We start from the raw sequence: 56,223 nt of genomic DNA, 5'->3' as shown, positions 1-56,223 counted from the left end.
TGGCCGGCTGCCCCAGCTCGTCGTCGACCCGGTGCTGGTCGCCACCAGTGGTCACCGGCTCGGCGTGGTGGGCGCGGTGGAGCGGCTGCTGCCGTACGCCAGGGTGGCGACGCCGAACTGCGCGGAGGCCGCGGCCATCACCGGACGCCCGGTGGACGACGTGGCCGGGATGGTCGTGGCCGCCGAGGCCCTCGGAGCAGGCGGCCCGGAGTACGTCGTGGTCACCGGCGGCGACCTGGACGGGGGAGAGGCGGTCGACGTGCTGCACGGCGGCGGAGTCACCACCCTGTTGCGCGCCCCGCGAGTGGCCACCCGGCACACCCACGGCACCGGGTGCTCGTTCTCGGCGGCGGTCGCCGTGCGGCTCGCGCTGGGCGATCCGGTGCCGGTGGCGGTCGGGGCCGCCAAGGAGTACGTGCTCCGTGCGCTGACCGGCGCGCGGGGTTGGGAGCTGGGCGCGGGACGTGGGCCGCTGAACCACTTCGGCTGGTCCGCTTGATCACCAGGGAGGCTGTCATGCACGCACGAGGCAAGGTGTACGTCGAGGGGTCGCGGCCGGATGTCCGGGTGCCGTTCGCCGAGGTGCCGCTGAGCGGAGACCATCCGCCGGTACGGCTCTACGACACGTCCGGTCCCGGTTCCGACCCCGAGGTGGGGCTGCCGCCGTTGCGCGGGCCGTGGATCGCCGAGCGGGGTGACGTGGCACCCGTGCGGGGGGCGGGTACGCCGCTCGCCGGGGCGGACGGTCGCCGGCCCACGCAGCTCGCGTACGCGCGGGCCGGTGTGGTGACGCCGGAGATGGAGTTCGTGGCGATCCGGGAGAACGTCGACCCGGAACTCGTGCGGATCGAGATCGCCGCCGGCCGGGCGGTGCTGCCGCTCAACGTGAACCACCCGGAGTGCGAGCCGGCGATCATCGGTAAGGCGTTCCTGGTAAAGGTGAACGCCAACATCGGCACCTCGGCGGTCAGCTCGTCGGTCGCCGAGGAGGTGGAGAAGCTGACCTGGGCCACCCGCTGGGGTGCGGACACCGTGATGGACCTGTCCACCGGCAAGCGGATCCACGAGACCCGCGAGGCGATCGTGCGGAACTCGCCGGTGCCGATCGGGACGGTGCCGATCTACCAGGCGCTGGAGAAGGTCGGCGGCGACCCGGTGAAGCTGAGCTGGGAGGTGTTCCGGGAGACCGTCATCGAGCAGGCCGAGCAGGGCGTGGACTACATGACGGTGCACGCCGGGGTGCTCCTGCCGTACGTGCCGTTGGCCGTGGACCGGGTGACCGGCATCGTCTCCCGAGGCGGTTCGATCATGGCGGCCTGGTGCCTGGCGCACCACGAGGAGAACTTCCTCTACACGAACTTCGCGGAGCTGTGTTCGCTGCTCGCGCAGTACGACGTGACGTTCTCCCTCGGCGACGGGCTGCGCCCCGGCTCCATCGCGGACGCCAACGACGAGGCGCAGTTCGCCGAGCTGCGCACCCTCGGCGAGCTGACGAAGGTCGCCTGGGCGTACGACGTCCAGGTGATGATCGAGGGTCCGGGGCACGTGCCGATGCACAAGATCAAGGAGAACGTGGACCTGCAGCAGGAGTGGTGCCACGAGGCGCCCTTCTACACGCTCGGCCCGCTGACCACCGACATCGCGCCGGCGTACGACCACATCACCTCGGCGATCGGCGCCGCGATGATCGGAATGTTCGGCACCGCCATGCTCTGCTACGTCACCCCGAAGGAGCACCTCGGCCTGCCGGACCGTGACGATGTGAAGGCGGGCGTGATCGCGTACAAGATCGCGGCACATGCGGCCGACCTGGCCAAGGGGCACCCCGGTGCGCAGGACTGGGACGACGCGCTGTCGAAGGCGCGGTTCGAGTTCCGCTGGGAGGACCAGTTCAACCTCTCGCTGGACCCGGAGACGGCGCGCTCGTACCACGACGCGACGCTGCCCGCCGAGCCGGCGAAGACGGCGCACTTCTGCTCGATGTGCGGCCCGAAGTTCTGCTCCATGAAGATCACCCAGGAGCTCAAGGAGTACGCGGCGCGCGGCATGAAGGACAAGTCGGAGGAGTTCGTCTCCGGCGGCGGCAGGGTCTACCTGCCGCTGGCCTGACCTGCCCGCGCTCTGGGCCGGCGGCTCGCCCACCGCCCGGCGGGTCCGACATGCCGTCGGGTGGGGGTCAGTCGCGGTGGTGCCGACCGGTGGAGCGCAGCGACCGGCGGCCGTTCTCCTGCTCCGGCTCATTGTCCGACACCGGCTTGCTGAGACCGGCGACCCAGTCGACGAACTCCTCGTCCTGCGTCGGCAGCGGTTCCGTCGCGTCCGATGTCTCCTGGCTCTCCTCGTCGCCCCGGGACCGGTTGCGGCGGAACAGACCGCCGAGCCGTCCTCGCCGGGCGGGCTGCTCCGCCGCCTTGCTGGGCGTCGACGAGCCCGATGGGGTGTCGGTGCTCGCCGGGTCGTCGGTGCCGGCGGCGGCGTCGGAGGGCGCGCCAACCTGCTCCTGCACGAACGGAGACGCCGTGGCCGCCGACCGAAGTCGGGCGGCGTCGGTCGCGTGTCCGGCCGGAGCGACCGGGTCGCTCGCCGCGGCCGCGCTGTCCTGCGACTCCGTCGGTCGGGCGCGGCGGGCGGTGTTGAAGGCGTTCCAGGTGCCGGCTCGGCTCAGGTCCGGCAGCGGTGCCCGGTGCCGGGGCCTCGGCGTCTGCACGGTGGGCTCATCCGGCCCGGTCGGCGACTCCGCTGCCGTCGACCCCGGGTCAGAGGCCTGCGGCGGCACCGTCCACGCTGAGGTGACCGGCCAGGCCGACGGAGCCGGCGTCCACAGTTCCGCGTCCGGGTCGCTGGCAGCCGTGACCCCGAACAACCCAGCGGTGGAGCCGCCCTCGGTGGCGGGTGCGCTGTCGGTCCCGCCAGCCCTGCCGGCTGCGGAATCACTGGCCGATTCGGTCGGTGTCGCCGTCGGGCCGGTGGTAGCTGGGCCCGCCCGTCCCGCCGTCGGGCCGGTGGTGGCTGGGCCGGCTTGTCCGGCCGTCGGGCCGGTGGTGGCTGGGCCGGCTTGTCCCGCCGTCGGGCCGGTGGTGGCGGTGGCCGGGGTGTGCGAGTCGGCCGCTTTCGTCATTGGGCCGGTGGTGACGGTCGGTTCGGCCGGTGCACCCGTCGAGTCGGCGGTGGCAGCCGGTGTGGTCGGGTCGGCTGCTGCCGTCGGCGTGCCGGACGTAGCGGCCGGGACGGCCTCGGTGGTCAGGCCGGGCCCGGTGCCCTGGCTCTTCCTCCTGGGCGCAGGAGTGTGGGCGGCCTCGCCAGAGTCGGTGCCGTTGGCGGGCCTGCCGGGCCGGGACGTCTTTCTGGTGCGGCCGGTGGTCGGCTCGGCGGTGGCCTCCGACTCGGATGGCGGCGTGCCGTCGGGCGCGTTCGAGGCGGCGGCACCCGGGACGGCCTTCGGCTTGCGGGTCCGGCGCGGCTTGGGCGTCAGCGGCGCCTCGGCCGTGCCGGGGTCGGCTGTGCCGGGGTCGGCTGTGCCGGGGTCGGCTGTGCCGGGGTCGGCTGTGCCCGTGCTGGTCGTGACCGCGCTGGCGGTGTCATTGCTGACGGTGCGGTCACCGATCGGCTTGCCGGTCGTGGCCGTCGTCGCGCTGCCGGTCGTGGCCGTCGTCGCGCTGCCGGTGGTGGCCGTCGTCGCGCTGCTGGTCGTCGCCCTGCCGGTCGGCTCGTCGTCGCCGGGGCCGCCGGTCGGAGTGGCGGCATCGGCGCGCCCAGCCGCAGTGCTGGTCGGCGTGGTGCCGGTCGAGCTGCTGACGCCGGTGGTGGCCGAGGGCTCGGTGGTGGCCGAGGGCTCGGTGTCGGTCCGGGCGGTGGCATCGTCCCGGCCCGACGTGGGCTTCTTCGTTCCGGCGGTGAACTCACCGGTCGGGTCGGTCACCCAGGCTGCGGGCGTCGCCGGAGCGGCGGGAGTCGGAACGTGCTGGCCGCTCGCCGTGGTCGCCGGCCAGTCCCAGTGCGCCGGGACGGTGCGTACGCCATCAGGGCCACCGGCGGCCCACGGACCTGGGACAGCGCCGGCCAGTTCCACGCCGGCCGGCCTCCCGGCAGAATGATCCGTGTTGGCCAGTTGCGCACCGGCGGGCTCGGCGGTGTCCCGGTCGTTCGCCGACTTCGCCGACTCGGAGCCGGGCAGGGCCGGGCCGGCGGGCAGCGCGCGCAGAATGTCGGTGGGCTCGATCGCCTGCGGGTCCGCGGTGCGGGCGCCCGCTGGCCAGCGCAGCAGGGCGGCGGCAGCCGCGCCGAGCGCGCCGGCGAGGATCGCGATCAATGAGCCGTAGTAGGGGGCGGACTGGTAACGGTCCACCGCGTCGCCGGGGCCGGCGGTCAGGTAGGCGAACGCCACCAGCACCGGACCGGCCACCCCGGTGGCCCCGCTGACCAGTGGAGCCTGGCCCCGCCGGCGAGCCAAACCGGCGGTCGCCGCGCCGGCCAGCAGTGCCACGGTGGGCAGCAGGAGCAGCGCCAGCCGTTGTGCGGCCGCGTCGTTCAGCCAGCTCGGTTCCAGCACGCCGAGCCGAACTGTCGGCAGCGTGCCGGTCGCGCCGAGCGACGGCAGGACGGAGATCAGCGCCAGCAGCCAGACCGCGCCGGCCACAGCCGCCATGTTCCAGCCCAGCTCGGGCCGGAGCAGGACGGCGATCGCCGCGCCCGCCCCGATCACCGCACCGAGTACGGCGCAGATGCCCACCGCCCAGACCGGGTCGACGGAGATCAACTCTGCGGCGCGGGCGGGCTGCATGCAGAGCGGGGCGATGATGGTGGCGCCGAGCGCGGCCGCGCCACCGATTGCCAACTGCCGCCCGGTGCTGGCCGCAGGAGCGTCCCGGTGAGCGAGACGTCCGGTCAGGACGGCGCCGACGACGGCGGCGTTCGCGGCGAACCAGCCCACCCAGACGAGCTGGGCCGGCCACTGGTTGACGGTCGTACCGGTGAAGGCGCCGGTTAGCCGGACGATGCCGAAACCGTACGCGACGCCGAGCTGGCCGGCCCCGGCCAGCACGCTCACCCCGAGCGCCGTGAGCAGCAGTCTGCCCCAGGTCCGAAAGGCCATGTCGGGCACGTTACGCACCCGGTACACCCGATCGCCACCGGCGCGCCGCGCGGCGCGCCGGCCCGGTCTACTTGAGTTCGACCAGCCGAGCGACGTAAGTCGTGTCTCCGACATTGGTGAGCATGTGCACCGCTCCCGGGTCCCGGTAGACCACTCCGCCGGTGGGCTCGTCGGCGTCGATGCGGGTGCCGTCGATGGTCTGCACGATGTTCTTCGCGCCCTCGATCGCCACCACCAGGTAGGGGTGGTCATGTCGGTGCAGCGGTTGCCGCTCGCCCGGCTCGAGGCGGATGTGCCAGACCCGGACCCGGTCGTTCTCGTACACGATCTCCTGACCCACCGGCCCGAGCTCGGTTCCGTCGATCACGTCGGTCATCGTTGTCCGTCCAGTTGGGGGAGCACCTCGGCGGCGATCAGCTCAAGGTGGTCGAGGTCAGCAAAGTCGATCAGACGTAGGTGGACCCGGGTGGCGCCGATCGCGGCGAACTCGCCGATCCGCTGCGCGAGCTGCGCGGGTGAGCCGACCACCGGGTCCTCCGGCGGCAGCGCGCTCTTCTCGTGCAGGGGCGCGGCCCGTCGCTGCGCCTCCGCGTCGGTCCGGCCGATGGCCACGACGATCCCGGCGGAGAGCACCAACGGCTCGCGCCCGGACGCCGCCCGCCCGGTGCGCTCACACGCCTCACGCACCCGGTCGTACGCCCCGGCGGTGTCCGCCACGGACTTGAACGGCATGTTGAACTCGTCGGCGTACCGGGCGGCCAGCTCGGGCGTGCGCTTGGGGCCGCGTCCGCCCACGATGATCGGTGGCCCGGACACCTGCACCGGCTTGGGCAGGGCGGGCGCGTCCACCAGCCGGTAGTGGTCGCCGGTGAAGCTGTAGGTCTCGCCGGCCGGGGTCCGCCACAGCCCGGTGATCACCTCAAGCTGCTCGGCGAGCCGGTCGAAGCGCTCGCCGACCGCCGGGAACGGGATGCCGTACGAGAGGTGCTCGCGCTCGTACCAGCCGGCGCCGATGCCCAGATCGACCCGACCGCCGCTCATCTGGTCGACCTGCGCGACCATCATCGCGAGAGGGCCGGGCAGGCGGAAGGTGGCCGACGTCACCAGGGTGCCGAGCCGGATCCGCTCGGTCTCCCGGGCCAGCGCGGCGAGGGTCAGCCAGGCGTCCGTCGGGCCGGGCAGGCCCGGGTCGGTGCCCATCGACTGGTAGTGGTCGGCGCGGAGGAAGCCCTCGTAGCCGCAGGCCTCGACCAGCCGGGCGAAGCGGAGCTGGGTGTCGTAGCTGGCGCCCCGGTTCGGCTCGGTGAAGACCGACACCCGCATGTTCATCGTCTTTCCGCGCCGGCCGCGGCCGGCTGGTCGCGTTCCATCAACAGCTCGTGGAGGTCGGCGCTGACCTGGGCGACATCGGCCAGGTGGGCGTTGCGGCCCAGGGTGCGAGGTCGGGGGATGGCGACGTCGACCACCTTGCGGATCCGGCCGGGGCGAGGGCTCAGCACGACCACCCGGTCGGCGAGCAGCACCGCCTCGTCGATCGAGTGGGTGACGAAGACGATGGTCGGCTTGTTCTCCATGTGGACCCGCTGGAGTTCGCCGGAGAGCTCCTCGCGGGTGAGCGCGTCCAGCGCGGAGAACGGCTCGTCCATCAGCATCACCCGGGGCTCACCGATCAACGACCGGCACAGCGAGACCCGCTGCTGCATGCCGCCGGAGAGTTCGTGCGGCAGTCGCTTCTCGAAGCCGGCCAGGCCGGCCACGTCGAGCAGTTGCCGGGCCCGCTCGCGGTGCTTGGTGCGGCTCCAGCCGAAGACCTCCACCGGCAGCATGACGTTGTCCAGCACGGTGCGCCAGGGCAGCAACGCCGGCTTCTGGAACAGCATGGCGATGTCCTGGCGAGGGCGGACGATCGGCTTACCGGCCACGGTGATCTCACCGGCGGTCAGCGGAAGCAGCCCGGCGATCAGCCGCAGCAGGGTCGACTTGCCGCAGCCGGAGCGGCCGAGCACGGCCACGAACTCACCCTCGGCGACGTCGAGGTCGATGCCCCGCAGCGCCTCTACCCGGCCAGATCGGCCCTCGAAGGTACGGGACACCCCGGACAGTCGGATCATCTCCGGCGGACCTCCGCTGAGTGGACGGTCAGGAATCCGACAAAGGCTAGCCGGCCTGTCTGTGTATCGCACCGTCCGGGGTGGTCGTCAGGTTGTTTCCGTTCCGCAACCCGATACGCCTGGCGTCACAAAGGTGGGTTTCTCGTACGCTGTGCCCGCGAACAGTCCCCTCACGACGGCGGCGTCCGGCTTTGACCCCTCCCGCCGGCCCGTCACGACAACCCCCTCCGGTGGCCTGCCGGCCCCGGTCGGAAAGGACATGGTGCACTGATGAGAAGGCTGACCCGTACGGTCGCTACGGCCGCGCTGGCCACCGCCCTCGCCCTTGTCTCCGCCTGCAGCAGTGGGTCGGATGCCGACGACGCCAAGGGCGGCGACAGCAAGACGCTGGAGAAGGTGACCTACCTCACCTCGTTCGGCCAGTTCGGCCGTGACTCCTACGCCTGGGTGGCGAAGGAGAAGGGCTTCTTCAAGGACGCCGGCTTCGACGTCGAGATCAAGGCCGGTCAGGGCACCGGTGGTGTGATCCAGACCGTCGTCGGTGGCCAGGCCGACTTCGGCCCGATCGACCTCACCGGCGGTCTGCTCCAGGTCGGCAACGGCCAGGCGAAGGACTTCACCGTGGTGGCCGCGATCCAGCAGCGCACCATGGCGGGCATCGCCTCCGTCGAGGGCAAGAACATCGCCTCCCCGAAGGACCTGGAGGGCAAGAAGCTCGCCGACACCCCCGGGTCCGTGGTCCGCAACCTCTTCCCGACGTACGCCCGGCTCGCCGGTGTGGACGCGAGCAAGGTGACCTGGGTCAACGGTGAGGCGCAGAACCTGATCGGCACGCTGGCCGGCGGCCAGGTGGACGGCATCGGCCAGTTCGTCGTCGGCCAGCCGACGATCGAGGCGGTGGCCAAGAAGAAGGCCGTCATGCTGCCGTACAGCAACGTGATGCAGGACCTCTACGGCAACGTGCTGATCACGTCCTCGAAGATCGCCAAGGAGAAGCCCGAGATGGTGAAGCGGTTCTCCGCGGCGCTGCTCAAGGGCCTGGAGTACAGCCTGGCCAACTCCAAGGAGGCCGGCGAGATCCTGAAGAAGAACGTCGACGCCGCCAACCCGGTCGCCGCCGCCGCCGAGCTGGAGCTGATGGCCGCGTACGTCCGTTCCGGCAACACCGGCACCGCGATCGGCACCCTGGACAGCGGTCGGGTCGCCAAGAGCATCGCCATCCTGCAGGGCGCTGGCGCGCTGAAGCAGAACATCACCCCCGAGCAGATCATCGACTTCAGCCTCGCGCCGAAGGCCTGATCGTCTGGTCGTCATCAGGGGGTACGTCCCGCCGATTCCGGTGGGGCGTACCCCCGTCGCTCGTCGGCCCCCGGGGCCGTGGGATTTCGAGGAGGACAAGATGACCGACGTCCGGTCAGCGGACCCGGCGGTTGCGGCACCCCCACCGCCGGGTGCCGACCCCGAGGCGGGGCGCGCGGGTCGAGGTGCCGGCCTCCGGGCCGGGGCCGGGGTAGCGCTGCTGCCTGCGGCCGGCCTCCTGATCGCGCTGGCGGTGTGGTGGCTGGTCGCCCGGCTGGAGCTCGTCCACCCGTTTGCCCTGCCGCCGCCCAGCGACGTCCTCATTGCGTTCGTCGACAAGCCCGCCCAGATGCTGGAGCACACCTGGGCCACGCTGAAGGAGATCGTGTTCGGCTTTGCCCTGTCGGTGGCCGCAGGCATCCTGATCGGACTCTCCCTGGCGACTTCCCGCACGGTGGAGCGGATGTTCACCCCGTTGCTGGTCGCGGTGAACGCGGTGCCGAAGATCACGCTGGGCCCGCTGTTGGTGGTGGCGCTCGGCTGGGGTCAGAAGCCGATTCTGACCATGGTGTTCCTGCTCTGTTTCTTTCCGATCGTGCTCTCCACCGCGACCGGGCTGACCACCACGCCGGCCGACCTGGCCGAGTTGGTGCGCTCCTGGAACGCCTCCCGCTGGCAGGCGTTCCGCAAGGTGCGCTTCCCGGCCGCGCTGCCGCAGATCTTCGTCGGGCTCAAGGTGGCCATGCCCCTGGCCGCGATCGGCGCGGTGATCGGTGAGTTTCAGGCCGGCGAGAGCGGCCTCGGGTACATCATCCTGCAGTACGCGGGCGTCGGCGACGCCGCCACCGCGTGGGCGGCGATCATGTTGGTCGCGTTGGTGAGCATCCTGCTCTACTCGGCGCTCCTGCTGATCGAGCGGATCGCGCTGCCCTGGGTGCGGGAGACCACCAGCAGCCACTGACCAACCAAGAAAGATCAAAGCTCGAAACGCGTAGGGCCGGCCTCCCAGTAGGAGGCCGGCCCTTTCCATCGACGCCGCTGACGCACAGGGTGTGGCCTACCGTGCCCGGCGCAGGGATCAAGCCTGACCCAGCGTGTTACCCCGCCAACCGCCACCGACCGTTACGGGCGACCAGCGTGGTGAGCGCCTGCGGCATCAACCCGCTGTGGTTGTCCGGCGTCATTCGGATCGGGCCGGACAGGCCATCCATCTGGGACGTCTCCAGCACGTCCCGGATGCCGTTGCGGTCGACCTTCCCGACCGGGCCGCCGGCGCGCAGTTCGGCGTCGGCGATCAGCTGGACGGCGTCCGCGGCGAAGGACGAGGACCCGTTGTAGCCGCCGTAGCGTGCGGTGTAGTCCTGGAACCACTGCCGCCGCGCCGCCTTCGCCGGCGTGGTCGCGATCACGTCGTCGATCACCATCGTCTGGGTGAAGATCAGCGTGGCCCGCTCGGTCGCCCTGGCCGCGGCGCCGAGGAAGAGGTCGCCGGCCGCACCCGCGTCGAAGAAGAGCGACCCACGGAACGTGGTCTGCTGGGTGCTGGTGGCGGCCAGTGTCGCCTGCTCCGGCGGGGTCCAGAAGACGAGCGCGTCGGGCTTGCCCGACGCGAGCCGTTGGATCTGCTGGCTGACGTCGGTGTCGGTGGTCTTGGCCGTCTGCTGGCGGAGCGTGATTCTGGCCTTGTCCAACTCGCTCTTGAGTGCGGCCGCGCCCTCCCGGCCATAGTCATCGTCGCTGATGAGCAGCCCCACCTTGCGCACGTTGTTGCGACGCAGTTCCGTGGTCAGTGCGGCGGCGCTGTCCGGGGCGTTCGGGCCCAGCTTGAACACGTAGCGCCGTTCCGCGACCGGGCTGGCGATCGCGCCGGAAGCGGCGAGCGCAATGGTGGGAATCCGCTTCTCGTTGATGGTCCCGACCGCACCGACCGCGCATTCGTTGCAGCCACCCATGATGATGGCGCTGACCCGGGAATCGCTGCTGAAGTCGGCGATGTTGCGAAGTGACTCGGCGGCGTCGGAACGGTTGTCCTTCACCTTCAGTTCGATCTTCCGGTCGTTCAGTGCTCCGGAGGAGTTCAACTGCTCGACCTTGAGTTCCAGGGCCCGCTGGTATGTCCGGCCAACCGGCGCAGCGGCGCCGGAGAGTTCGAGGTCGGCGGCGATCACGATCGGACTCGTGTCCTGCTCCGCTCCGCCAAATTGGCAGCCGGTGAGTGTGGTGGCCACTACGGCCGATGCGAGCGCCGCGATGGTCGCGGAGCGGATGGGGCTCAACTCAGTCCTCCAGGTGCGGGCGCGGGCGCTGCCCGGTCACCGCCGCTAATCCGTCCTCAGTGGAGGACGGGATCTCCTCTGCCGTACGGTGTGCGCGAAGCCTGCAAAACCTTGCCAATGGCCGGCGCTGTGGTCAAGCGCGGACCCCGGCAGCATTTTCGGGACGGCCATCCCACATGCTGGGGTAACGCAATGTTTGCAAAAGCTCACTTTGCACACACGCGTGACCACTCTGGAGTTACATGCCCTGTTCAGGGGCTTGCGGAAATGAAGGTATCAGTTGCCCGGATCACGAGATGCGCTCCGTCCGACCGTTTCCTACCCCACTGCGGCTTCCCAAACAGGATCTTCTCTGATGAAATCGCGGCCGTGCCGCGCGTGGTCCCCTCCGCCTACGGCATGGCTCGGCGGGTCAGGTGGGGAAGAAACGACGGAGGCGATGTCGTGAGCACCGGACCGACGACCCTGCCCGCGATCGGCGACAGCGGTCGGCCCACGCGCCGACGGATGCCGCGACTGCGGGACGCCCGGATCCGGTCCAAGCTGGCGCTGATCCTGGTCGTTCCGGTGGCAGCGGTGATCGCGCTGGCCACGGTCCGCCTGATCTCCGTTGGCGAGGGCGCCATCGACGCCACCCGGGCCCGGTCGCTGACGGCCCTCTCCATCGACGTCAGCGCCCTCACGCAGGACCTCCAGGCCGAGCGGATGGCCGCAGCCGCCTACCTGGCCACTCCGCAGCAGCCGGCCGACGCGTACAACCTGCGGGTCCGCCGGACGCAGCAGCAGGTGGACGAGTACCGCGCCGAGCGGGGCCGGATCGGCGAGGTGCCGGCGGCCCTGCGGTCCCGGCTGGCCGTCATCGACGACCACTTGTCCACTCTGGACGGGACCCGCCAGGAAGTGTTGGACCGCCGGCAGATGGCCGTCGCCGAGGCGGTGCTCCGCTACGGAGTCATCCTCACCGACCTGGTCTCCTACGGCGACGGCCTGGCCCAGCTGCCCGGCGACGAGAGCCTGTCGGACAGCCGCCGCGCGGTCTCCGCCTTCGCCCGCGCCAAGGCCGCCGTCGCGGAGGAGGACGCGGTCGCCTTCACCGCGCTGACGGCGGGCCAGCTCGACTCGGAGCAGTTCTCCTCCTTCGTGGCCACGCTGACCAGCCAGCAGGAGGCCCTGGTCGCCTTCTCCCTGGCCGCCGACCCGGCGCAACGCGCCCTGGTCGACAGCACCGTCTCCGGTGACGCGGTCGGCCTGGCCGACCGGGTGGCCGCCGACATCACCCGCTCGGTCGGGCAACGCCCGCTGGTCACCGCGCAGGACGCCACCGCTGCCATCGGCGCCGTGAACGACCTGATGCGCTGGGCCGAGATCCAACTGCAGGACCGGCTGCTCCAGCAGGCCGACCAGGCCCGCTCGGACGTCATCCGGCAGGCCGTGGTCGAGTCGATCCTGGTGCTGCTGACCCTGATCATCGCCGTGTCGCTGGCCGTGGTGCTGGCCCGCTCGCTCAACCACTCGCTGCGCCGGCTGCGTGAGGGCGCCCTCTCGGTGGCCAACCACGACCTGCCCGACGCGGTGCGGCGGCTGCAGAACATGGGCAGCGTGGGCGACGGCGAGGTGGAAGAGATCGTCCGCCAGGTCCGGGATCCGATCCAGCTCACCAACCGCGATGAGGTCGGTCAGGTGGCGCTGGCCTTCAACGTCGTCCACCGGGAGGCGGTGCGGGTCGCAGCCGAGCAGGCCGCGCTTCGTACCAGCGTCTCGGCGATGTTCCTCAACCTGGCCCGTCGTAGTCAGACCCTGGTCGACCGGATGATCGGTGAGCTGGACGCGATCGAGCGCGGCGAGGAGGACCCGAAGCGGCTCGCGCAGCTCTTCGAGCTGGACCACCTGGCCACCCGAATGCGCCGCAACGACGAGAACCTGCTGGTCCTGGCCGGTGCCGACTCCGCCGTACCGCGGCGCGAGGACGCTCTGGTGGTGGACGTGCTGCGCGCCGCCCAGTCCGAGGTGGAGCTGTACAACCGCATCGAGTTCGGCACGGTGGACACCGACATCTCGGTGGCCGCGCACGCGGTCAACGACGTGGTGCGGCTCGTCGCCGAACTGCTCGACAACGCCACCCGGTTCTCGCCGCCGAACACCACTGTTGTCGCCGACGGTCGCCGGATCCGCGACTACGTGCTGATCCAGATCGAGGACCGCGGGCTCGGCCTCACCGACGAACAACTCGACTCGCTCAACCGCCGGCTGGCCGCCCCGCCGAGCGTCGACGTCGCCGCGTTCCGGCTGATGGGTCTGGCCGTGGTGAGTCGGCTCGCCGTGCGCTACGGCATCCGGGTGGAGCTGCGCCGCAACGTGGAGGGCGGCACCGTCGCCCAGGTGACGTTGCCCGCCACCACGGTGGTGCTGCCCAACAACCGGGGCCGCGATCAGGTGCTCACCCGGCCGCGCCAGCCGATGGCCGTGGAGCAGACGCCACTCACCCCGGTCGGCCACGCCGAGCAGTTCGCCGGTGCCACGACCTCGGCGGCGACGCTGCCCGACCAGTGGCGGACCAACGCGCCGGCACCCGCGCAGTGGCAGTCCCCGCTGGACTCGCGGGACACCACCCCGGCCGTGCAGGCGGGCGGCTACAGCGGTATGCGCTCGACGGCGCCACCCGCACCGGCACCGGCTGTCCCGGCACCCGCCGCACCGCTCCCGCCGGCGCAGCCCGCGTACGGCAACGGCTCGGGCGTCTCGATGGGCAGCCCGACCGTGGCCTACCCGACCATCGACCCGCTGCCCCGACGCGGCTCGGCCGCGGAGGCGGCGGACGGGCGCGGCGGCCCGGGCCTGCCGGTGGGGCCGGTCGCCGGCCTCGGCGCGGTGGCACCACCTGCCGCGCCACCGGTGCCCGCCGCACCGGTCAGCACCCGGCCCGACTTCCCCGCCGAGGCACCGATCTTCCGGGAGATGGAGGCGGTCTGGTTCCGGTCGCACGGCGACGACGCCACCGCGATCTTCACCCGGCCCAAGTTCGACGAGCCACCGCCGCCCACCACCGCGGCTCCGGCCGACGCCGGCCTGCGCACGGGTAACGGCGGTCGCCCGAGTGCCGCGTCCGTGCCGGCCGCGCCGCCGGCCCGACCGAAGCTGCCGACCCGTACCCCGGGCAGCTCCAACACCGACGGCATCACCACGCCGGGCACCGGGGGTCGCGGCACCGCGACCGCCGGCGGGCTCGGCGCGGGAACGTCGACACCGCCGTCGTACACCCCGCCTCCGGCTGCCCGGCCGGTGCCGGCCGCCGTGCCCAACGCGCCCTCCGGGGATTCCGAGGCCTGGCGGACGGCGGCGGACGAGGGTTGGTCACGGGCCAGCCGGGCCGCCGAACCGGCTCCCGCCGGGACCACCCGCTCCGGGTTGCCCAAGCGGGTGCCGCAGGCACAGCTCGTGCCCGGCGGCATCGAACAGAAGAGCGGTCGGGACCGCAGCCGGCGGACCCCTGATGAAGTACGCGGGCTGTTGTCGGCCTACCACCGTGGTGTGCAGCGTGGTCGGACGGCCGGAACGGACCTGAACAGCACCTCGACCAAGGAGAGCCGATGAACAGGCCAGCTGCCATGCAGGACATGGGTTGGCTGCTCACCAACTTCGCCGACAGCGTGGCGGGCATCGCCCACGTGGTGGCGGTGTCCGCCGACGGGCTGCTGCTCGCGTCCTCCCGGGATCTGCCGGGGGACCGGGCTGACCAGCTCGCTGCGATCACTTCCGGCGTGGTGAGCCTGACCGAGGGCGCGGCCCGGATGTTCAGCGCGGGCGGCGTGTTGCAGACAGTCATCGAGATGGACAGCGGGTATCTCTTCCTGATGTCGATCAGCGACGGCTCCTCGATGGCCGTACTGGCCGCGCGCAGCTGCGACGTGGGCCAGGTGGGCTACGAGATGGCGCTGCTGGTCGAGCGGGTGGGTGCCGCGCTGGTGCCGCTGCCGCGGGACGCGGTGCGTTCGTAGCACCGGAAGGCGGCGCTTGGACCGCGCGCCGAGGCAGGGACGGGAGGCGGTACAGGCCGGCTCCGCAGGTGACGAGGAGGTGATCGGGGATGGACCAACGACGCGCTGACCCGCGCGGAGCGCTGGTACGTCCGTACGCGGTCACCCGTGGTCGTACCGAGCCCCGGCAGGACATCGCCCTTGAGGCCGTCCTCACCGCGTCTCCGACCCAGGTCGCCGAGTCCCGCTTCGCCGGGCATGACAAGCACCGCATCGCCACGGTCTGTGAGGGCCGAGCACAGTCGCTGGCGGAGATCGCCGCGTACACCCGGATGCCGCTGGGCGTCGCCCGGGTGTTGGTCGCCGACATGGTGGCCGAGAGCCTGCTGATGTTACACACTGCTGCTCCCGCCGAGGGGTTCGAGGAGCGGATGGAACTGCTTGGAAGGGTGCTAAGTGGACTTCGCAGGCTATGACCCCGCTGGGGGGCGGCCGGGCCGGGGAATCGTCTCCGCGAAGATCGTCGTCGCGGGCGGCTTCGGCGTCGGTAAGACGACACTGGTCGGGGCGATCTCCGAGATCACACCGCTGACCACGGAGGCGTTGATGACCGCGGCGGGTGTCGGCATCGACGACCCGTCCAAGGTGCCGGGCAAGGAGACCACAACGGTCGCCATGGACTTCGGCCGTATCACCATGGCCCAGGACCTGATCCTGTACCTCTTCGGTACACCCGGTCAGACCCGGTTCTGGTTCATGTGGGACGAGATCATCCGGGGTGCCGTGGGTGCCGCGGTGCTGGTGGACACGCGCCGCATCACTGACGCGTTCGCCCCACTGGACTACTTCGAGAACCGCAACCTGCCGTACGTGGTGGCGCTGAACCGGTTCGACGGCGCTCCCCAGTACGAGCTGGACGAGGTCCGCGAGGCGCTGGCCATCTCGCCGCAGGTGCCGCTGGTGATGACCGACGCCCGGCACCGGGACTCGGTCAAGCAGGTGCTGGTGACGGTGGTCGAGCACGCCATGCTCCGGCTCCAGTCCGAGCACGGGCGCGGCTTCCCCACGCCGGTTGGCTGAACCGTCGTGTCACGGCCGGCGCAGCGGTCGGCCGTGACACGTCAGTCCACGCGGAGTCGGTAGCCGCGCTTCACCACGGTCTGTACGACGCGGGGCGCGCGCAGGCCGGCCCGTAGGCGGGCGACGGCCATCTCCACCGCGTGCTCGTCCGCGCCCCGGGGCAGCGTCCGCAGCAGCGCCGTGCGCGACAGCACCCGGCCGGGGGACTGGGCCAGCGCCCGCAACACCGCCATCGGGGCGGGAGCGAGCGGCCGCAGCTCGCCGTCGATCACCGCGGCGTGTCCGCGCAGCGTGAGCAGGTGCCCGCCGGCCTTGAACGTCACGGTCCTGCGGGGCAGCTCGTCGACGATGGTCCGTACCAGCGCCCCCAACCGGGCCCGGGTGGGGGCGCTCACCGGCACCCCGTGCCGCAGCAGCGGCTCGGCGGTCACCGCGCCGACACAGCTGGCCAGGACGTCACCGCGGAACGCGGACAGCACCGACTCGGTGCGATCGCCGGCCGCCCGCAGCAGCGCCTCGGCCGCTGGCGCCGAGGTGAACGTCACCGCGTCCACCAGCCGGCCGACGATCAGGTCGATCAGTCGGTGCAGCGGTGCCGGGTCGGTCGGCGGGGCCCAGCGGTAGACGGGCACCTCGATCACCGTGGCGCCCGCCGCCTCCAGCGCGAGTGTGCATTCGGGCTGCCGCTCACCGTGCAGCTGCATGGCGATCACCTGCCCGGCCACGCCGCGCCGGCGCAGGTGGTCGACCACCTCGTCGCAGCTCTCCGAGGCCGGCGACCACTGGTCGTGCAGCCCGGCCGCACGGATCGCGCCGCGTGCCTTCGGGCCTCGGGCCACCACGTACGAACTGGCCAGCACCGAGCGCAGCGGCTCGGCCAGCCCCCAGCCCTCGGCCGCCTCCAGCCACCCGCGCATGCCGATGCCGGTGTTGGCCATCAGGATGTCCGGCGGCTGGTCGAGGCAGGCGCGGGTCGCCTCGCGCAGCTCGGTGTCGTCGGACAGCGGCACGATCCGCAACGCCGGAGCGAGCACCACCCGGGCGCCCCGCCGTTCGAGCAGCGCGGCCAACTCGTCGCGCCGCCGGTCGGCGGTCACCCCGATGGTGAAGCCGGCCAGTTCCTCCCGCATCAACCCTCCTGTCGCAGCCGGACCTCGACCAGCCCGTCGCGGCAACGCGCATCGTGCCGCGCCACGGCCACCCCCGGCAGGTCGAGGCAGTGCCCGCTGCGCAGGTCGTACACCTGCTTGTGCAGGGGTGACGCGACCGTCGGCACTCCGCCACGGCTGCCGACGATGCCCCGGGACAGCACGTACGCCCCGGAGACCGGATCGCGGTTGTCGATGGCGAACAGCCCGTCCGCCGTCCGGAAGAGGGCGACCTGCGCCCCGTCGACCAGGGCGGCGACGCCCCGGTCCGGTTCCAGTCGGTCGAGGGGGCAGACGACGGTCCAGCTCAGCGTGGCGGCGCGGGTCATCGCCGCACCTCCGGCAGGCCCAGCGCGACCGGTTGCCGGCGGTGCCCGTCGGTCAGGTGTGGTCGGGTCGGCGGAGAGCCACCCGCCGGCACCGGCTGGCCGCGTTCCCGGGCGAAGGTGATCGACGGGTCGGGCACGTCGGGGGCGTTGACGAAGGAGGTGTAGCGGCGGAGCCGATCCGGGTCGTCCAGCACGTCGCGCCACTCGTCGGAGTACGACGCGACGTGTCGGGCCATCGCCGCGTCGAGTTCGGCGCAGAGCCCCAACGAGTCGTCGACGATCACCGAGCGCAGGTGGTCGAGGCCGCCGTCCATCGCCTCGATCCAGCCGGCCGTGCGTTGCAGCCGGTCGGCGGTGCGGATGTAGTAGATCAGGAACCTGTCGATGAGCGTGATCAGCGCCTCCGTGGACAGGTCGGTGGCGAACAGGTCGGCGTGCCGGGGCCGGAAGCCGCCGTTGCCACCGACGTAGAGATTCCAGCCGGTCTCGGTGGCGATGATGCCGAAGTCCTTGCTGCGCGCCTCGGCGCACTCGCGGGCGCAACCGGAGACCGCCGATTTGATCTTGTGGGGGGCGCGCAGCCCTCGATAGCGCAGCTCCAACGTCACGGCCAACCCCACCGAGTCCTGTACGCCGTACCGGCACCAGGTCTCGCCGACGCAGGACTTCACCGTCCGCAGCGCCTTGCCGTACGCGTGGCCGGACTCGAAGCCGGCGTCCACCAGTCGCCGCCAGATCTGGGGCAGCTGCTCCACCCGCGCCCCGAACAGATCGATCCGCTGCCCGCCGGTGATCTTCGTGTAGAGCTGGAAGTCCCGGGCGACCTCGCCGATCACGATCAGCTTCTCCGGGGTGATCTCGCCGCCCGGGATCCGCGGCACCACCGAGTAGCTGCCGTCGCGTTGCAGGTTGGCCAGGAAGTGGTCGTTGGTGTCCTGCAACGACGCCTGCTCACCGTCGAGCACGTGCCCGGTGCCCAGCGACGCGAGGATCGACGCCACCACCGGCTTGCAGATGTCGCAGCCGCGCCCCCGACCGTGCTCGGCGACCAGCCGGGAGAAGGTGCGGATGCCGCGCACCCGGACGATCTCGAACAGCTCCCGCCGGCTGACGTCGAAGTGCTCGCAGAGCGCGCTGGACTGCACCACCCCGGCCGCGTCCAGGAGCTGCTTCAGCGTCGGAACACAGGAACCGCAGCTGGTGCCGGCCCTGGTGCACGCCTTCAACGCCGGCACGTCCGCGCAGCCCTCGGCGATGGCGGCGTCCACATCGCTGCGGGTCACCGCGTTGCAGGAGCAGACCTGGGCGGCGGCGGGCAGCGCCCCGGCGTCCGCGCCGCCGCCGTCCGGGGCGAGCAGCGCCAGTGGCGCGGCCGGCAGCGGGCCGCCCACGCTGGCCCGCAACGTCGGGTACGCGCTGGCGTCACCCACCAGCACCCCGCCGAGCAGGGTGTGCGCGTCGTCGGAGAGGACCAGTTTCGCGTAGACCCGGGTGGCCGGGTCGGTGAACGTGACGTCCAGGCAGCCCGGGGTCGTGCCGTGCGCGTCGCCGAACGAGGCCACGTCGACGCCGAGCAGCTTGAGCTTGGTGGCGGTGTCCGCACCCGGGAACGTCGCCGCACCGCCGACGAGCCGGTCGGCCACCACCTCGGCCGTCGCGTACCCGGGGGCTACCAGGCCGTGGCAGGTGCCGTCGACCGCCGCGCACTCACCGATCGCCCAGATTCGTTCGTCGGCGCTGCGGCAGGTCGCGTCGACCAGCACCCCACCGCGCGGACCCAGTGGCAGACCGGCGGCCCGGGCCAGCTGGTCCCGGGGCCGGATGCCGGCGGCCACCACCACCAGATCGGTCTCGATGACACCGCCGTCGGAGAGTTCCAAGGCTGCGACGCCGCCGCCCGGGCCGGACCGGATCGCCGTGGTCGCCACCCCGAGATGGGTCCGTACGCCCAGTTCGTCGACGTAGCGGCGCAGCATCGCCCCGCCGGCCTGGTCCACCTGCACCGGCATCAACCGGGGCGCGAACTCGACCACGTCGGTGCTCAGGCCGAGCAGCCGCAAAGCGTTCGCCGCCTCCAGACCGAGCAGTCCGCCGCCGATCACCGCGCCGACCCGCCGGCCCCGCGCGTACGCCCGGATCGCCGCCAGGTCGTCCAGAGTCCGGTAGACGAAGACCCCGGGCAGCTCCGCGCCGGGCACCGGCGGCACGAACGCGTACGACCCGGTGGCCAGCACCAGCATGTCGTAGCGGTACTCGCCAACGGCGGTGGTCACCACCTGTCTGTCCCGGTCGACGGCGGTGGCCGGCTCGCCCAGACGCAGCCGCACCCCGTCGTGCGGTGTGTGCAGGTTGAGCTCGCTCTCACTCACCCCGTCGAAGTACGCCGAGAGCCGCACCCGGTCGTACGCCGGACGTCCCTCCTCGGCCAGCACGGTCACCCGCCAGCGGCCCTGTGGGTCACGGGCGCGCAGCGCGTCGACGAAGCGCTGCCCGACCATGCCGTTGCCGATGACGACCAGATCGCCGCCGCTCATCGCGTCACCTCCACCGATTCCGCCTGGCCGAGCCAGTCGACGATGCCGCCCACGCGTCCCGGCAACCACCGCATCCGGTGCCGGCCCGGGTCGCCGCCACCACCGCATCGACCGTCCGGGCCCCGGAGCGCCAGCTGCGTACGAGCGCGCCCTTGGTCACCGTGTTGCACTGGCAGACCGTGGCCGCGTCCGGCATCAGTGCCGGTGACGCGGCCGGAGCCGCACCAACCGTGCCGAGTGCCCGGCCCAGCAGGAGCGCCCGCCGGTCGGTCGGCACCGGGTGGCCACGGTCGAAGAGCTGGATCACCGTGCCGACGGCCGGGTTGTCGCCGAGCAGGATCGCGCCGATCAACCGCTCGTCCCGAATCCGCAGTCGGGCGTACGTGCCCCGGGTCGGGTCGTTGAAGGTCAACTCCTCGTCCGGCCCGCCACCCACCGCGTCGCCCATCGCGGCCAGGTCGATCCCGGCGGCCTTGAGCCGGGTCACCACCGGTCGGGGCCGGTACCGGGCCAGCGGGTCCGTCCCGGTCAGCACGTCGGCGAGGACCCTGGCCTGGGCCCACGCGGGTGCGACAAGTCCGGTGAGGACGCCGTCGTGCTCGGCGCAGTCGCCGATCGCCGAGATGGACCGGTCGTCGGTGCGGAGCCGGTCGTCCACCACCACGCCCCGCCGCACGGTCAGCCCGGCGGCCTGCGCGAGGGCGGTGTCCGGGCGGACGCCGCAGGAGAGGACCAGCAGGTCGGCGCGCAGCGATCGGCCGTCGGCCAGGTCGAGGCGAACACCGGCGGCGTCCGCGGCCACGCCGGTCGCCGGCACCGCCAGCTGGATGGTGACGCCGAGCCCGGCGAGTGTGCCGGCGAGCACCGCACCGGCCGTCGGGTCGAGCTGCCGTTCCATCAGGTGCCCCCTCGGGTGCACCACGGTGGTGGCCAGACCCCGGGCGGACAGCCCTCGGGCGGCCTCCAGGCCGAGCAGCCCGCCGCCGAGCACCAGCGCGCTGCGCGCGCCGTCCGCCGCGGCGAGGATCCGTCGGCAGTCGTCGAGGGTCCGGAAGGGGATCACCCGCTCCGGCAGGTCGGCCGGGTCGAGGCCGGGCAGTGGCGGCACCACCGCCCGAGCGCCGGTGGCCAGCACCAGGTGGTCGTAGGGGATTCGTTCGCCGTCGTCGGTGCGGACCTCCCGGGCGGACCGGTCTACCGCGGTCACCGGTACGCCGGTGCGCAGGTCGATGCCGTGCCCGGCGGCCTCGGTCAACTCCACGTCCGGTTCGTCGATCCGGCCGCCCAGCAGTGTGGAGAGCAGGATCCGGTTGTACGCGCGGTGCGGCTCCGCCCCGAGCACGGTGACCTTCTGGTCCCCTGCTCGAGCGTGCAGCTCGCCGGCGAGGCGGGCGCCCGCCATGCCGTTTCCGACGATCACCACCCGGGCGGTCATGCCTTCTCCACCCGGACGGCGCAGATCTTGAATTCGGGCATCCCGGAGATCGGGTCCACCGCGTCGTTGGTCACCGAGTTGGCCCGGCCCGGCCCCGCGTAGTGGAACGGGGCGAACACGGTGTCCGGCCGGATCCCGGCGCTGAGCCGGGCCGGAGCGCGCAACTCACCTCGGCGCGAGGTGACCCGCACCGGGTCGCCGTCGTCGATGCCCAGCCGGGCGGCCAGGTCGGGGTGCAGCTCGACGAATGCCTCCGGGGCGGCGCGGCGCAGCGCGCCCACCCGGCGGGTCTGGGTGCCGGACTGGTACTGCGCCAGCACCCGGCCGGTGGTGAAATGCAGCGGGTACGTGGCGCAGACCTCCTCGGCGGCCGGTCGGTGGTCGACGGGGTGGAACCGGGCCCGGCCGTCCGGGGTGGCGAACCGGTCGGCGAAGAGGCGTGGCGTGTCCGGCCCGTCCTCGGTCGGGCAGGGCCAGTAGACGCCGTCGGCGGCGTCGATCCGATCCCAGCTGATGCCGGCGTAGTCGGTGGCCCCGCCAGCGGAGGCGCGGCGCAGCTCGGCGAAGACGGCGGCCGGGTCGGCCGGGAACCGAGCCGCAGCGGTGGCCTCCGGTCGCACTCTGGCCTGGTCGGTGCCCGCCTGGTCGGCGCCCGTTGGCTCGGCCTCGGCCAGCCGGGCCGCGAGGTCGGAGATGATGGCCAGGTCGGTCCGGACGCCCGGCGGGGGTGGGCGCAGTTCGCGCCGACGCAGCACCCGACCCTCCAGGTTGGTCATCGTGCCGTCCTCCTCGGCCCACTGTGCGGTGGGCAGCACCACGTCCGCCAGCGCGGCCGTCTCGGAGAGCAGCAGGTCGACGACGACCAGCAGGTCGAGGTCGCGCAACCGGCCCTCGATCCGGGTCGCCCGGGGTGCGGAGACCACCGGATTGGAGCCGAACACCAGCAACGCCCGGGGGCCGTCCGGAGTGCCGAGCGAGTCGAGCAGTTGGTAGGCCGGCACGCCCGGGCCGGGCAGCTCATCGGCCGGCACCCCCCAGACCCCCGCCACGTGCTCCCGGGCCGCCGGGTCGTCGATCCGCCGGTAGCCGGGGAGTTGGTCGGCCTTCTGCCCGTGCTCCCGCCCGCCCTGGCCGTTGCCCTGGCCGGTGAGGCAGCCGTACCCCGAGCCGGCACGGCCGGGCAGACCGAGGGCGAGGGCGAGATTGACGTACGCGGTGACCGTGTCCACGCCCTTGGCATGCTGCTCGGCGCCACGCGCGGTCAGGATGATCACCCGTCCGCCGGTGCCCAACGCGCGGGCGGTCGCCTCCAGGTCGCCCACCGGCACCCCGGAGAGCTGCTCCGCGCGGGCCGGCCACCAGGCGGCGACGCTGCGGCGGACCGCCTCGAATCCGGTGGTGCGTTCAGCCACGTACGCCCGGTCGACCCAACCCTCGGTGAGGGCGATGTGCAGCAGTGCGTTGGCCACCGCGAGGTCGGTGCCGGGCAGCGGTTGCAGGTGCAGGTCGGCCTGGCGGGCGGTGGCGGTGACCCGGGGGTCGACGACGATCAGGCGCCCGCCGTTGCGGCGCTGTTCGGTGAGCCAGCGCACCAGCGGTGGCATGGTCTCCGCCGGGTTCGCGCCGACCAGCAGCAGGGTGTCGGCCCGGCCCAGGTCGGCGAGCGGGAACGGCAGCCCCCGGTCGATACCGAAGGCGCGCATCCCGGCGGCTGCCGCGGAGGACATGCAGAACCGTCCGTTGTAGTCGATGTGCCGCGTGCGCAGCCCGATCCGGGCGAACTTTCCCAACGCGTACGCCTTCTCGTTGGTCAGGCCACCGCCGCCGAAGACGGCGACCGCGTCCCGGCCGGCGTCGTCCTGCACGGCGCGGATGCCGCCGACGACCCGATCGAGCGCGGCATCCCAGCTCGCCGCGTGCAGCTCACCGGTGGCCGGGTCGCGCACCAGCGGGGTGGTCAGCCGCTCCGGGTGGTCGAGCAGCTCGGCCGCGGTCCAACCCTTCTGACAGAGCCCGCCCCGATTGGTGGGGAACTGGCGGGGGTGGACCGTCACCCCGGTGTCGTCCTCGCGCAGCACCATGCCGCACTGGAGCGCGCAGTACGGGCAGTGCGTCGCCACTTCCCGGGGCGTCCGCCCCGGTGGAGTTGCCGACCACACACCGTCTGTCATGTCGGGAAAGCGTGCCGTCGGGCAGTTTCCAGCCCGGGTCCCTTCTGTTTCGGTCCTGTCAAGTGGGGCTCACACCGCACAGGGGCAGCGGACGCGATGGAGGGCACGAGTCGGAGCCTGTGGAGCTGAATCGTTGGCGACATCGGCAGTTGATTCGTTTGTGACATCAGCTCCAAAGCGGCAGCGCACCCCACCCGGCGTCCGACCGGACTCAGCAACCGACTGGTCTTCGGAGGGCCGCACACGCACATCTGGTCTATTATCTGGGAAATCTGTCTCGACATTTGGGAGTTGCGATGACTGTCGCGGACGCCTTCGACGCGGTGGCCGGCACCTACGACGAGGCCCGCCGACGGCTGGTGCCCTGCTTCGACGCCTTCTACGGCGCGGCGGTCGAGGTGGCCGCGCCACCGCTGCGCGCCGCGCTGGCTGCCGGTCGTACCCCCGAGGTGTTGGACCTGGGCGCGGGCACCGGCCTGCTCTCGCTGCTGCTCTCCGCCGCGGTGCCGGGGGTGCGGCTGACCCTGGTGGACGCGGCGCCGGCGATGCTCGCCCGCGCCACCGAGCAGTTGGACGCCCGGTCCGTGCCGCACCGGACGATCCGGGCCGACCTGGCCGACCCGCTGTCGGCCGGCCGGTACGACGCGGTTGTCAGCGCGCTGGCGATCCACCACCTGGACGACGCCGATAAGCAGGCGCTCTACCGGAGGGCCGCCGCCGCGCTGGCGCCCGGCGGGGTGTTCGTCAACGCCGAGCAGGTCGCCGGCCCGACACCGGCGCTGGACCGGCGCTACGACGAGGTGTGGACGGCGCGGATCACCGAGCTCGGCTCGCCCCCGGAGGAGATCGCGGCGGCCCGGGAGCGGATGCGGCACGACCGGCCGGCGACCGTCGGCGACCAGTGCCGCTGGCTCACCGAGGCGGGCCTGACCGACGTCGACTGCTATTTCAAGGATTGGCGCTTCGCGGTGTTCGGTGGGCGGGCCCGTTGAAGACCGCCGGAATGTGCGTTTCGACGCCGGAGGGCGAGCCGGCGGAAGCGTGGATGACTGACGGTCATACCGATGGGTAGTCTCAGCGGCATGACTGCCAAGGTGACTCTGTCGTTCACCGACGAGACAATCGAGGAGGCCCGGCGGTTCGCCAAACGCGAGGGCCTGTCGCTCTCGGCGTGGATGGACCAGGCCGCCCGGGAGAAGGCGCTGCGCGAGGTCTTCACCGCCCACGCCGCCGCCGTGGGCCGTGCCGGTCTGGACCTGGAGTCCGCCGCCCTCGCCGACGCCCGCGAGGTGGGCATGGTCAACGACCTGCTCTCCGGCGGACGGCCGCGTGCTGCGTAGGGGAGAGGTCTGGCGCATCGAGGGCGCCCGGGAACGCCTCGGGCTCGTGATCAGCTCAGACGTCTACAACTCCACCGACGTGCCCATCGTGATCGTGGTCGAGGTTGTCGAGGAGTCGCTGCTGCGCGACTCGCCGCTCGCCGTGGCGATGGGCCGGTACGTGGTGATGCCCGACCGCATCTCCTCGCCGATGAAGAAATGGTTCACCGACTGCGTGGACGTCGCCGACACCGACACCATGCTCCGGGTCGGCCGCGCGCTGCGCATCCTCCAGCAGCTCTGACCGGGGGCGGGGCGGCGCGCTCACCATCGCCGCCGGCCCGTGGTGCGGTCCCCGTTTCCGGGCCGACCCGCGACGGGCACTGCCAGGTAACCCGGCGTTCCTAGCGTTTCCCTCGTCACATCGACGAGAAGGAGCCGCCGTGAGCACGCTCACCAGCACCCCAGTCACCGCCGGGCCGTCGGCCGCCACCGGGCGTGGGCGTCGGCTCGACGACTGGCGCCCCGAGGATCCCGACTTCTGGCAGGCAACGGGCGCGCCCATCGCCCGGCGCAACCTCTGGGTCTCGATCTTCGCCGAGCACGTCGGCTTCTCCGTGTGGAGCCTCTGGTCGGTCACCGTGCTCTTCCTCGGCCCCGCGTACGGCATCGATCCGGCCGGTAAGTTCCTGCTCACCGCCGTACCGGCCGCACTGGGTGCGGTGCTGAGGCTGCCGTACACGCTGGCGGTGGCCCGCTTCGGCGGGCGGCGCTGGACGATCATCAGCGCCCTGCTGCTGCTGGTGCCCACGGTGCCGATGACGGTGCTGCTGGAACCCGGGGTGTCCTACTCCACGCTGATGGTGCTCGCCTGCCTCACCGGGGTCGGTGGGGGCAACTTCGCTTCCTCCATGGCGAACATCAACCTCTTCTACCCGTCTCGGCTCAAGGGCCGGGCGCTCGGGCTCAACGCGGGCGGCGGCAACCTGGGCGTACCCGCGGTGCAGTTGGTCGGGCTGGCGGTCCTCGCGACCGCCGGGGCCGCGTACCCCCGGCTGGTGCCGGCGGTCTACCTGCCGCTGATCGTGCTGGCCGCGCTGGCGGCGGCCCGTTGGTTGGACACCGTGCCCGGGGCGCGCAACGAGCCGGGCGCGCTGCGCGAGGCAGCCCGCGACCCGCACACCTGGGCCATGTCGCTGCTCTACATCGGCACCTTCGGCTCGTTCATCGGGTTCGGTTTCGCCTTCGGCCAGGTGCTCCAGCTCCAGTTCGCCGAGCGGTTCCCCACCCCGGTCGACGCTGCCTGGCTGACCTTCCTCGGCCCGCTGGTCGGCTCGCTGATCCGGCCGCTGGGCGGGCACCTCGCCGACCGGTTGGGCGGGGCCCGGGTGACCTTCTGGAACTTCGTGGCGATGGCGGCCGGCGCGTGCGTCGTGCTGTACGCGGCCCGGGAGCGCTCGTTCGGGCTCTACCTGGCCGGGTTTCTCGTCCTCTTCGTCTTCTCCGGCATCGGCAACGGCTCCACGTACAAGATGATCCCGGCGATCTTCCGGGCCCGAGCCGCGGACGCGGTGGCCGACGGCCGCCGCGACCCGGAGGCCGCCGCGCGTTGGGCGCGGCGCATGACCGGCGCGTTGATCGGCATCGCGGGTGCGATCGGCGCCTTCGGCGGGGTGCTGGTCAACATCGCGTTCCGCCAGTCGTTCCTCGGCTCCGGCAACGCCGACGCGGCCTACCTGGCCTTCATCGGCTGGTACGCGTTGTGTTTCGCCGTCACCTGGGTCGTCTACCGTCGCCCGCGGGCCGAACGACTCGCCGGCGTGTGAGCTGTGCCACGCCCGGCGCGTCGCCGCGCTGGACCGTACCCCCGTTTTGACCTGCGGACGGGGCGCCGGGTATCGTTGCCTGCTGTTGTACGACATCCAGAGGCGTGCCCTATCAGGTACGCTTGGTCGTTCGTGCGCGCTGGTCCGGCCTGCAAGATCTGGTCACCTCGGCGCGCGACCCCAGACCGACGACGAGACAAGGTAGACCTGTGCGTACGTACAGCCCGAAGCCGGGTGAGATCGAGCGTCAGTGGCACGTCATCGACGCCTCTGATGTCGTGCTGGGCCGCCTGGCCACCCACGCCGCCACGTTGCTGCGTGGTAAGCACAAGCCGACTTTCGCGCCGCACGTCGACACGGGCGACTTTGTCGTCATCGTGAACGCGGGCAAGGTTGCGTTGACCGGCAACAAGCGCCAGACCAAGGTCGCTTACCGCCACTCCGGTTACCCGGGTGGTCTTAAGCAGATCGGCTACGACGAGCTGCTGACCAAGCGCCCGGAGCGGGCCATCGAGATGGCTGTGAAGGGGATGCTCCCGCACAACAAGCTCGGCCGTCAGCTGATCAAGAAGCTGAAGGTCTACGCCGGTGCCGAGCACCCGCACCTCGCGCAGCAGCCGGTGCCGTTCGAGATCAAGCAGATCGCGCAGTGAGCGCGGGCGAAGGAAGCAGCATGACCGACATCACCGAGACCGAGGTCGCCCCCGTCGCTCCCGAGGCCACCGAGGCTCCGGAGGTCACCGAGGCGCCGGCGCCCGTCGCCCGCGCGCCGCGTGGTGACCGCCCGATCCAGACCGTGGGTCGGCGCAAGGAAGCCATCGTCCGGGTCCGTATCGTGCCGGGCACCGGCAAGATCACCTGCAACGGCCAGGACCTCGAGGCGTACTTCCCGAGCAAGGTGCACCAGCAGCTGATCAAGGACCCGCTGGTGACCGCCGAGAAGCCCGAGATGTTCGACGTCATCGCCAACCTGCGTGGCGGCGGCACCACCGGCCAGGCCGGTGCGCTCCGGCTGGGCATCGCCCGGGCACTGATCATCAATGATCCCGATGACCGCCCGGCCCTGAAGAAGGCCGGCTTCCTCACCCGGGACGCCCGGGTCAAGGAGAGCAAGAAGTACGGCCTCAAGAAGGCCCGTAAGGCTCCTCAGTACTCGAAGCGCTGATCTTCACCAGCGCGTTGTACTTCTGACGGACGGCCGGTCCGCCTCCCCTCGATCGGGGAGGTGGCCGGCCGTTTCGCTTTCTCCTCATCGGCAGTGCGCATCGGAGGTTGGCGAGTATGGGTCGGTTGTTCGGCACGGACGGCGTACGCGGGCGGGCAAACGCGGATCTCACGCCCGAGCTGGCGCTCGCGCTGGCCGTGGCCGCCGCGCACACGCTCGCCGAGACGGATCGCAGCCATCCGCCGCTCGCCGTGGTCGGCCGGGACACCCGGGCCAGCGGCGAGATGCTGGAGGCGGCCGTGGTGGCTGGGCTGACCAGCGCCGGCGCCAACGTGGTGCGGGTGGGCGTCCTGCCCACCCCCGCGGTGGCGTACCTCACCGCAGAGGCCAAGGCCGACCTCGGTGTGGTGCTCTCCGCGTCGCACAACCCGATGCCGGACAACGGCATCAAGCTCTTCGCCGCCGGCGGGCACAAGTTGCCCGACGAGATCGAGTTGCAGATCGAGGCGGCTGTCGAGACGAACGCCACGACCGCCTGGGACCGGCCGATCGGCGCCGGCATCGGCCGTGTGCACGACCTGCTCGACGGCGCGGACCACTACGTCCAGCACCTGGTCGGTGCCGTGCCGCACCGGCTCGACGGGATCAAGGTCGTGGTCGACTGCGCCAACGGCGCCGCCTCCGAGGTCGCCCCGGTCGCCTACCGGGAAGCCGGCGCCGAGGTCGTCGCGATCCACGCCGAGCCGGACGGCTTGAACATCAACGACGAGTGCGGCTCCAACCACATCGAGGCGCTGCGCGAGGCCGTCGTGGAACACGGCGCCCACCTGGGCATCGCCCACGACGGCGACGCCGACCGCATCGTGGCGGTCACCGCCGACGGTGACGAGGTCGACGGCGACCAGGTGATGGCGATCCTCGCGCTGGCCATGCGGGATGCCGGCACCCTCACCCAGGACACCCTGGTCGCGACCGTGATGAGCAACCTCGGCCTGCGGCTGGCCATGTCCGCGCAGGGCATCCGGCTGATCGAGACCAAGGTCGGCGACCGGTACGTCCTGGAGGCTCTGCGCGCCTCCGGCCTGGCCCTCGGCGGCGAGCAGAGCGGCCACATCGTCATGCCCGCCCACGCCACCACCGGCGACGGGGTGCTCACCGGCCTGCACCTGATGGCCCGGATGGCGGCCACCGGCCAGACCCTCGCCGAGTTGGCCTCGGTGGTCACCAAGCTGCCCCAGGTGCTGATCAACGTCCCGGTCGGCGACCGGACCATCGGAGCCAACGCGCCAGCCGTGCGCGCCGAGGTCGAGCGAGCCGAGGCGGAGCTGGGCGAGACCGGTCGGGTGCTGCTACGCCCGTCAGGCACCGAGCCGCTGGTCCGCGTGATGGTCGAGGCAGCCACCGAGGCGACCGCCCGCGAGGTAGCCGAGCGGATCGCCGCACTGGTCCGCACCGCCACCCCCCCAAAGCCCTAACCCCCCGCCCCCGCCGTACCCCCCGCCCCCGCCCCGCCCCGCCCCGCCGTGCCCCCGCCCCGCTCGCCCCGTTGATCTAGGGCAAATCGCTGTGATCGGAGATCAACTCGCGACGATATGCCCTAGATCAACGGGGGCGGGGGCGGGGCAGGGGCGGGAGGGGGCGGGGGGCGGGTTAGGCGGTCGGGGTCAGAGTGCGCAGCCGGGTGACCGCCTCGGTCAGCACCTCGGGGCGCTTGCAGAAGGCGAAGCGGATCAGCCGCCGGCCCGCGTCGACGTCGTCGTAGAAGACCTGGGTGGGCACCGCCACCACGCCGCAGCGCTCCGGCAGTGAGCGGCAGAACTCCACCCCGTCCCGCCCGCCCAGGGCGGTGACGTCGGCGGTCACGAAGTAGGTTCCCTCCGGGCTGAGCACCTCGAACCCGGCGTCGGTGAGACCACCGACGAGTTGGTCGCGTCGCTGCTGGAGCCCGTCGCGGAAGCCGGTGTAGTAGTGGTCCGGCAGGGCCAGCGCCACGGCGACCGCCGGTTGCAGTGGCGCGGCGTTGGCGAAGGTGAGGAACTGCTTCACCCGCAGCACCGCCGAGACCAGCGCCGCCGGGCCGCTCACCCAGCCGACCTTCCAACCCGTGCAGGAGAACGTCTTGCCGGCCGACGAGATGCGCAGCGTCCGCTCCCACATCCCCGGCAGGGTGGCCAGTGGCACGTGTGGGCTCGCCGCGTCGGTGAAGACCAGATGCTCGTACACCTCGTCGGTGACCGCGTACGTGCCGTGCTCCTGGCACAGCTCGGCGACCAGCGCCAGCTCGGCCGGGATGAAGACCTTGCCGGTCGGGTTGTGTGGCGAGTTGAGCAGCACCAGCCGGGTGCGCGGCCCGAACGCCGCGCGCAGCGCCGCCGGGTCGAAGGCGTATCGACCGTCGGCGGCGGGGCGCAGGGTCACCGGCCGCCGGACTGCGCCGGCCAGTGCGATCGAGGCGGCGTACGAGTCGTAGTACGGCTCGAAGCAGACCACCTCGTCACCCGGTTCGCAGAGGGCGAGGATGCTCGCCGCGATCGCCTCGGTCGCGCCCGCGGTGATCACGATCTCGCCGTCCGGGTCGTACGCCAGCTCGTGGAACCGTTGCTGATGGGCCGCGACCGCCGCGCGCAGGGCGGGGATCCCCGGCCCGGGCGGGTACTGGTTCTGCCCGCCGCGCAGGGCCTCGGCGGCGGCAGCCAGCATCTCCGGTGGCCCGTCGGTGTCGGGGAAGCCCTGGCCGAGGTTGACCGCGCCGGTCCGCACGGCGAGGGCGGACATCTCGGCGAAGATCGTCGTGCCGAACGGCCGCATCCGGGCCACCAGCGGGTCGACATCGGTGCTCGTCGTCACCTGCGCCAGCCTACGGGTGCCCCCGGCCGAACCCCAGCCTCACTCGGGCGTGCAACTGGTAGCCCAGGTCCCCCGAGTGGTATTGACGACCGGCTTGCCGGCGCCGGTGACCGTGACGGTGCAGTCGAGTGGTCTCTCACCCTCATCGTCGGCCCATCTGGCCTCCACCATGACCCGGCTGTGGCCGTTGGTCCGGATGGTGGTGCGCCAGGGCAGCGTCGTGCCGTCGACGTGGATGAGGTCACTCTCGGCGTCGAAGTAGGCGATGTTGGCCCGCCCGTTTCCGCTGACCTCGTAGAGCACCGTCACCGGGGCCGGCCCCGAAGTTGGTCGGGTGATCGGCTGCTTGGTGGGGGTGGATGGCGCCACGGTCGGCGGCGGGGCGGCGGGCGCGGTCCAGCCGTCGTCGTCGGGGACGACCCACGGGTCTCCGGCGATCGGGTCCGGAGCGGACGCATTGAGCAGGAAGTTGCCCCCGCAGAGGCAGCCGCAGATGGCCAGGACCAGCACCACGAAGACCGCGACGACGATCCCGACGACCCGGCCGCTGCCCGTGGCCGGGCTGCCGCTGACCTGCGGATACCCGGGGTAGGCGTACGGCGGCGGATAGCCGGGCGGCGGCCATCCGGCGGGCGTGGGCCATCCGGCGGGCGGCGGCTGTCCGGCGGGCGTGGGCCACCCTGCTGGCGGCGGCGATCCGGCGGGCGGCGGGCCCGAGGCGTCGGGCGGGGACGGCGCCCACGGGGTCGCCGGCGGTTCGGGCGTCCATGGCGCTGCGGGCGGTTGGGGCGTCCACTGGGTCGCGGGCGGGGACGGCGCCCACGGCGTGGCCGGCGAGGTCGGCGTCCACGGGGTCGGCGTCCACGGGGCAGGCGGTGCCCACGGCTGACCCGGGGCCAGCGGGTCGGTCGCCGGGATCGGAGCCGAGGAGGGCGGCGCCGTCGGATCCGGCGGTGGTGAGGATGGTGGGTCCGGTGGTGGGGAGGGGGACGGGTCGGGCGGGGGCGCGTCGGACATGGCTGCTCCGGGTGGGAGTGGGTATGGGACGGACGTGCGCGCCGAGCCCGCCGAGAGACTGTCGTACGCAAAGGCCCGCCGCAACCCCGTCGTCCCGAGACGGACACGAGCGAGCCTGTCAGCTCGTCCCGTTGTGACCTGTCAACCACCGATCGCTCAGATTCCGTGATTGATAACCCGGCTTTCGAGCACCCACCGTGTGCGAAACTGGGTTAGGCTGCGGGCCATGTGTGGAATCGTGGGATACGCGGGCGCGCGCCCCGCACTCGGCATCGTCCTCGACGGGCTGCGGCGGCTGGAATACCGCGGCTACGACTCGGCGGGCGTCGCCATCGTCTGCGACGACCAGCTCCTGACCGAGAAGAAGGCCGGCAAGCTGGCCAACCTGGAGAAGGTGCTGTCCGAGCGGGCCGCCGACCACCCGACCTCCTGCGCGGCCAGCCCGATCGGCATCGGTGACGGCACCACCGGCATCGGGCACACCCGGTGGGCCACCCACGGCGGCCCGACCGACCGCAACGCCCACCCGCACGTCGCCCCCGACGGACGGGTCGCGGTGATCCACAACGGCATCATCGAAAACTTCGCCAAGCTTCGTACGGAGCTGGAGGCCGACGGCGTCCAGTTCACCAGCGACACCGACACCGAGTGCGCCGCGCACCTGCTCTCCGCCGCGCTGGCCGACCTGCGCGCAGCCGGCCAGCCGGACGGCCCGCAGCTGCTCGCCGCCGGCATGCGGGTGGTCTGCCAGCGGCTGGAGGGCGCCTTCACCCTGCTCGCGGTGGACGCCTCGGTGCCCGGTGCGGTCGTCGGTGCCCGGCGCAACTCGCCGCTGGTCGTTGGCCGTGGCGACGGGGAAAACTACCTGGCCAGCGACGTGGCCGCGTTCATCGAGCACACCCGGGAAGCGGTCGAGCTGGGCCAGGACCAGATCGTCCTGATTACCGGCGACAGCATCGAGATCACCGACTTCGACGGTCAGCCCGCCGCCGGCAAGGACTTCCACATCGACTGGGATTCCTCGGCCGCGGAGAAGGGCGGCTACGACTGGTTCATGCTCAAGGAGATCGAGGAGCAGCCGCAGGCCATCGCCGACACGCTGCTCGGCCGGCTCACCGAAAGCGGTGAGATCGCCCTCGACGAGGTCCGCCTCAGCGACCAGGATCTGCGCGACGTCGACAAGATCTTCATCGTGGCCTGCGGCACGGCGTACCACGCCGGCATGGTCGCCAAGTACGCCATCGAGCACTGGACGCGGATCCCGTGCGAGGTGGAGCTGGCCAGCGAGTTCCGTTACCGCGACCCGGTGCTCGACCGGTCCACGCTGATCGTGGTGATCTCGCAGTCCGGCGAGACGATGGACACCCTGATGGCGCTGCGCCACGCCAAGGACCAGAAGGCCCGGGTGCTGGCGATCTGCAACACCAACGGCTCGACCATTCCCCGTGAGTCCGACGCCGTGCTCTACACCCACGGCGGGCCGGAGATCGCCGTCGCGTCCACCAAGGCGTTCCTCACCCAGGTCGTCGCCTGCTATCTGATCGGCCTGCACCTCGCCCAGGTGCGCGGGATCAAGTTCGCCGACGAGGTGGGCGCGGTGGTCGCGCAGTTGCAGGAGATACCGGGCAAGCTGCGTGAGCTGCTGAGCCGGATCGAGCCCGTGCGCGAGCTGGCCCGGGAGCTGAAGTCCGAGCCCACGGTGCTGTTCATCGGTCGGCACGTCGGCTATCCGGTGGCCCTGGAGGGCGCGCTGAAGCTCAAGGAGTTGGCGTACATGCACGCCGAGGGCTTCGCAGCCGGTGAGCTGAAGCACGGCCCGATCGCCCTGATCGACAAGGGCACCCCGGTGATCTGCGTGGTGCCCTCGCCGGTTGGCCGGGGCATGCTGCACGACAAGGTCGTCTCCAACATCCAGGAGGTCCGGGCGCGCGGCGCGCGGACCATCGTGATCGCGGAGGAGGGCGACGAGGCCGTCGTCCGGTACGCCGACCACCTGATCTACGTGCCGCGTACGCCGACCCTGCTGGCCCCGCTCGTCACCACGGTGCCGCTGCAGGTGCTCGCCGCCGAGATCGCCGCCGCCCGGGGGCACGACGTGGACCAGCCCCGCAACCTGGCGAAGTCGGTCACCGTCGAGTAAGGCCGTCAGCGGCCCAGCACGACCCGGGCCATCCCGTCCAGCGCGGGGTTGCCCGGGTCCCAGTAACCGGTGTGCCCGCCTCGACCACTGCCGAAGACCCGACCGCCGAACCCGGGATCGGCCGGGTCGTGACCGAACCACAGCTCGTGCCCGGTCCGGTCGGGCCAGCCCAGCACGGCGGCCAGCGGAGCAGCCCCGAGCAGGGCTCGCCGGCCCATCTCGTCCACCGGGCGGGCGGCCCGGATCACGTCGTCGGGGGCGCTGCTGGCCCAGACCTCCCCAGGTGGCACGCCCAACTCGGCGGCGTGCGACGCGCCGACCCCGGGTGAGCCGACGAAGACCAGCGCGTCGGCGGCCAGCCCGTGCTCCCGGGCGGCCACACCCACCACCAGCGACCCGTAGCTGTGCCCGAGCACGGTCTGCCGGGCCGGTGGCCCCTCGTGGCTGGCCCGCAGCCCCTCCTGAAAGCGGTGCAGCGTCGGGCCGGCGTCCCGGGCCTGGCCAGCCGAGGCGGCCTCGGTCAGGAAGTCCGGAGCGTCGTAGTCCAACCAGAGCACCGCCGCGCTGCGCTCACCCGGCGCGAGCGCGGCGCACCTGTCCAGCACTCGCGCCGCTCTGCCCAGCTCGCCCGGGGCGTCGTCCAGGCCGGCGGTCATCCCCGGCACGTAGGTCAGCACCCGCGCGGCGCGGTCCGGGTCGCCGAGCGCCACCACCACCCGGCCCTCACCGGCCGGATCCAGCCCGAGCAGGTACGCCCGTGGCTCACCGCCGGACGTCAGCCGCCCGGCCAGCGCGTCCAGACCGGCCAACCGCCCGGCCACCCCGTGCAGGCGGACCGCCGCGAGCGGCCCCGGCGGCACCCGGGCCAGCAACCGTCGCCGCTCAGCCAGCAACTCCTCGCGCCGAACGCCCAGCCGCAGCCGGTTGGCCTGGTCACGGGCGGTCACCGGCACCCCGTCCAACAGGCCGACCAGGGTCGGCTCGCGCCCGATGAGCCACCGTCGCTGGGCCGGTGTCAACCCGGACCACCAGGCGCGGACCAGCATCGGCGCGGCACCGGGGGCCGGCCGGCCCGGCGGTGGCGGGGACGCCCAGCCGGAGCCGGCGGCCCGCGCCAGCTCATCCAACCGGTCGGCGGCGACCCGATCCGCGGCCCCTGCCTCGTCGAACGCGTCCCGCAGGGCCGCCGCCACCCGGGCCGCCGCCACGCCCGCCCGCTCGGTGGGCCGGACCCGCGCGGGATCGACGTGCACCCTGCCCGAGCGGTCCACCACCAGGCCTGCCGCGTCGGCCTGAGCGACCGCCTCGGTGAGCCGCCCCTTCGCCAGCGTCAGCCGGCCAGCCAACTCGGCCAGCACCTGGTCGACCTCGATCAGCGCGGGCGCGACAGACGTCAGCTCGTCACGCAGACCGGTGAGCCGGGCGTCCGCCGCCGTGGCCGCCGCACCGGACCAGCCGCCCCGCAACCGCCCGGCGGCCCCGCGCAGCTCGCCGACGCGTCGATCGAGCGACCCGGTCAATCCGGCCCAGGCGGCCCCGGCGGCCCGCCACCCGCCCGGATCGGCTGCCCACAGCTGCCGGTAGCCGACACTGCTCATCGGGGCAGGGCGGCGAACCGGTGGGCGGCCCGGTCGTCCACCGTCTCGTACGCCTCGGCCGCCGCCCGGACTCCTGCGGAGGCCGCCGCGACCTGAGCAGCCAGCCGGCAGAACCAGGCGTGCCCGGCTGCCTCCAGCCCGGCCAGAGCCGCGCCAGCTCGCCACTCGGGCGCTGCCACCAGCAACCCGGGCACTTCCGCCAGGCCCAGCGCCAGCCGGTGCGCCTCGTCGTCGAGCGTGACGGCGACCGCCCGCAGCTCCTCCGGCCGGACCGCCAACGGCTCATCCGTCATGACCACACCCCCGTGCACGATCGGCATCGACGCGCTGACGTTAGGCGGGGACGGGAGGCCTCAAAGTGCCCTGTGGACAGCCGGCGGTGGGCCGTACCCCGGCGTGTCCACAGGCGTTGCCCACGGCGGGCTCGACGGCTAATCTGCGGCCTCGGCCGCCGGTAGGGTGGTGTGGTGATCGTCGCTGTCGGCATCGACGTCGTCCTGGTCGACCGGTTCGCCGGGGCCCTGGCACGGACGCCGCTGCTCGCCGACCGGCTCTTCACCGAGGCCGAGCGGACCACCCGCTCCGGCAACCCGCGCTCGCCCGAGTCGCTCGCCGCCCGGTTCGCCGCCAAGGAGGCCGTGGCCAAGGCGCTCGGCGCTCCGGCGGGGCTGAGCTGGCACGACTGCGAGATCGTGCCCGATCCGGATGGCCGCCCCTGGCTGGCCGTGTCCGGCACGGTCGCGGCGGCAGCCGACGCACGTGGGGTCAACCACTGGCATCTCTCGCTGTCGCACGACGGGGGGATCGCGTCGGCGATGGTGGTCGCGGAACGATGACGTCGGCCGGGCGGGCCGATCGGCCCCACCCGCGAGCGGAATGGGACACGGTGGCATGAGAGCGGTGTGGCGGGTGGCCGACGTACGGGCGGCCGAGGCGGGGCTGATGGGCACGCTGCCGGAGGGGACGCTGATGCAGCGGGCCGCCGCCGGGCTGGCCCGTCGGGCCGCGCTGCTGCTCGCCGAGCGGGGCGGGGTCTACGGCGGCCGGGTGCTGCTGCTGGTCGGCTCCGGCGACAACGGCGGTGACGCGCTGTACGCGGGAGAGCGGCTGGCCCGCCGGGGTGTCCAGGTGTCCGCCCTGCTCCTCACCGGGCGTGCGCACGCTGCGGGGCTCGCCGCGCTGAGAGCGGCCGGCGGCCGGTTGGTGCCACGACCGGCCGGCCCGGTCGACCTGGTCCTCGACGGCATCGTCGGCATCGGCGGCACCGGTGGGCTGCGGGCGAGCGCGGACGAGGTGGTCCAGCGCCTCGGCGAGCTGCGCGGGCGCGACGGCGAGCGTGCCACCGTGCTGGCGGTGGACCTGCCGAGCGGGGTTGCGGTGGACACCGGCCACGTGCCGCTGGCTTCGTCCGGCCGGCCAAGCGCGGTCCGCGCCGATGTGACGGTGGCGTTCGGCGCGCTGAAGCCCGCACTGGTGGTCGGGCCGGCCGCCGCCCTGGCCGGGCACGTGGAGCTGGTCGACATCGGGCTGCGGCCGTGGTTGCGAGGCACCCCGGCGCTACGGGTCACGGAGTGGTCCGACGTGGTCGACTGGTGGCCGGAGCTGGGCCCGGCGTCGGAGAAGTACAGCCGGGGTGTGGTGGGCGTGTCGACCGGATCAGCGACCTACCCGGGCGCGGCGGTGCTCTCCGTGGGCGGCGCTCTGGCGGGGCCGACCGGCCTGGTCCGCTACGCCGGCAGCGCCCGTGCCGAGGTGCTGCACCAGCACCCCTCGGTCATCGCCAGTGGGCGGGTCGCCGACGCGGGCCGGGTGCAGGCCTGGGTCTGCGGCTCCGGGCTGGGCACCGGTGAGGACGCGGCGGCCGAGCTGCGCGCCGTGCTGGCCGCCCCGGTGCCGGTGGTGCTCGACGCTGACGCGCTGACCCTGCTGGTGGACGGCTCGCTCGCCGACCGGCTGCGCGGTCGGGACGCGCCGATTGTGGTCACCCCGCACGACCGCGAGTTCGCCCGACTCTGCGGGGAGGAGCCCGGCGCCGACCGGGTCGCTTCCGCGCTGCGGCTGGCCGCCTGGATGAACGCGGTGGTGCTGCTCAAGGGGGACCGTACGGTGATCGGCACGCCGGACGGTCGGGCGTTCGTCAACCCGACCGGGACCCCGGCGCTGGCCACCGGCGGCACCGGCGATGTGCTGGCCGGGCTGCTCGGCTCGCTGCTGGCGGCCGGGGTGCCCGCCGATCGGGCCGCGGCCTCGGCCGCGTACCTGCACGGGCTCGCCGGCCGGGAGGCGGCCCGGGGCGGCCCGGTGACCGCGCCCGATGTGGTGACGGCGCTGCGTCCGGTGCTCGCCCGGCTGGGCTGATCGTGTCGATCCCGGGTGCGCTGACCGGATCGCCCGCCGGGGGCGTGCGTCGCCGCCCGCGCTGATCACGGCGGAAAGTAGGCTGGGCGCATGTGGCAGGCCGAGGTACGCGTCGATCTTGACGCGATCCGCGAGAACGTGAGCAGGCTCCGCTCCGGCACCAGCGCCGAGCTGATGGCGGTCGTGAAGGGCGACGGGTACGGCCATGGCATGCTTCCGGCCGCCCGCGCGGCGCTCGACGCCGGGGCGGACTGGCTCGGTGTCTGCACGCTCGACGAAGCACTCACCCTGCGTCGGGCCGGGGTGACCGCGCCGGTGCTGGCCTGGCTGCTCGCGCCCGGGCTGCCGCTGCACGAGGGGGTCAGCGCCGGGGTGGACCTGGGAGCGGCCAGCCTGCCCCAGCTGGACGAGATGATCGAGGCGAGCAGGCTCGCCGAGCGTCCCGCCCGCCTGCACCTGAAGATCGACACTGGGCTGTCCCGGGGTGGGGCGACCGTCGCCGACTGGCCGGCGCTGCTGGACGCCGCCGCGAAGGCGCAGGCGGACGGCCTGGTCGAGGTGGTCGGCGTGTGGAGCCACTTCGTGTACGCGGACATGCCGGGCCACCCCACCACCGACCGTCAGCTGGCTGTCTTTCACGAAGGACTGGCGATGGTCGAGCGGGCAGGGCTGCGACCGCGCTGGCGACACCTCGCCAACTCGGCGGCCACTCTGACCCGCCCCGACACCCACTTCGACCTGGTCCGCCCCGGTCTGGCCATCTACGGTCTCTCCCCGGTTGCCGGTGAGACGTACGGGCTGCGGCCGGCGATGACCGCGCGCGCCCGGGTGATGCTCACCAAGCGGGTGCCCGCCGGCACCGGCGTCTCCTACGGGCACGCCTACACCACGCCGAGCGACGCGAACCTGGCCGTCGTGCCGCTCGGGTACGCCGACGGGGTTCCCCGGCACGCCTCCAACACCGGTCCGGTGCAGCTCGCCGGCGCACGGCGCACGATTTCGGGCCGGGTCTGCATGGACCAGTTCGTGATCGACTGCGGCGACGACCCGGTGGCCGACGGCGACGTGGCGACGCTCTTCGGCAGCGGTGCTGATGGCGAGCCGACGGCCGACGACTGGGCCGAGGCGGTCGGCACGATCAACTACGAGATCGTCACCCGGTTCGGCAGCACGCGTGTGCCTCGGGTCTATGACGGCGAGCGGCCATGAGCTACCGCATTCCACGTCCGCGGACCGCGGTGGGCCGGGTCGCGGGGATCGTCGGCGCCGCGGTCGGAGTGGCCGCGGCGGGCCTGGCGGCCGGCGTCGCGACCGAGCGCACCCTGGTCCGCCGCCTCAAGGCCGACCCAGCCGACCGCTACGCCGACGAGATGTTCGGCGAGCAGCGGTACGACGACGCGTTCCGTCTTGAGCTGCCGGACGGCACGGACATCCACGTCGAGGTGGTCGAGCCGACCCGGCCGGTGCCGGGGCACCCCACGGTGGTGCTGGTGCACGGCTTCTGCCTGGACATGGGGACGTTCCACTTTCAGCGCCAGATGCTCGCCGCGCGGGGTGACTACCGGATCGTGGCGTACGACCAGCCCGGTCACGGTCGGTCCGGCCGGCTGGAGACCGGGGAGTACGACCTCACGGTGCTCGGCCGGACGCTGCGCCAGGTGATCGACCGAACCGCCCCGGACGGGCCGCTGGTGCTGGTCGGCCACTCGATGGGTGGCATGACCATCATGGCGTTCGCCGAGCTGTTTCCGGAGTTGTTCGGTGACCGGGTGGTGGGCACCGTCCTGATGGCCACCTCGGGCGGGCTCATCGCGGAGACCAAGCTGGTCGCGCCCGCGCTGCTCGGGCGGGTCGGCGGCCCGGTGCTGTACATGGTCAGCAACGCCACCCGGTACGGCGGCCCGGTGATCGACAAGGCCCGCAGGTCGACGTCGAACGTGGCCTGGCTGCTGACCCGCAAGTACGGCTTCGGCACCCGTAAGCCCAGCCCGGCACTGGTGTCCTACGTGGAGATGATGAACTCCCGGACGTCGGCCGACACGGTGACCCGCTATCTGCGGACCCTCGCCACACACTCGCGCTTTCCGGCTCTCGCGGCGTTGGCCGCGACGCCGGTGCTGGTGGTGGTCGGCGACAAGGACATGATCACCCCGGTGACCCACTCCGAGGAGATCGTCCGGCGGCTGCCGCACGCGGAGTTCGTCAAGATCAAGGACAGCGGTCACGTGGTGATGCTGGAGCACGCTGACGAGGTCAACGCCGCGTTGGCGCGGTTCCTCAAGACACTCGAAGAGCCGGAGGAACGGTGAGTCACGTCGTCAAGCTGCCGACCGTCGAGGACACTCGGGAGTTCGGTCGCCGCCTGGCTGGGCTGCTGCGAGCAGGCGACCTGGTGCTGTTGACCGGCCCGCTGGGTGCCGGAAAGACGGCGCTCACCCAGGGCGTCGGCGCCGGGCTCGGTGTCCGCGGGGACATCACCTCGCCGACGTTCGTGATCGCCCGGGTGCACCGCCCCGATCCGGCCCGGGGCGGCCGGGTGGCCCTGGTGCACGCCGACGCGTACCGGTTGGGTGACGCCACCGATCCCCGCGCCGAGATCGACGACCTGGACCTCGACGCGTCGGTGGACGAGTCCGTGACCGTGGTGGAGTGGGGCGAGGGCCTGGTGGAGCAGTTGGTTGACGCGCACCTGCGGGTCCGCATCGACCGCCGCGACGACGACACCCGCATCGTCGAGCTGGACCCGATCGGTGGCGACTGGGCCCGGCGGCTCGCCGACCTGGGCTAGGTCGGCGGGCCGCTGTCGTACCCGATGCCTAAAGTGCGGGTGACTAACCCGCGCTGTGTGAGAGGTTCCTGATGCCCGACGACGCCCCCGCCCTGGATCTGCTGGCCCTGCTGCCGGAGCAGTGGCGTGCCGTGCTCACCCCGCACCTGGATGCGGCTCGCACCGCCGCGCTGACCGAATTCGTCGCGCGGGAGTATGCGACGCAGACCGTCTTCCCGCCCCTGGAGGACCTGTTCTCGGCATACCGGCTCTGCCCGCCGCAGGGCACTCGGGTGCTGATCCTCGGTCAGGACCCTTACCACCGGGCTGGGCAGGCGCACGGCCTGAGCTTCAGCGTCCGCGACGGTGTGACGGTGCCGCCGTCGTTGCGCAACGTCTTCAAGGAGTTGGGCGAGGACGTGGGTGTCCCCAAGCCGCGCAGCGGCAACCTCGACGGTTGGGCCGCCCAGGGTGTGCTGCTGCTCAACGCGGTGCTGACCGTCCGTCAGGCCACCCCGGGCTCGCACGCCAACGCCGGCTGGGAGGAGTTCACCGACGCGACCATCCGGGCGCTGGACGCGTCGCCGGACCGGGTGGTCTTCCTGCTCTGGGGTGGCTACGCCCGCAAGAAGGCCGCCCTGGTCACCAACCCGCAGCACGTGGTCCTGGAGGCCGGCCACCCCAGCCCGATGAACCCGCGCGGCTTCCTCGGCAGCCGTCCGTTCAGCGCGGCCAACAAGGCGCTCGCCGATGCCGGCCTGCCCACCATCGACTGGGAGCGCACGGCTGGCTGAGCGTGCGGTCGGGGTTCTACAGCTCGCGCGGCCGGCACTGGTTCAGCCTCCGCTGGCCAGCTGTCGGTCCCGATAGCGGCGCAACAGCTCGCCGGCGCGGGGCTCGGTCAGCTCCAGCTCGACCAGCGGCACCACCCGGTAACCCCGCCCACCGTGACGCACCTCGATCGTCTCGGGCAGGTCGTCGCACATCGTTGCCCTGACCTCGCCGTACCGGGTCGACCAACGGTGCTCGCCCGGCTCCTCGGGCTCCAACCACACCCCGCCGAACTCACCCCAGCGGGCGTTCCACCGCTGGCCGTACGCCGCCTCCAGCCAGCGGGTGAACCGTTTGGAATCCTGCCACCGCAGGGCAATCTCCAGTGCCTCGACCGGCACCGGCGCGCCCTGCAACAATGCGGCCGTACTCCCGGTGATCACCTGGGGGAAGTCGCCGAGCCGGTCCAGCATCCCGTTCAGACCCAGCTCGTCGACCCGCTCGGCGATCGGCCGGGCGGCCAGGTCGTCGATCCGGGCGTCGAGGTGCGCGTCCAGGGGCTCGACCCCGACGACCAACTGGACATCCATGGCGGCGAGCAATCGCTCCAACACCGGGATGCTCGGCGCACGCTCGCCACGCTCGATCCGTGTGACGGCCGCCTGGCTGACCCCTGCCAACTCGGCCAGCTCGCATTGGGTCAGCTGGCGCAGGTGCCGTTGCTGTCGGACAGCGGTGCCGAGCAAGGTGACGAGGCGCGCGGTTGGCATGTCGCGATGGTGGACCAGGCCGCCTGTGGCGGATAGCGCTGAGGCGGATTCACGACTTGCCAGCGCTCTTCCGAGATCACCAGGGCGGGTGGCGTGCGTTCGGCGGCTGGGCGGCCGTTCCCTGATGAGCGCTATACCTGTGAGTCATATCTATGACTCACAGGTATAGCGCTCATTGCAGGATGTTGCGTTCGGCCGGGACGTCCCGCCCGCGGGGCGTGACCGGGGTTGCGGTGGGGCGGGGCGTGACCGGGCGGTCGCGGCGGGGCGGCTAGGCTGGCTTACCGTGCTCGTACTCGTGGTGGACAGCTCGACTCCCGCGGTGACCGCAGCGCTGGTGGAGGTCTCGGCGGACGGCGTGGTGTCCCGGGCGCACCGGTGCACGGTCGACGCGCGCGCACACGGCGAACTGCTCGCGCCCCAGGTGGATGCGGTCCTCGCCGATGCCGACGCGCGCCCGCGTGACCTGACCGCCATCGTCGCCGGGCTCGGCCCGGGGCCGTTCACCGGGCTGCGGGTCGGCCTGGTCACCGCCGCGACGATGGGTCAGGTGCTCGGCATCCCCACGTACGGTGTCTGCTCGCTGGACGCCATCGGCTACCCGGCGGCGTCCGGCGAGCCGTTGTTGGCCGCCAGCGACGCCCGGCGCAAGGAGCTCTACTGGGCTGTCTACGACGGCGCCGGTCAGCGGATCGTCGGGCCGGAGGTGTCCACGCCGGCGGTGGCCGCCGCACGCGCCCGGGAGTTGGGCGCGACGATCGCGGTCGGCGACGGGGCGCACCGGTACGCCGAGATCCTGGACCTGCCCGTTCGGGTCGAGCCCCGCTACCCGGACGCCACCGTGCTGGCGCTGCTCGCCGCCGAGCGGATCCGGGCTGGCGCGCCCGGTGAGCGGCTCACCCCGCTCTACCTGCGCCGCCCGGACGCGGTGGTGGCGACCGTCCGCAAACCGGTCCTGCCATGACGGCGGTACGGCTCGACCCGTTCCGCTGGTGGCACATCGACGACGTGCTGCCGATCGAGGCGGATCTCTTCGGCGCCGAACAGTGGTCGCCGGGCATGTTCTGGAGCGAGTTGGCCAACGGGCACCACTACCGGGTCGCCGTCGACGCGGACGGTTCGGTGCTCGGCTACGCCGGGCTCGCCGGGGTTCCGCCGGACGAGGTGTGGGTGCAGAACATCGCTGTCCGCCGGGACGCCCAGCGGCGCGGCGTAGGCCGTGCCCTGCTGGAGGATCTGCTCGCCGAGGCGGCCCGGCGCGACACCCGCAGCACCATGCTGGAAGTCGCCGTGGACAACGTCGCCGCCCAGCGGCTCTACGCAACCCACGGGTTCGAGCCGATCGCGGTGCGGCGCGGCTACTACCAACCGAGCAACACCGACGCGCTGGTCATGCGGCGCGACGCCGAGCCGACCGGGGACGGACCACACGACCATGGCTGACGAACCGCTGATCCTGGGTATCGAGACCTCCTGCGACGAGACCGGCGTCGGCATCGTGCGGGGGCACACCCTGCTGGCCGACGCGCTCGCCTCCAGCGTCGAGGAGCACGCCCGGTTCGGGGGTGTGGTGCCCGAGGTGGCCAGCCGGGCACACCTGGAGGCCATCGTGCCGACCATGGACCGGGCACTGACCGAGGCTGGCGTCACCCTGGCCGACATCGACGCGATCGCGGTCACCGCCGGCCCCGGGTTGGCCGGCGCGCTGCTCGTCGGCGTCGCCGCCGCCAAGGGGTACGCGCTCGCCGCCGAAAAGCCGGTGTACGGCGTCAACCACCTCGCCGCCCACGTCGCGGTGGACACCCTGGAGCATGGCCCCCTGCCCGAACCCGCCATCGCGCTCCTGGTGTCCGGCGGCCACTCGTCCCTCCTGCTCATCGATGACCTGGCCCGGGGCGTCACCCCGCTCGGCGCCACCATCGACGACGCGGCCGGCGAGGCGTTCGACAAGGTCGCCCGGCTGCTCGGGCTGCCCTTTCCGGGCGGCCCGCCCATCGACCGGGAGGCCCGGGCCGGCGACGCCGCCGCGATCGCCTTCCCACGCGGTCTGACCGCCGCGAAGGACCTCGCCGCCCACCGGTACGACTTCTCGTTCTCCGGCCTCAAGACGGCGGTGGCCCGCTGGGTAGAGGCGCGTGAGCGTGCCGGCGAGCCAGTGCCGGTCGCCGACGTGGCCGCGTCCTTCCAGGAGGCGGTCTGTGACGTGCTGACCACCAAGGCGCTCGCCGCCTGCCGCGCGAACGGGATCGAGACCCTGGTGATCGGAGGCGGAGTGGCGGCGAACTCACGACTGCGGGTGCTGGCCGAGCAGCGGGCCCAGAAGTTCGGCATCCAGGTCCGGGTGCCCCGGCCGAAGTTGTGCACCGACAACGGGGCGATGGTGGCCGCGCTCGGTTCGCACCTGGTCGCCGCGGGGGTCGCGCCGAGCCGGCTGGACCTGCCCGCCGATTCCGCGCTGCCGTTGACCACGGTCAGCGTGTGACGGGAGCGGAGGACATGATCGTACGGATGTGGGAGGCGCGCGCCGAGGCGTACGGCGTTGCCGACCTGATCACCTGGGTGTGCGACACCGCCCTGCCCGAGTTGGAGCACGACCCGCTGCACGTCTCCAGCGAGGTCTTCTCCTCCACCGACCACCGCGTGGTGGTCATCTCCAAGTGGCGCAGCAGCCCCCGACCGCTGCCAGACCCGCCCGCCCTGCTGGTGGCCCGCGCCCCGCACTCCTGGGACTTCACCCAGGTCGACCGCTGACGCGAGCCACCATCCAGGCCACCGCCGATGGTTCAGCTGCGGCGCAACATCCGGTAGGTGGCGATTCCGCCCGTGCCCAGGGCGGCGAGGAAGACCAGCCAGACGACGGTACTGCTGACTCCGGGCTGCGGGCCGGCGTTCGCCCCGGCGGCTGCCAGCAGTCCATCCTTGCCGGGGGCGGGCAGCGCGGCCGGCGGCAGTTCCGGCCAGCGGACCAGACCGGTGCTCTCCAGCATCTGCATGTGGTGCATCACGAAGCCGTTGGCGTCGTCGCAGAGCTTGCGGACGGTGGCGTCCCGGGTGCTGGCCCGTACCGCCCCGATCACCGGGAAGATCTTGCCGTGGGCGACCCGGAGCCGGGTGACGAAGATTTGGTCGAACCGGGCGCCGGAGGCGTTCTGCATCTCCGTCAGCCAGCCCTTCTGCTCGGCGGTCGGCTCACTGGGGATGCTCGCGCCCAACTTGTTGGCCGCGTCGACAACCAGCTGATCGAGACGCTGGTGCTCGTTGGCGATGCCGGCGCCGATCTCCCGGACCTTTGCCGACTGTCCCTTCTCGGCGGCCATCTGACCGGCTGGCATCTCCCACAGCCCGGCCAGCCGTACCCCGTTGAGCAGCGTCATGTCGGCGGCGTTGAGCTGCTGGCCACCACCGGCGGGCGCGGCGACGGCTACGCCGGGCAGGACACCGACCCCCGCGATGATCGCGATGAGCAGCATCGCCGCTCGATGGGGCCGGGTGCCCAGTCGGCGATGGGCGGATCTGAGCGGTGCCATGTCTGTGGTGCCTCCTCGGTCCGGACCGGAACGCGTCTGGACCGGGCAGCCGTACCCTGCCGGTTGCCCGTCCGCCCACTGGTACGGACTGATCGCGCGATCAGTTCATCGGAGGGCGACGTGGATCAGCGGGTGACGGCGATGAAGCCGCCGAGCAGCAGCAGGGTGAGCGCGGCGACGGCGAAGAGCACCAGCAACTCCCGAGGCCCGTGCCCGACGGGGTCGCCGTTGACGGCCACGTCGGGCAGGGCTGGCAGGTCGCGGGTCAGCGCGGCCAGGTCACCGAGGGTGCGCGCCGTCCACACCGCACCGGCCCGGTCGGAAAACTCGTCCAGCGTCAGCCGGCCCGCCGCGGTGTGCCGGTGCAGCTCGGCGACCACCCGGTTGCGGTCGTCGTCGGAGGCGCGCAGCTCGACATCCACGCCGGACAGGGTACGCGGATCAGCCCACGTCGAGGGGGTCGGCGAGGAGCCGTTCGAAGGCCAACTCGGATGCCCCGATCAGGCAGGCGTCCTCGCCCAACTTCGGTGTACGCAGCCGGACGTGCTCCAGGCAGGCGCCGAGCGCGTTGGAGTTGAGCCGGCTGCGAATCTGGGCCGCCGCGGCGAGGTAGAGGTCGCGCATGGTGCCGCCGAAGATGACCATCTCGGGGTTGAAGACGTTCACCAGGTTGGCCACGCCGAAGCCGAGCCAGTCCCCGGCCTGGCGGACGGCCGTCTGGGCCCGGGCGTCACCCCGGTCGGCGGCATCGAAGACGGCCAGCAGCGCATCGCGGCCCCGGGCGTCGGAGCGTCCGGCAGCGCGGAGGAGACCCTGCTCGCCGATCTCGGTCTCCCAGCAGCCCCGGGAGCCACACTCACAGGGCCTGCCGTCGCGGACCACCTTCATGTGGCCGACCTCGCCGCCGTACCCACCGTGCCCGGTCAGCCGGCGTCCACCGGCGATGATGCCGGCACCCACGCCGACGTCCCCGTACAGGTAGATGACGTTGTCGCAGCCGGCCGCCACGCCCCGTACGTGCTCGGCGAACGCGGCCACGTCGGCAACGTTGCCCACCGTGATCGGCACGTCGATGCCCAGTTCGGCGCCGAGTGCCGCGCCGATCGGCTCGTCCACCCAGCCGGTGGTCGGGCCGAGCCGGACCAGGCCGTCGTCGCGACGGACCATGCCGCAGACCGCGACGCCGGCACCGACACAGATCGCGTCGGCCGGCACCACCTGCTGCATCTCCTTGACCGCGCCGGCCAACAGCGGTGCGGCCTCCGCCGCCAGCAGGCCACGCGGTCGGTCCAGATCACGGCGGTCCAGGACCGCGCCACCCAACCCGATCCGGGCGGCACGCAACCGGTCCACCTCCACCGAGTACGCGTACGCGTAGACCCGGCTCGATTCGGGCCGGACGACCAGTGACGGTCGCCCGGCCCGGCCGGTCTCCTTCGGCGCGCCCTCGCTGACCAACCCCACCGCGACCAGGTCGGCGGTGAGCGCGCCGATGGTGCTGCGGTTGAGGCCCAGCGTGGTGGTCAGTTCGGCGCGCGTGGTCGCTCCGTGGACGTGCACGTGCCTCAGCAGGGCGCCGAGGTTCTGCCGTCGGACGTGGTCCTGGCTTGGTCCTGGGCGCATCGTGGTGCCACCTCCCGCGGTCAGCGGGTGCCGGTGGCTGCCGCGCGGCGCCGGGAGAGAGCGTCGACGCTGGCGGCGAGCAGCAGCACGACGCCGGTGACCACGTACTTGACTCCAGCGCTGTACCCCATCAGGCCCATTCCATTTTCGATGACCGCGACCACCGCGCCGCCGAGGATGGCGTCGAGGACGCGGCCCTTGCCGCCGAAGAGGCTCGTGCCGCCGATGACTGCCGCGCCGACCGCGTAGAGCAGTACGTTACTGCCCCCCGTGTTCGGGTCGACCGAGTTGGCCCGGCTGGCCGCCACGATGCCCCCGACGGCGGCCATCGACGAGCAGATCATGAAGACCGAGATCCGGATCCGATCGACCCCGATGCCGGCCCGGCGGGCCGCTTCCCGGTTGCCGCCCACGGCGTAGATGTGCCGGCCGTAGCTGGTGCGTTGGAGCACGAAGGTCCACACGATCAGGAGCACCGCGATGATTGGCACCACGATCGGCACGCCCTTGAGGGAGCTGATCAGGACGTTGCGGCTGCGTTCGAGGTTGAGGACGTACACCGCGGTGCCGAGGATGATGGCGAGCCCGCCGATCCGCAGCGCCACCACCGCGAGCGGGTCGGTGATCAGACCGCGGGCCACCCGGTTGCGGTGGCGCAGCAGCTGCACCGCCGCGTAGCCGATGACCGCGAGGGCGGCCAGCGCCCAGCCCAGCGTGGGGGCGAGGTTGCGGTTGGCGATGGCGACCAGCACCTCGTCGCGGACGGAGATGTTGGTGCCATCCTTGACGAGCATCAGCACGACGCCCTGGAAGGCGAGGAAGCCGGCGAGGGTGACCACGAAGGACGGGATGCCGATCTTCGCGACCAGCAACCCGAGCGTGGTGCCGATGACCACACCGGTGGCGACCGCGGCGAGCACGGCGACCCACCAGGGGTAGCCGAGCACGGTGACCACATTGGCCAGCACCGCCGCGCAGACGCCGCTGGCGAAGCCGGCGGAGAGGTCGATCTCGCCGAGCAGCAGCACGAAGACCAGGCCCATCGCGATCAGCGTGACCGCCGCGCCCTGGGTGAAGAGGTTGGCGAAGTTCCCGGCCGACAGGAACGACGACGGCCGCATGATCGCGAAGACGGTGCAGAGCACGATCAGGCCGAGTACGGCTGGTAGCGCGCCGACGTCACCACCGCGTACGCGACTCAGGTAGTTGCGGACGTGGCCTCCGACGGTCGGCGCCGGTGTGACGGCCCCCGGGCCGTCCTTCCGTACCGCGGTGGTGGTCATCGGACGCCTCCTGAGATCGAGTCGGCCGGCTGCGGGCCGTCGCCGTTGCTGCCCGGGTCGGTGGCGAGGCCGAGCCCGCCCGAGCGCCCAGCGGTGATCAGCTCGACCACCTGGGCGTGGGTGATGTCGGTGGTCTTCACCTGGGCGACCATCTGGCCGAGGTACAGCGCGGCGATCCGGTCGGAGACGGCGAAGACGTCGTTCATGTTGTGCGAGATGAGCACCACGGCAAGGCCGTTGTCGGCGAGGCGGCGGACCAGTTCGAGCACCTGGGCGGTCTGTGCCACGCCGAGCGCCGCGGTCGGCTCGTCCAGGATGACCAGCTTGCTGTTCCAGAGCACCGCCTTGGCGATGGCCACGGTCTGACGCTGGCCGCCGGAGAGGCTGGACACGTGCTGGCGGAGTGAGGTGACGGTGCGGATGGAGAGCCCCGCCAGGGTCTCGGCAGCGAGCTGTTCCATGGTCGGCTCGTCCAGGACGATGCCGCTGCGCCTCTCCCGGCCGAGGAACATGTTCTGCACGATGTCCAGGTTGTCGCAGAGCGCGAGATCCTGATAGACGACCTCGATGCCGAGCGAGGCTGCGTCGCGAGGGCTGCCGATGTGCACCGGTTCACCGTTGAACAGGAACTCTCCGGCGTCTGTGGGGTGGATGCCGCTGATGCACTTCACCAGGGTCGACTTGCCGGCGCCGTTGTCGCCGACCAGTGCGGTCACTTCGCCCGGGTGGACGGTCAGGGCGACGTCGCGGAGCACCTGGACGGGACCGAAGCTCTTGTCGATCCCGCGGAGTTCCAGCAGGGGGGTCGCGGACACGGGGGTCTCCTTCTTAAGGGAGGGTCGGGGCCCGTCCGGCGGGCGCCGCCCGGCACGGGAGGGGTGCTCCCGTGCCGGGCGGCGATGGTCGTCCCGGCGGGTACTGCGGCGTCGGTCAGCTGATGCCGGCGTCGGCGCAGAGCTTGGCGTACGCCCCGGCGCAGACCTCTTCCTTGGTGACGTAGCCGTCGGCGATGACGTCCTTGACGTTCTCCTTGTAGATGGCCTTCGGGGTGAGCAGCACCGAGGGGACGTCGCGGTCACCGTCCTTCACCGACTGGCCGGTGTCCTTCTTCTCACCCTTGGCGAGCGCGATGGCCAGGTCGGAAGCGGCCTTGGCCTCTTCCCGAACCGCCTTGTAGACGGTCATGCACTGGTCGCCGGCGAGGATGTTCTGCAGACCCTCGGTGCTGGCGTCCTGCCCGGTCACCGGAACCTTGCCGTTGAGCTTGTTCTTCTTCAGCACCGAGATGGCGGCGTTGCCGAGACCGTCGTTGGCGGCCAGCACACCGTCGATCTTGCCGTTGGCCGTGGTGAGCTGCTGCTCGAAGATCGTCGTGGCCTGCGCGTTGTCCCACGCCGGCACCGCGTCGTCGGGGCCCTTGACGTACTCCTTGGAGTCGAACTTCGGCTTGAGCACCGAGTCGTAGCCGGCCTTGAACAGGGTGGCGTTGTTGTCGGTGGGGGAGCCGTTCAGGTACGCGACGACCGGGTTCTTGGCACCCTGGTCGGTCAGGCACTTCGCCAGACCCTCGCCCTGGAGCTTGCCGACGGTCTCGTTGTCGAAGCTGACGTAGTACTGGGCGGAGCCGCCGAGGGTGAGCCGGTCGTAGTCGATGGTGGCGACGCCCTGCGACTTGGCCTTGTCGAGCACGGCCTTGCCGGTGCCGGAGTCCAGGTTGACGATCATCAGGGCGGTGACGCCGCTGGTGATCATCTGGTCGGCGATGGTCTGGAAGGCGGTCTTGTCGTTCTGGGCGTTCTGAATGTCGTACTGAACGCCGGCGGCCTTGAACGCCTCTTCCAGGAACCGACGGTCCGCGGTCTCCCAGCGGGCGGAGGACTTGCTGTCCGGGAGGATCACGCCGATCTTGGGGGTCTTGGCGGAGTCGGCCGTGCCGGAGTCGGAGTCGCTGCCACAGGCGGTCAAGCCGCCGGTCGTGAGCAGGCCCACGGCGGCGATGGTGAGGATCCCCTTACGCATGTGCAGGGTCCTTTCGGGGGTGGGGGAGGTGTTGTTTTGTTGTGTCCGGCAACGTATTGCGCACCGTCGTGAGTCCACAAGGCTGCGCAGGTGTCAAGTTCGTTGGGAGCGATAACAATTCAGCAACGCGACTGTTACTCCCTGGCTACCCAGGAGGAGTCGACCGTAATGAAAGCCCTCAGCGGGTCTGCAACGGCGCGGTGCGGGCGTCGGTCAGCGCCACCAGATCCGCCGCGGCCAGTTCGAGTTGCAGGCCGCGCCGACCGGCCGAGACGTAGATCGTCGGGAGGGTCAACGCGGAGTCGTCCAGCACGGTGGGCAGCCGCCGACGCTGCCCCAGCGGGCTGATCCCACCGCGTACGTAGCCGGTGGCGCGCTCGGCGACCGCACGGTCGGCCAGCACCGCCCGCTTGCCACCGACCGCAGCCGCGAGTGCCTTGAGATCCAGCTCGCCGGTGACCGGGACGACCGCCACGGTGAGCGCGCCGTCGACCTCGGTCACCAGCGACTTGAACACGCGCTCCGGTGCCACGCCGAGCGCGACCGCCACCAACGCGCCGTAGTTCGGGGCGTCCGGCGCCACCCGGTACGGATGGGTGCGATGCGCGACTCCGCGCTTGACCACCAGTGCCGTTGCCGGAGTGCCCTGTCCTGCCACGCCACCGACGCTAGTCGACCGGCCGGCCGACGAGCACCGTCGGTGCGCCGCCAACCCGGGTGAGCACCAGGCTCGCCGCCGCGTCGCCAGCCAACCGCAGATCCCGCCGAAGCTGCTCCGGGGTGAGCGCGGAACCGCGCTTGAGGATCTCCACCCGGCCCACCTGACGGTCCCGCAGCAGCGCCCGCAGGCGCTTGAGCGAGAACGGCAGCACGTCGGTGATCTCCAGGCAGCGCGCGTACGGAGTGCGGGTCGGGTGGTCGGCGTAGAGGTAGGCGATGCTCGGATCGCCGAGGGTGGCGTCCAGTTCGTCGGCCAGTTCGGCGACGAGGTGCGCGCGGACCACCGCCGGGTCCGGGTCGTACAGGTAGCGGCGCGGCGGCCCGACCGGCGCTTCGTTGGCGCCCGAGCCGATGAGCTGGTGGCAGTGGGCCTCGACGCCCTCCTGTCGGTAGAGCGTGGCGCGGCGGGGCACCTCCGCCAGCTCGCCGCACCAGAGCGCGGCCTCGACCAGGTCGCCGTCCACGCCAACCCACTCCGCCTCCGCGCCGGCCGGGATGAGCGCGTGGTCCAGGCCCGGTGCCACCTTCACCACGGTGCGCGGCACCCGCTCGGCCAGCCCGGTGACGAAATCCCACGGTGGCGAGTAGGCACGCGGGTCGAAGATCCGTCGCCCGGTGCCGGTCGTGCGTCGGGCCGGGTCGCAGAAGACCCCGTCGACCCGGGACACGTCGAACGCGGTGGCATCTCCGCACTCGACCGTGAACAACTCGGCCAGCCCGGCCGCCGCGGCGTTGGCGGCGGCCATCGCGGCGGTCACCGGGTCGGCCTCCACCCCGTACACCCGGATGCCGGCGCGGGCGGCGGCCAGCGCGTCGGCGCCGAGGCCACAGCCGAGGTCGGCCAGGGTGCGCACGCCGGCCGCGTACAGCCGGGCGGCCCGACGGTCGGCGACCACCCGACGGGTGGCCTGCTCCAGGCCTGGGCGGGTGAGGAACATCCCAGCGGCGGTCGGGCCGAACTTGCCGACCGCCCGGCGGCGCAGCTCGGCCTGGGTGAGCGCCGCCGCGGCCAGCGTCGGCGGCACCCCGGCCGCGCGCAGCGCCGACGCCGCGGCCAACGGATCACCGCCGGCCAGCCCGGCCGCCGCCGTGAGCGCGGCCGACCCCTCGGGGGTACGCAGCGCCGCCAGCTGATCGAGATCCACCCGGCCATTGTCCCGGCCCGGCCGGGCTGCCCGGACGGTGGTGTCAGTCGGTGGGCGTGGCGGCTGTTGCGGTGACGACTGGCGGAACTGTGGCGACACGGAGGACGGCGCGCTGGCACTCTCCTTGACGGAGTGCTAGCCACGGAATAACCTGCGATTAGCACTCTCACCCTGAGGGTGCCAGCTTCCGGGTCTCGCGACCCGGGTGCGCACGCCAGGCGGACCGGCACCCGCGACGACGGCCCCGCCCGGTGGCATGAGGCAATTGACGCTGGTCGGCCCCGCCGGCCAGCAACGAAACCAGTACCCCAGGAGGGTATGCCCGTGACTACGGCGACCAAGGTAGCGATCAAGCCGCTCGAGGACCGGATTCTGGTCCAGGCGAACGAGGCTGAGACCACCACGGCGTCGGGCATCGTGATCCCCGACACCGCCAAGGAGAAGCCGCAGGAGGGCACTGTCCTCGCTGTCGGCCCGGGGCGCGTTGACGACTCCGGCAACCGGATCCCGGTTGACGTGACCGTCGGCGACACCGTCCTTTACTCGAAGTACGGCGGCACCGAGGTCAAGTACGCGGGCGAGGAGTACCTGGTGCTCTCCGCCCGCGACGTCCTCGCGGTCATCGAGAAGTAAGCAACCGATCAGTGTCACTGCCCCGGTCCGGCTCGCCGGGCCGGGGCAATGGCGCTTCGAAGGGACATACATGGCGAAGATCCTGAGCTTCTCGGACGACGCCCGGCACCTGCTGGAGCACGGTGTCAACGCCCTCGCGGATGTGGTCAAGGTCACCCTCGGCCCGCGCGGGCGCAACGTCGTCCTGGACAAGAAATTCGGTGCGCCCACGATCACCAACGATGGTGTGACCATCGCCAAGGAGATCGAGCTCACCAACCCGTACGAGAACCTTGGCGCGCAGCTGGTCAAGGAGGTGGCGACCAAGACCAACGACGTCGCCGGCGACGGGACCACCACCGCGACCGTGCTGGCCCAGGCGATGGTTCGTGAGGGTCTGCGCAACGTCACCGCCGGCACCAACCCGGCCGGCATCAAGCGGGGCATCGACGCGGCGGCCGTCAAGGTCTCCGAGGCGCTGCTCGGCCGTGCCGCAGAGGTCACCACCAAGGAGTCGATCGCGAACGTGGCGACGATCTCCGCGCAGGACGCCACGATCGGTGATCTGATCGCCGAGGCGATGGAGCGGGTCGGCCGCGACGGTGTCATCACCGTCGAGGAGGGCACCATGCTCACCACCGAGCTGGAGGTGACCGAGGGTCTCCAGTTCGACAAGGGCTTCATCTCGCCGAACTTCGTCACCGACCTGGAGGGTCAGGAGTCCGTCCTTGAGGACGCGTACATCCTGGTCACCACCCAGAAGATCTCGGCGATCGAGGAGCTGCTGCCGCTGCTGGAGAAGGTCCTGCAGAACAGCAAGCCCCTGCTGATCATCGCCGAGGACGTGGACGGCCAGGCGCTCTCCACACTGGTGGTCAACTCGCTGCGCAAGACCCTCAAGGTCTGCGCGGTCAAGGCTCCGGGCTTCGGTGACCGGCGCAAGGCGATGCTCCAGGACATTGCGATCTCCACGGGCGCCGAGCTGGTCGCCCCGGAGCTGGGCTACAAGATCGACCAGGTCGGCCTGGAGGTGCTCGGCACCGCCCGGCGCGTCGTGGTCGACAAGGAGAACACCACGATCGTCGACGGCGGCGGCCAGAAGTCCGACGTCGCCGACCGGGTGTCCCAGATCCGCAAGGAGATCGAGGCCTCCGACTCCGACTGGGACCGGGAGAAGCTGGCCGAGCGGCTGGCGAAGCTCTCCGGTGGCATCGCCGTGATCAAGGCGGGTGCGGCGACCGAGGTCGAGATGAAGGAGCGCAAGCACCGCATCGAGGACGCCATCGCGGCGACCAAGGCTGCGGTCGAGGAGGGCACCGTGCCCGGCGGCGGCGCCGCCCTGGTGCAGATCCGCTCGGTCCTCGACGACGACCTGGGCTTCACCGGTGACGAGAAGGTCGGCGTCTCGGTCGTGCGCAAGTCGCTCGTCGAGCCGCTGCGCTGGATCGCTCAGAACGCCGGTCACGACGGTTACGTCGTGACCCAGAAGGTCGCCGACATGCAGTGGGGCAACGGCCTCGACGCCGCCACCGGCGAGTACGTCGACCTGGTCAAGGCCGGCATCATCGACCCGGTGAAGGTGACCCGCAACGCGGTCACCAACGCCGCCTCGATCGCCGGTCTGCTGCTCACCACGGAGAGCCTCGTGGTGGAGAAGCCGGAGAAGGCCGAGCCGGCCGCCGCCGGCGGGCACGGCCACGGCCACCAGCACGGCCCGGGCTTCTGACCCGGTAGCGATACCCGTCCCGGGGCACACCGCCGTATGGCGATGTGCCCCGGCTCGTCTTGCGGGTCATCACCGGACGTTGACGTTGACGTTGACGTCGGCGTCGGCGTCGGCGTTGCCGTTGCCGCTGACGTTGGCGACTGGGCGCGATGATCGCGCACACTGGGCCGATGAGCACCACGTCACGGCGGTACGCCGCGCTGGCCGGAGTGACCGCCGCGGCCGTCGCGATCGGGATCGCCGAACCAGTGGCAGTGCTGACCGGTCCTCGGTCGGCGCCCCTGGTCGCGGTCGGCGGGGTTGTCGTCGACGCCGTCCCCGAATCGCTGAAGCAGTTCGCCATCGACCTGTTCGGCACCGCCGACAAGATCGCGTTACTGGTCGGCACGGCCCTGCTGCTCGGAGGGTTCGCCGCGCTGTTCGGTGTGCTGGCGGTCCGCCGGCTGGCACTCGGCCTGGCCGGCATCGCCGCGTTCGGCGCCATCGGCACCGCCGCCGCGCTGACCCGTCCCGGTGCGGACGCCGCCGACGCGCTGCCGTCGCTGGTCGGCGCCGGTCTCGGTGCCCTGGTGCTCTGGCTGTTCATCGCCGGTCCGTTCGAGCTGGACCCCTGGTCCTGGTCCCCACCCACGCCTCCCGCCGCGCCGGCGTCGTCGTCCGGTTCGTCGTCCGGTTCGTCGGCTGGTTCGTCGGCTGGTTCGTCGGCCGGGTCCTCGCCCGGTTCGTCGTCCGGTTCGTCGGCCCGGGAGGGATTGCCGGTGCCGGTGACTCCCGCCGCGCCGGCGCCGGTGAGCCCGGCCGAGCCGCCGTCGGCGGCGGCTGAGCCGAGGGCGCCGACGCCGGAGGTCGACCCGGAGTCGCGGCGGCGGTTCCTCACCGGCAGCGGGATGCTGCTTGGCACGGCCGTGGTGGCCGGTCTCGGCGGGCGCTGGCTGGCCGGTCGGCGCGGGGTTTCCGCCGCCCGGGACGCGATCCGGCTGCCCGCGCCGGTCGCCCCCGCACCGGCCCTACCGGCGGGCGCGGACCTCTCGCTGACACAGCTCGCGCCCTACGTCACCCCGAACTTCGGTTTCTACCGGATCGACACCGCACTGGTGGTGCCGCAGGTGGACCCGGACACCTGGCGGCTGCGGATCCACGGGCGGGTCGGCACCGAGCGCACCTACACCTACGCCGACCTGCTGGCCCGGCCGCTGGTCGAGCGGTACGTCACGCTGGCCTGCGTCTCCAACGAGGTGGGCGGGGACCTGATCGGCAACGCCCGCTGGCTCGGCGTACCCCTGCGAGAGTTACTCGACGAGGTCGAGCCGGACGAGGACGCCGACCAGGTCGTCGGCCGGTCGGTCGACGGCTGGACCTGCGGCACCCCCACCGCCGCACTGCGCGACGGGCGGGACGCGTTGTTGGCGGTCGGCATGAACGGCGAGCCGCTGCCGGTCGAGCACGGCTTCCCGGTCCGGATGGTGGTGCCCGGCCTCTACGGCTACGTGTCGGCCTGCAAGTGGGTGACCGAGCTGGAGCTGACCCGGTTCGCCGACTTC

The 56,223-nt window shown here is 72.2% G+C and carries 51 protein-coding genes and 1 pseudogene (2 of these 52 cut by a window edge); 29 read left to right on the top strand and 23 right to left on the bottom strand.

Annotated elements, in window-relative coordinates; all coding sequences use genetic code 11:
* Together thiD and thiC are read left to right on the top strand one after the other, a co-directional pair.
* Positions 1-499 carry the 3' portion of a bifunctional hydroxymethylpyrimidine kinase/phosphomethylpyrimidine kinase gene (gene thiD / locus ABZS37_RS05530; RefSeq protein WP_355165915.1) on the top strand. It extends 287 nt beyond the left edge of the window, so only the last 499 of its 786 coding nucleotides appear in the window; its start codon lies beyond the left edge, outside the window; its stop codon occupies positions 497-499.
* A 17-nt stretch (positions 500-516) separates the two neighbouring features.
* Positions 517-2,109, top strand: a complete 1,593-nt coding sequence (gene thiC / locus ABZS37_RS05525) for a phosphomethylpyrimidine synthase ThiC (protein ID WP_355165799.1) — start codon at positions 517-519, stop codon at positions 2,107-2,109.
* Positions 2,110-2,176: 67 nt separating this feature from the next.
* Here thiC and ABZS37_RS05520 read toward each other — a convergent pair whose 3' ends face one another.
* The 4 genes from ABZS37_RS05520 to ABZS37_RS05505 form a co-directional block, all read right to left on the bottom strand.
* On the bottom strand, positions 2,177-5,092 hold the full coding sequence (locus tag ABZS37_RS05520) for a hypothetical protein (RefSeq protein ID WP_355165797.1): 2,916 nt from the start codon (positions 5,090-5,092) through the stop codon (positions 2,177-2,179).
* A 67-nt stretch (positions 5,093-5,159) separates the two neighbouring features.
* On the bottom strand, positions 5,160-5,468 hold the full coding sequence (locus tag ABZS37_RS05515; RefSeq protein ID WP_355165795.1) for a cupin: 309 nt from the start codon (positions 5,466-5,468) through the stop codon (positions 5,160-5,162).
* Complete coding sequence (locus tag ABZS37_RS05510; protein ID WP_355165913.1) at positions 5,465-6,415, bottom strand: LLM class F420-dependent oxidoreductase; 951 nt, start codon at positions 6,413-6,415, stop codon at positions 5,465-5,467. The genes ABZS37_RS05515 and ABZS37_RS05510 overlap by 4 nt, the downstream gene beginning before the upstream one ends.
* Positions 6,416-6,417: 2 nt before the next feature.
* The gene (locus ABZS37_RS05505) at positions 6,418-7,203 is read right to left on the bottom strand and encodes an ABC transporter ATP-binding protein (protein ID WP_355165793.1); all 786 of its coding nucleotides are present in this window, start codon (positions 7,201-7,203) and stop codon (positions 6,418-6,420) included.
* A gap of 270 nt (positions 7,204-7,473) precedes the next feature.
* On the opposite strand from ABZS37_RS05505, the gene ABZS37_RS05500 reads away from it, so the two are divergent.
* Both ABZS37_RS05500 and ABZS37_RS05495 read left to right on the top strand, forming a co-directional pair.
* A complete protein-coding gene (locus ABZS37_RS05500; protein ID WP_355165791.1) occupies positions 7,474-8,502 on the top strand; it encodes an ABC transporter substrate-binding protein in 1,029 nt (342 codons plus the stop codon).
* Between the two features lie 100 nt (positions 8,503-8,602).
* The gene (locus ABZS37_RS05495) at positions 8,603-9,463 is read left to right on the top strand and encodes an ABC transporter permease (RefSeq protein WP_355165789.1); all 861 of its coding nucleotides are present in this window, start codon (positions 8,603-8,605) and stop codon (positions 9,461-9,463) included.
* Between the two features lie 136 nt (positions 9,464-9,599).
* On the opposite strand, the gene ABZS37_RS05490 is transcribed toward ABZS37_RS05495, so the two are convergent.
* Positions 9,600-10,778, bottom strand: a complete 1,179-nt coding sequence (locus tag ABZS37_RS05490) for an ABC transporter substrate-binding protein (protein ID WP_355165787.1) — start codon at positions 10,776-10,778, stop codon at positions 9,600-9,602.
* Between the two features lie 444 nt (positions 10,779-11,222).
* Between ABZS37_RS05490 and ABZS37_RS05485 the strand changes: the two genes are divergently transcribed.
* From ABZS37_RS05485 to ABZS37_RS05470, 4 genes are all read left to right on the top strand, one after another.
* Positions 11,223-14,369 (top strand): sensor histidine kinase, encoded by a 3,147-nt coding sequence (locus ABZS37_RS05485; protein ID WP_355165785.1) that lies wholly within the window; start codon positions 11,223-11,225, stop codon positions 14,367-14,369.
* Positions 14,366-14,773: a roadblock/LC7 domain-containing protein gene (locus ABZS37_RS05480; RefSeq protein WP_007465177.1), complete on the top strand. Its 408-nt coding sequence runs from the start codon at positions 14,366-14,368 to the stop codon at positions 14,771-14,773. Before ABZS37_RS05485 ends, ABZS37_RS05480 begins: the two co-directional genes overlap by 4 nt.
* Before the next feature lie 89 nt (positions 14,774-14,862).
* Positions 14,863-15,228 (top strand): DUF742 domain-containing protein, encoded by a 366-nt coding sequence (locus tag ABZS37_RS05475; RefSeq protein WP_204942071.1) that lies wholly within the window; start codon positions 14,863-14,865, stop codon positions 15,226-15,228.
* Positions 15,209-15,832 carry an ATP/GTP-binding protein gene (locus tag ABZS37_RS05470; RefSeq protein ID WP_355165783.1) on the top strand — a complete coding sequence of 208 codons (624 nt, stop codon included), beginning with the start codon at positions 15,209-15,211 and terminating at the stop codon, positions 15,830-15,832. Before ABZS37_RS05475 ends, ABZS37_RS05470 begins: the two co-directional genes overlap by 20 nt.
* 41 nt (positions 15,833-15,873) lie before the next feature.
* On the opposite strand, the gene ABZS37_RS05465 is transcribed toward ABZS37_RS05470, so the two are convergent.
* The 5 genes and pseudogenes from ABZS37_RS05465 to ABZS37_RS05445 all read right to left on the bottom strand — a co-directional run bounded on the left by ABZS37_RS05465 (position 15,874) and on the right by ABZS37_RS05445 (position 23,449).
* Positions 15,874-16,962 carry a uroporphyrinogen-III synthase gene (locus ABZS37_RS05465; RefSeq protein ID WP_355165781.1) on the bottom strand — a complete coding sequence of 363 codons (1,089 nt, stop codon included), beginning with the start codon at positions 16,960-16,962 and terminating at the stop codon, positions 15,874-15,876.
* Complete coding sequence (gene nirD / locus ABZS37_RS05460; RefSeq protein ID WP_355165779.1) at positions 16,962-17,309, bottom strand: nitrite reductase small subunit NirD; 348 nt, start codon at positions 17,307-17,309, stop codon at positions 16,962-16,964. Before nirD ends, ABZS37_RS05465 begins: the two co-directional genes overlap by 1 nt.
* Positions 17,306-19,843: a nitrite reductase large subunit NirB gene (nirB, locus tag ABZS37_RS05455; protein ID WP_355165777.1), complete on the bottom strand. Its 2,538-nt coding sequence runs from the start codon at positions 19,841-19,843 to the stop codon at positions 17,306-17,308. The genes nirD and nirB overlap by 4 nt, the downstream gene beginning before the upstream one ends.
* Positions 19,840-21,278 (bottom strand): annotated as a pseudogene (locus tag ABZS37_RS05450) (FAD-dependent oxidoreductase). The gene nirB and the pseudogene ABZS37_RS05450 overlap by 4 nt, the downstream one beginning before the upstream one ends.
* Complete coding sequence (locus ABZS37_RS05445) at positions 21,275-23,449, bottom strand: molybdopterin oxidoreductase family protein (protein WP_355165775.1); 2,175 nt, start codon at positions 23,447-23,449, stop codon at positions 21,275-21,277. Before ABZS37_RS05445 ends, ABZS37_RS05450 begins: the two are co-directional and overlap by 4 nt.
* Before the next feature lie 296 nt (positions 23,450-23,745).
* Here ABZS37_RS05445 and ABZS37_RS05440 point away from each other — a divergent pair, with 296 nt between their 5' ends.
* The 7 genes from ABZS37_RS05440 to glmM all read left to right on the top strand — a co-directional run bounded on the left by ABZS37_RS05440 (position 23,746) and on the right by glmM (position 29,234).
* Positions 23,746-24,441 carry a class I SAM-dependent methyltransferase gene (locus ABZS37_RS05440; RefSeq protein ID WP_355165773.1) on the top strand — a complete coding sequence of 232 codons (696 nt, stop codon included), beginning with the start codon at positions 23,746-23,748 and terminating at the stop codon, positions 24,439-24,441.
* A gap of 90 nt (positions 24,442-24,531) precedes the next feature.
* Positions 24,532-24,789, top strand: coding sequence for a DUF6364 family protein (locus ABZS37_RS05435; RefSeq protein ID WP_088950199.1), 258 nt, complete (start codon positions 24,532-24,534; stop codon positions 24,787-24,789).
* The gene (locus ABZS37_RS05430) at positions 24,779-25,072 is read left to right on the top strand and encodes a hypothetical protein (protein ID WP_354823974.1); all 294 of its coding nucleotides are present in this window, start codon (positions 24,779-24,781) and stop codon (positions 25,070-25,072) included. The genes ABZS37_RS05435 and ABZS37_RS05430 overlap by 11 nt, the downstream gene beginning before the upstream one ends.
* A gap of 139 nt (positions 25,073-25,211) precedes the next feature.
* Positions 25,212-26,594, top strand: coding sequence for a nitrate/nitrite transporter (locus ABZS37_RS05425; protein ID WP_355165771.1), 1,383 nt, complete (start codon positions 25,212-25,214; stop codon positions 26,592-26,594).
* A gap of 209 nt (positions 26,595-26,803) precedes the next feature.
* Positions 26,804-27,247: a 50S ribosomal protein L13 gene (rplM, locus tag ABZS37_RS05420; RefSeq protein ID WP_355165769.1), complete on the top strand. Its 444-nt coding sequence runs from the start codon at positions 26,804-26,806 to the stop codon at positions 27,245-27,247.
* A gap of 20 nt (positions 27,248-27,267) precedes the next feature.
* Positions 27,268-27,759 (top strand): 30S ribosomal protein S9, encoded by a 492-nt coding sequence (gene rpsI, locus ABZS37_RS05415; RefSeq protein ID WP_354995063.1) that lies wholly within the window; start codon positions 27,268-27,270, stop codon positions 27,757-27,759.
* Positions 27,760-27,875: 116 nt separating this feature from the next.
* A complete protein-coding gene (glmM, locus tag ABZS37_RS05410) occupies positions 27,876-29,234 on the top strand; it encodes a phosphoglucosamine mutase (RefSeq protein ID WP_355165767.1) in 1,359 nt (452 codons plus the stop codon).
* A gap of 175 nt (positions 29,235-29,409) precedes the next feature.
* Here glmM and ABZS37_RS05405 read toward each other — a convergent pair whose 3' ends face one another.
* A complete protein-coding gene (locus ABZS37_RS05405) occupies positions 29,410-30,606 on the bottom strand; it encodes a pyridoxal phosphate-dependent aminotransferase (protein WP_355165765.1) in 1,197 nt (398 codons plus the stop codon).
* A gap of 39 nt (positions 30,607-30,645) precedes the next feature.
* Positions 30,646-31,623, bottom strand: a complete 978-nt coding sequence (locus tag ABZS37_RS05400) for an MmpS family transport accessory protein (RefSeq protein ID WP_355165763.1) — start codon at positions 31,621-31,623, stop codon at positions 30,646-30,648.
* Positions 31,624-31,849: 226 nt separating this feature from the next.
* Between ABZS37_RS05400 and glmS the strand changes: the two genes are divergently transcribed.
* Positions 31,850-33,763, top strand: coding sequence for a glutamine--fructose-6-phosphate transaminase (isomerizing) (gene glmS, locus ABZS37_RS05395; protein ID WP_355165761.1), 1,914 nt, complete (start codon positions 31,850-31,852; stop codon positions 33,761-33,763).
* A 5-nt stretch (positions 33,764-33,768) separates the two neighbouring features.
* Here glmS and ABZS37_RS05390 read toward each other — a convergent pair whose 3' ends face one another.
* Positions 33,769-35,361 carry an alpha/beta hydrolase gene (locus ABZS37_RS05390; RefSeq protein WP_355165759.1) on the bottom strand — a complete coding sequence of 531 codons (1,593 nt, stop codon included), beginning with the start codon at positions 35,359-35,361 and terminating at the stop codon, positions 33,769-33,771.
* Positions 35,358-35,654, bottom strand: coding sequence for a hypothetical protein (locus tag ABZS37_RS05385; RefSeq protein ID WP_355165757.1), 297 nt, complete (start codon positions 35,652-35,654; stop codon positions 35,358-35,360). The genes ABZS37_RS05390 and ABZS37_RS05385 overlap by 4 nt, the downstream gene beginning before the upstream one ends.
* A 174-nt stretch (positions 35,655-35,828) precedes the next feature.
* Here ABZS37_RS05385 and ABZS37_RS05380 point away from each other — a divergent pair, with 174 nt between their 5' ends.
* The 6 genes from ABZS37_RS05380 to ung all read left to right on the top strand — a co-directional run bounded on the left by ABZS37_RS05380 (position 35,829) and on the right by ung (position 41,280).
* Positions 35,829-36,197, top strand: coding sequence for a holo-ACP synthase (locus ABZS37_RS05380; RefSeq protein WP_354995070.1), 369 nt, complete (start codon positions 35,829-35,831; stop codon positions 36,195-36,197).
* A gap of 55 nt (positions 36,198-36,252) precedes the next feature.
* Positions 36,253-37,719, top strand: a complete 1,467-nt coding sequence (locus ABZS37_RS05375) for an NAD(P)H-hydrate dehydratase (protein ID WP_355165755.1) — start codon at positions 36,253-36,255, stop codon at positions 37,717-37,719.
* A 90-nt stretch (positions 37,720-37,809) separates the two neighbouring features.
* Positions 37,810-38,928 carry an alanine racemase gene (gene alr, locus ABZS37_RS05370; RefSeq protein WP_354995072.1) on the top strand — a complete coding sequence of 373 codons (1,119 nt, stop codon included), beginning with the start codon at positions 37,810-37,812 and terminating at the stop codon, positions 38,926-38,928.
* A complete protein-coding gene (locus tag ABZS37_RS05365) occupies positions 38,925-40,028 on the top strand; it encodes an alpha/beta hydrolase (protein WP_355165753.1) in 1,104 nt (367 codons plus the stop codon). Before alr ends, ABZS37_RS05365 begins: the two co-directional genes overlap by 4 nt.
* Positions 40,025-40,507 (top strand): tRNA (adenosine(37)-N6)-threonylcarbamoyltransferase complex ATPase subunit type 1 TsaE, encoded by a 483-nt coding sequence (gene tsaE / locus ABZS37_RS05360; protein WP_354995074.1) that lies wholly within the window; start codon positions 40,025-40,027, stop codon positions 40,505-40,507. The genes ABZS37_RS05365 and tsaE overlap by 4 nt, the downstream gene beginning before the upstream one ends.
* A 71-nt stretch (positions 40,508-40,578) precedes the next feature.
* Complete coding sequence (gene ung / locus ABZS37_RS05355; protein ID WP_355165751.1) at positions 40,579-41,280, top strand: uracil-DNA glycosylase; 702 nt, start codon at positions 40,579-40,581, stop codon at positions 41,278-41,280.
* Positions 41,281-41,322: 42 nt separating this feature from the next.
* Here ung and ABZS37_RS05350 read toward each other — a convergent pair whose 3' ends face one another.
* A complete protein-coding gene (locus ABZS37_RS05350) occupies positions 41,323-42,027 on the bottom strand; it encodes a helix-turn-helix transcriptional regulator (RefSeq protein WP_355165749.1) in 705 nt (234 codons plus the stop codon).
* A 286-nt stretch (positions 42,028-42,313) separates the two neighbouring features.
* Between ABZS37_RS05350 and tsaB the strand changes: the two genes are divergently transcribed.
* Genes tsaB through ABZS37_RS05330 form a run of 4 tightly spaced genes read left to right on the top strand, consistent with a single transcriptional unit; the run spans position 42,314 to position 44,778 of the window.
* Positions 42,314-42,991, top strand: a complete 678-nt coding sequence (tsaB, locus tag ABZS37_RS05345) for a tRNA (adenosine(37)-N6)-threonylcarbamoyltransferase complex dimerization subunit type 1 TsaB (RefSeq protein ID WP_355165747.1) — start codon at positions 42,314-42,316, stop codon at positions 42,989-42,991.
* Positions 42,988-43,470, top strand: a complete 483-nt coding sequence (gene rimI / locus ABZS37_RS05340) for a ribosomal protein S18-alanine N-acetyltransferase (RefSeq protein WP_355165745.1) — start codon at positions 42,988-42,990, stop codon at positions 43,468-43,470. The genes tsaB and rimI overlap by 4 nt, the downstream gene beginning before the upstream one ends.
* Positions 43,463-44,509 carry a tRNA (adenosine(37)-N6)-threonylcarbamoyltransferase complex transferase subunit TsaD gene (tsaD, locus tag ABZS37_RS05335; RefSeq protein ID WP_355165743.1) on the top strand — a complete coding sequence of 349 codons (1,047 nt, stop codon included), beginning with the start codon at positions 43,463-43,465 and terminating at the stop codon, positions 44,507-44,509. The genes rimI and tsaD overlap by 8 nt, the downstream gene beginning before the upstream one ends.
* Before the next feature lie 14 nt (positions 44,510-44,523).
* Positions 44,524-44,778: a hypothetical protein gene (locus ABZS37_RS05330; RefSeq protein WP_039906914.1), complete on the top strand. Its 255-nt coding sequence runs from the start codon at positions 44,524-44,526 to the stop codon at positions 44,776-44,778.
* 32 nt (positions 44,779-44,810) lie between these two features.
* Here the strand turns inward: ABZS37_RS05330 and ABZS37_RS05325 are convergent, their stop codons facing one another.
* The 8 genes from ABZS37_RS05325 to ABZS37_RS05290 form a co-directional block, all read right to left on the bottom strand.
* Positions 44,811-45,554, bottom strand: coding sequence for a DUF4142 domain-containing protein (locus ABZS37_RS05325; RefSeq protein WP_355165741.1), 744 nt, complete (start codon positions 45,552-45,554; stop codon positions 44,811-44,813).
* Positions 45,555-45,679: 125 nt separating this feature from the next.
* Entirely contained in the window at positions 45,680-45,976 is a 297-nt protein-coding gene (locus tag ABZS37_RS05320) for a DUF1707 domain-containing protein (protein ID WP_355165739.1), read from the bottom strand.
* A gap of 19 nt (positions 45,977-45,995) precedes the next feature.
* Entirely contained in the window at positions 45,996-47,177 is a 1,182-nt protein-coding gene (locus ABZS37_RS05315; RefSeq protein WP_355165737.1) for an ROK family transcriptional regulator, read from the bottom strand.
* Positions 47,178-47,197: 20 nt separating this feature from the next.
* Positions 47,198-48,460 carry an ABC transporter permease gene (locus ABZS37_RS05310; protein ID WP_355165735.1) on the bottom strand — a complete coding sequence of 421 codons (1,263 nt, stop codon included), beginning with the start codon at positions 48,458-48,460 and terminating at the stop codon, positions 47,198-47,200.
* Positions 48,457-49,275: an ATP-binding cassette domain-containing protein gene (locus tag ABZS37_RS05305; protein WP_355165733.1), complete on the bottom strand. Its 819-nt coding sequence runs from the start codon at positions 49,273-49,275 to the stop codon at positions 48,457-48,459. Before ABZS37_RS05305 ends, ABZS37_RS05310 begins: the two co-directional genes overlap by 4 nt.
* A gap of 115 nt (positions 49,276-49,390) precedes the next feature.
* The gene (locus tag ABZS37_RS05300; protein WP_355165731.1) at positions 49,391-50,479 is read right to left on the bottom strand and encodes a substrate-binding domain-containing protein; all 1,089 of its coding nucleotides are present in this window, start codon (positions 50,477-50,479) and stop codon (positions 49,391-49,393) included.
* Positions 50,480-50,657: 178 nt separating this feature from the next.
* A complete protein-coding gene (ybaK, locus tag ABZS37_RS05295) occupies positions 50,658-51,137 on the bottom strand; it encodes a Cys-tRNA(Pro) deacylase (RefSeq protein WP_354995086.1) in 480 nt (159 codons plus the stop codon).
* A gap of 10 nt (positions 51,138-51,147) precedes the next feature.
* Positions 51,148-52,344, bottom strand: a complete 1,197-nt coding sequence (locus ABZS37_RS05290) for a methyltransferase domain-containing protein (protein WP_355165729.1) — start codon at positions 52,342-52,344, stop codon at positions 51,148-51,150.
* Positions 52,345-52,662: 318 nt separating this feature from the next.
* On the opposite strand from ABZS37_RS05290, the gene groES reads away from it, so the two are divergent.
* The 3 genes from groES to ABZS37_RS05275 form a co-directional block, all read left to right on the top strand.
* Complete coding sequence (gene groES / locus ABZS37_RS05285) at positions 52,663-52,977, top strand: co-chaperone GroES (RefSeq protein ID WP_354995088.1); 315 nt, start codon at positions 52,663-52,665, stop codon at positions 52,975-52,977.
* 70 nt (positions 52,978-53,047) lie between these two features.
* On the top strand, positions 53,048-54,682 hold the full coding sequence (groL, locus tag ABZS37_RS05280) for a chaperonin GroEL (protein ID WP_354995089.1): 1,635 nt from the start codon (positions 53,048-53,050) through the stop codon (positions 54,680-54,682).
* 170 nt (positions 54,683-54,852) lie between these two features.
* Positions 54,853-56,223, top strand: the 5' portion of a protein-coding gene (locus ABZS37_RS05275; protein WP_355165727.1) for a molybdopterin-dependent oxidoreductase. It continues 378 nt past the right edge of the window; only the first 1,371 of its 1,749 coding nucleotides appear in the window; its start codon is at positions 54,853-54,855; its stop codon lies off the right edge, out of view.

The organism is Micromonospora sp. NPDC005413 (assembly GCF_040606435.1).
Taxonomy (GTDB): Bacteria; Actinomycetota; Actinomycetes; order Mycobacteriales; family Micromonosporaceae; genus Micromonospora.
The sequence above is the reverse complement of the archived record's forward strand: the minus strand, read 5'-3'. Positions and strand labels throughout refer to the sequence as shown.

Excerpts from the sequence above, each read along its gene's own strand:
- thiC (WP_355165799.1), top strand. The coding sequence starts at position 517 with ATGCACGCACGAGGCAAGGTGTACGTCGAGGGGTCGCGGCCGGATGTC.
- ABZS37_RS05520 (WP_355165797.1), bottom strand. The coding sequence starts at position 5,092 with ATGGCCTTTCGGACCTGGGGCAGACTGCTGCTCACGGCGCTCGGGGTG.
- ABZS37_RS05515 (WP_355165795.1), bottom strand. The coding sequence starts at position 5,468 with ATGACCGACGTGATCGACGGAACCGAGCTCGGGCCGGTGGGTCAGGAG.
- ABZS37_RS05510 (WP_355165913.1), bottom strand. The coding sequence starts at position 6,415 with ATGCGGGTGTCGGTCTTCACCGAGCCGAACCGGGGCGCCAGCTACGAC.
- ABZS37_RS05505 (WP_355165793.1), bottom strand. The coding sequence starts at position 7,203 with ATGATCCGACTGTCCGGGGTGTCCCGTACCTTCGAGGGCCGATCTGGC.
- ABZS37_RS05500 (WP_355165791.1), top strand. The coding sequence starts at position 7,474 with ATGAGAAGGCTGACCCGTACGGTCGCTACGGCCGCGCTGGCCACCGCC.
- ABZS37_RS05495 (WP_355165789.1), top strand. The coding sequence starts at position 8,603 with ATGACCGACGTCCGGTCAGCGGACCCGGCGGTTGCGGCACCCCCACCG.
- ABZS37_RS05480 (WP_007465177.1), top strand. The coding sequence starts at position 14,366 with ATGAACAGGCCAGCTGCCATGCAGGACATGGGTTGGCTGCTCACCAAC.
- ABZS37_RS05475 (WP_204942071.1), top strand. The coding sequence starts at position 14,863 with ATGGACCAACGACGCGCTGACCCGCGCGGAGCGCTGGTACGTCCGTAC.
- ABZS37_RS05465 (WP_355165781.1), bottom strand. The coding sequence starts at position 16,962 with ATGCGGGAGGAACTGGCCGGCTTCACCATCGGGGTGACCGCCGACCGG.
- nirD (WP_355165779.1), bottom strand. The coding sequence starts at position 17,309 with ATGACCCGCGCCGCCACGCTGAGCTGGACCGTCGTCTGCCCCCTCGAC.
- nirB (WP_355165777.1), bottom strand. The coding sequence starts at position 19,843 with ATGAGCGGCGGCGATCTGGTCGTCATCGGCAACGGCATGGTCGGGCAG.
- ABZS37_RS05445 (WP_355165775.1), bottom strand. The coding sequence starts at position 23,449 with ATGACAGACGGTGTGTGGTCGGCAACTCCACCGGGGCGGACGCCCCGG.
- ABZS37_RS05440 (WP_355165773.1), top strand. The coding sequence starts at position 23,746 with ATGACTGTCGCGGACGCCTTCGACGCGGTGGCCGGCACCTACGACGAG.
- ABZS37_RS05435 (WP_088950199.1), top strand. The coding sequence starts at position 24,532 with ATGACTGCCAAGGTGACTCTGTCGTTCACCGACGAGACAATCGAGGAG.
- rpsI (WP_354995063.1), top strand. The coding sequence starts at position 27,268 with ATGACCGACATCACCGAGACCGAGGTCGCCCCCGTCGCTCCCGAGGCC.
- glmM (WP_355165767.1), top strand. The coding sequence starts at position 27,876 with ATGGGTCGGTTGTTCGGCACGGACGGCGTACGCGGGCGGGCAAACGCG.
- ABZS37_RS05400 (WP_355165763.1), bottom strand. The coding sequence starts at position 31,623 with ATGTCCGACGCGCCCCCGCCCGACCCGTCCCCCTCCCCACCACCGGAC.
- glmS (WP_355165761.1), top strand. The coding sequence starts at position 31,850 with ATGTGTGGAATCGTGGGATACGCGGGCGCGCGCCCCGCACTCGGCATC.
- ABZS37_RS05390 (WP_355165759.1), bottom strand. The coding sequence starts at position 35,361 with ATGAGCAGTGTCGGCTACCGGCAGCTGTGGGCAGCCGATCCGGGCGGG.
- ABZS37_RS05385 (WP_355165757.1), bottom strand. The coding sequence starts at position 35,654 with ATGACGGATGAGCCGTTGGCGGTCCGGCCGGAGGAGCTGCGGGCGGTC.
- ABZS37_RS05375 (WP_355165755.1), top strand. The coding sequence starts at position 36,253 with ATGAGAGCGGTGTGGCGGGTGGCCGACGTACGGGCGGCCGAGGCGGGG.
- alr (WP_354995072.1), top strand. The coding sequence starts at position 37,810 with ATGTGGCAGGCCGAGGTACGCGTCGATCTTGACGCGATCCGCGAGAAC.
- ABZS37_RS05365 (WP_355165753.1), top strand. The coding sequence starts at position 38,925 with ATGAGCTACCGCATTCCACGTCCGCGGACCGCGGTGGGCCGGGTCGCG.
- ung (WP_355165751.1), top strand. The coding sequence starts at position 40,579 with ATGCCCGACGACGCCCCCGCCCTGGATCTGCTGGCCCTGCTGCCGGAG.
- ABZS37_RS05350 (WP_355165749.1), bottom strand. The coding sequence starts at position 42,027 with ATGCCAACCGCGCGCCTCGTCACCTTGCTCGGCACCGCTGTCCGACAG.
- rimI (WP_355165745.1), top strand. The coding sequence starts at position 42,988 with ATGACGGCGGTACGGCTCGACCCGTTCCGCTGGTGGCACATCGACGAC.
- tsaD (WP_355165743.1), top strand. The coding sequence starts at position 43,463 with ATGGCTGACGAACCGCTGATCCTGGGTATCGAGACCTCCTGCGACGAG.
- ABZS37_RS05330 (WP_039906914.1), top strand. The coding sequence starts at position 44,524 with ATGATCGTACGGATGTGGGAGGCGCGCGCCGAGGCGTACGGCGTTGCC.
- ABZS37_RS05325 (WP_355165741.1), bottom strand. The coding sequence starts at position 45,554 with ATGGCACCGCTCAGATCCGCCCATCGCCGACTGGGCACCCGGCCCCAT.
- ABZS37_RS05315 (WP_355165737.1), bottom strand. The coding sequence starts at position 47,177 with ATGCGCCCAGGACCAAGCCAGGACCACGTCCGACGGCAGAACCTCGGC.
- ABZS37_RS05310 (WP_355165735.1), bottom strand. The coding sequence starts at position 48,460 with ATGACCACCACCGCGGTACGGAAGGACGGCCCGGGGGCCGTCACACCG.
- ABZS37_RS05300 (WP_355165731.1), bottom strand. The coding sequence starts at position 50,479 with ATGCGTAAGGGGATCCTCACCATCGCCGCCGTGGGCCTGCTCACGACC.
- groES (WP_354995088.1), top strand. The coding sequence starts at position 52,663 with ATGCCCGTGACTACGGCGACCAAGGTAGCGATCAAGCCGCTCGAGGAC.
- groL (WP_354995089.1), top strand. The coding sequence starts at position 53,048 with ATGGCGAAGATCCTGAGCTTCTCGGACGACGCCCGGCACCTGCTGGAG.